Source organism: Gemmiger sp. An194 (genome assembly GCF_002160145.1).
GTDB lineage: Bacteria > Bacillota > Clostridia > Oscillospirales > Ruminococcaceae > Allofournierella.
Window position 1 is genome coordinate 113,055 of the sequence record NZ_NFKA01000006.1, and the last position, 57,671, is coordinate 170,725.

Annotated in this window: 45 protein-coding genes, 2 tRNA genes, 1 pseudogene and 1 riboswitch (1 of these 49 only partly in view); of the genes and pseudogenes, 6 read left to right on the plus strand and 42 right to left on the minus strand. The window is 62.7% G+C overall.

From position 1 onward, the window contains the following. Positions 1–212 precede the first annotated feature (212 nt). The 5 genes from phoU to B5F28_RS05660 form a co-directional block, all read right to left on the minus strand. Positions 213–866, minus strand: coding sequence for a phosphate signaling complex protein PhoU (gene phoU / locus B5F28_RS05640; RefSeq protein WP_087294206.1), 654 nt, complete (start codon positions 864–866; stop codon positions 213–215). 17 nt (positions 867–883) lie between these two features. Further along, positions 884–1,645 carry a phosphate ABC transporter ATP-binding protein PstB gene (gene pstB / locus B5F28_RS05645; RefSeq protein WP_087294208.1) on the minus strand — a complete coding sequence of 254 codons (762 nt, stop codon included), beginning with the start codon at positions 1,643–1,645 and terminating at the stop codon, positions 884–886. Positions 1,646–1,658: 13 nt separating this feature from the next. After that, a complete protein-coding gene (pstA, locus tag B5F28_RS05650) occupies positions 1,659–2,510 on the minus strand; it encodes a phosphate ABC transporter permease PstA (RefSeq protein WP_247643415.1) in 852 nt (283 codons plus the stop codon). After that, positions 2,507–3,379: a phosphate ABC transporter permease subunit PstC gene (gene pstC, locus B5F28_RS05655; protein WP_087294210.1), complete on the minus strand. Its 873-nt coding sequence runs from the start codon at positions 3,377–3,379 to the stop codon at positions 2,507–2,509. The genes pstA and pstC overlap by 4 nt, the downstream gene beginning before the upstream one ends. Before the next feature lie 348 nt (positions 3,380–3,727). Beyond that, entirely contained in the window at positions 3,728–4,618 is an 891-nt protein-coding gene (locus B5F28_RS05660) for a phosphate ABC transporter substrate-binding protein (RefSeq protein WP_481808388.1), read from the minus strand. A gap of 476 nt (positions 4,619–5,094) precedes the next feature. Between B5F28_RS05660 and B5F28_RS05670 the strand changes: the two genes are divergently transcribed. Continuing rightward, positions 5,095–6,162, plus strand: a complete 1,068-nt coding sequence (locus B5F28_RS05670; RefSeq protein WP_087294214.1) for a branched-chain amino acid aminotransferase — start codon at positions 5,095–5,097, stop codon at positions 6,160–6,162. Positions 6,163–6,245: 83 nt separating this feature from the next. On the opposite strand, the gene B5F28_RS05675 is transcribed toward B5F28_RS05670, so the two are convergent. The 4 genes from B5F28_RS05675 to B5F28_RS05690 all read right to left on the minus strand — a co-directional run bounded on the left by B5F28_RS05675 (position 6,246) and on the right by B5F28_RS05690 (position 12,066). Next, a complete protein-coding gene (locus tag B5F28_RS05675) occupies positions 6,246–6,995 on the minus strand; it encodes an amino acid ABC transporter ATP-binding protein (RefSeq protein ID WP_087294216.1) in 750 nt (249 codons plus the stop codon). Positions 6,996–7,014: 19 nt separating this feature from the next. Continuing rightward, a complete protein-coding gene (locus B5F28_RS15355) occupies positions 7,015–8,655 on the minus strand; it encodes an ABC transporter substrate-binding protein/permease (protein WP_087294218.1) in 1,641 nt (546 codons plus the stop codon). A 153-nt stretch (positions 8,656–8,808) separates the two neighbouring features. Then, positions 8,809–8,986, minus strand: a riboswitch (Lysine riboswitch). Positions 8,987–9,075: 89 nt separating this feature from the next. Next, entirely contained in the window at positions 9,076–10,119 is a 1,044-nt protein-coding gene (locus tag B5F28_RS05685) for a M42 family metallopeptidase (RefSeq protein WP_087294220.1), read from the minus strand. A gap of 24 nt (positions 10,120–10,143) precedes the next feature. Beyond that, complete coding sequence (locus B5F28_RS05690) at positions 10,144–12,066, minus strand: NAD(+) synthase (RefSeq protein WP_087294222.1); 1,923 nt, start codon at positions 12,064–12,066, stop codon at positions 10,144–10,146. Between the two features lie 160 nt (positions 12,067–12,226). Here B5F28_RS05690 and B5F28_RS05695 point away from each other — a divergent pair, with 160 nt between their 5' ends. After that, positions 12,227–12,706: a YbaK/EbsC family protein gene (locus B5F28_RS05695; protein WP_087294224.1), complete on the plus strand. Its 480-nt coding sequence runs from the start codon at positions 12,227–12,229 to the stop codon at positions 12,704–12,706. Between the two features lie 51 nt (positions 12,707–12,757). On the opposite strand, the gene B5F28_RS05700 is transcribed toward B5F28_RS05695, so the two are convergent. The 21 genes from B5F28_RS05700 to B5F28_RS05800 form a co-directional block, all read right to left on the minus strand. Beyond that, entirely contained in the window at positions 12,758–13,069 is a 312-nt protein-coding gene (locus tag B5F28_RS05700; RefSeq protein ID WP_087294226.1) for a hypothetical protein, read from the minus strand. 51 nt (positions 13,070–13,120) lie between these two features. Beyond that, positions 13,121–13,921, minus strand: coding sequence for an MBL fold metallo-hydrolase (locus B5F28_RS05705; RefSeq protein WP_087294228.1), 801 nt, complete (start codon positions 13,919–13,921; stop codon positions 13,121–13,123). A gap of 167 nt (positions 13,922–14,088) precedes the next feature. Further along, complete coding sequence (locus tag B5F28_RS05710; RefSeq protein WP_087294230.1) at positions 14,089–19,713, minus strand: prepilin-type N-terminal cleavage/methylation domain-containing protein; 5,625 nt, start codon at positions 19,711–19,713, stop codon at positions 14,089–14,091. After that, positions 19,700–20,257, minus strand: coding sequence for a hypothetical protein (locus B5F28_RS05715; protein ID WP_087294232.1), 558 nt, complete (start codon positions 20,255–20,257; stop codon positions 19,700–19,702). Before B5F28_RS05715 ends, B5F28_RS05710 begins: the two co-directional genes overlap by 14 nt. Further along, a complete protein-coding gene (locus B5F28_RS05720; protein ID WP_087294234.1) occupies positions 20,254–20,841 on the minus strand; it encodes a type II secretion system protein GspM in 588 nt (195 codons plus the stop codon). Before B5F28_RS05720 ends, B5F28_RS05715 begins: the two co-directional genes overlap by 4 nt. Before the next feature lie 3 nt (positions 20,842–20,844). Continuing rightward, positions 20,845–21,849, minus strand: a complete 1,005-nt coding sequence (gene pilM / locus B5F28_RS05725; protein WP_087294236.1) for a pilus assembly protein PilM — start codon at positions 21,847–21,849, stop codon at positions 20,845–20,847. A 16-nt stretch (positions 21,850–21,865) separates the two neighbouring features. Then, a complete protein-coding gene (locus B5F28_RS15285) occupies positions 21,866–22,648 on the minus strand; it encodes a prepilin peptidase (RefSeq protein ID WP_087294238.1) in 783 nt (260 codons plus the stop codon). Between the two features lie 240 nt (positions 22,649–22,888). Further along, positions 22,889–23,329, minus strand: a complete 441-nt coding sequence (locus B5F28_RS05735) for a type II secretion system protein (protein WP_087294240.1) — start codon at positions 23,327–23,329, stop codon at positions 22,889–22,891. 115 nt (positions 23,330–23,444) lie between these two features. Next, complete coding sequence (locus tag B5F28_RS05740) at positions 23,445–24,647, minus strand: type II secretion system F family protein (RefSeq protein WP_087294242.1); 1,203 nt, start codon at positions 24,645–24,647, stop codon at positions 23,445–23,447. 52 nt (positions 24,648–24,699) lie between these two features. Beyond that, complete coding sequence (locus B5F28_RS05745; RefSeq protein ID WP_087294243.1) at positions 24,700–25,767, minus strand: type IV pilus twitching motility protein PilT; 1,068 nt, start codon at positions 25,765–25,767, stop codon at positions 24,700–24,702. Positions 25,768–25,774: 7 nt separating this feature from the next. Next, on the minus strand, positions 25,775–27,448 hold the full coding sequence (locus tag B5F28_RS05750; RefSeq protein WP_087294245.1) for a GspE/PulE family protein: 1,674 nt from the start codon (positions 27,446–27,448) through the stop codon (positions 25,775–25,777). A gap of 13 nt (positions 27,449–27,461) precedes the next feature. After that, positions 27,462–27,983: a prepilin-type N-terminal cleavage/methylation domain-containing protein gene (locus tag B5F28_RS05755; protein WP_087294247.1), complete on the minus strand. Its 522-nt coding sequence runs from the start codon at positions 27,981–27,983 to the stop codon at positions 27,462–27,464. Beyond that, a complete protein-coding gene (locus B5F28_RS05760) occupies positions 27,967–28,284 on the minus strand; it encodes a hypothetical protein (protein WP_087294249.1) in 318 nt (105 codons plus the stop codon). Before B5F28_RS05760 ends, B5F28_RS05755 begins: the two co-directional genes overlap by 17 nt. Then, positions 28,281–28,805 carry a hypothetical protein gene (locus B5F28_RS05765; RefSeq protein ID WP_087294251.1) on the minus strand — a complete coding sequence of 175 codons (525 nt, stop codon included), beginning with the start codon at positions 28,803–28,805 and terminating at the stop codon, positions 28,281–28,283. The genes B5F28_RS05760 and B5F28_RS05765 overlap by 4 nt, the downstream gene beginning before the upstream one ends. A 26-nt stretch (positions 28,806–28,831) precedes the next feature. Continuing rightward, positions 28,832–31,039: a bifunctional diguanylate cyclase/phosphodiesterase gene (locus tag B5F28_RS05770; protein WP_087294253.1), complete on the minus strand. Its 2,208-nt coding sequence runs from the start codon at positions 31,037–31,039 to the stop codon at positions 28,832–28,834. Between the two features lie 32 nt (positions 31,040–31,071). Then, positions 31,072–33,057, minus strand: a complete 1,986-nt coding sequence (locus B5F28_RS05775; protein ID WP_087294255.1) for a GGDEF domain-containing protein — start codon at positions 33,055–33,057, stop codon at positions 31,072–31,074. Positions 33,058–33,496: 439 nt separating this feature from the next. Further along, complete coding sequence (locus tag B5F28_RS05780; RefSeq protein WP_158097529.1) at positions 33,497–33,649, minus strand: site-specific integrase; 153 nt, start codon at positions 33,647–33,649, stop codon at positions 33,497–33,499. Positions 33,650–34,308: 659 nt separating this feature from the next. After that, positions 34,309–35,025 carry a tyrosine-type recombinase/integrase gene (locus B5F28_RS05785; protein WP_158097530.1) on the minus strand — a complete coding sequence of 239 codons (717 nt, stop codon included), beginning with the start codon at positions 35,023–35,025 and terminating at the stop codon, positions 34,309–34,311. A 225-nt stretch (positions 35,026–35,250) separates the two neighbouring features. After that, positions 35,251–36,711, minus strand: coding sequence for a C69 family dipeptidase (locus B5F28_RS05790; RefSeq protein ID WP_143424695.1), 1,461 nt, complete (start codon positions 36,709–36,711; stop codon positions 35,251–35,253). A 254-nt stretch (positions 36,712–36,965) separates the two neighbouring features. Then, positions 36,966–37,055: transfer RNA gene (locus B5F28_RS05795), tRNA-Ser, on the minus strand. A 91-nt stretch (positions 37,056–37,146) separates the two neighbouring features. Further along, complete coding sequence (locus B5F28_RS05800) at positions 37,147–38,235, minus strand: M24 family metallopeptidase (RefSeq protein ID WP_343212744.1); 1,089 nt, start codon at positions 38,233–38,235, stop codon at positions 37,147–37,149. A 215-nt stretch (positions 38,236–38,450) separates the two neighbouring features. Here B5F28_RS05800 and B5F28_RS05805 point away from each other — a divergent pair, with 215 nt between their 5' ends. Continuing rightward, on the plus strand, positions 38,451–39,362 hold the full coding sequence (locus B5F28_RS05805; protein ID WP_087294261.1) for a magnesium transporter CorA family protein: 912 nt from the start codon (positions 38,451–38,453) through the stop codon (positions 39,360–39,362). A gap of 60 nt (positions 39,363–39,422) precedes the next feature. Here the strand turns inward: B5F28_RS05805 and add are convergent, their stop codons facing one another. Next, on the minus strand, positions 39,423–40,418 hold the full coding sequence (gene add, locus B5F28_RS05810) for an adenosine deaminase (RefSeq protein WP_087294263.1): 996 nt from the start codon (positions 40,416–40,418) through the stop codon (positions 39,423–39,425). Between the two features lie 263 nt (positions 40,419–40,681). On the opposite strand from add, the gene B5F28_RS05815 reads away from it, so the two are divergent. Next, positions 40,682–41,899, plus strand: coding sequence for an NAD(P)-dependent oxidoreductase (locus B5F28_RS05815; RefSeq protein ID WP_087294266.1), 1,218 nt, complete (start codon positions 40,682–40,684; stop codon positions 41,897–41,899). Between the two features lie 137 nt (positions 41,900–42,036). On the opposite strand, the gene B5F28_RS05820 is transcribed toward B5F28_RS05815, so the two are convergent. The 3 genes from B5F28_RS05820 to B5F28_RS14700 all read right to left on the minus strand — a co-directional run bounded on the left by B5F28_RS05820 (position 42,037) and on the right by B5F28_RS14700 (position 43,628). Continuing rightward, positions 42,037–43,269, minus strand: a complete 1,233-nt coding sequence (locus tag B5F28_RS05820) for a glycerate kinase type-2 family protein (RefSeq protein WP_087294268.1) — start codon at positions 43,267–43,269, stop codon at positions 42,037–42,039. Positions 43,270–43,384: 115 nt separating this feature from the next. Continuing rightward, positions 43,385–43,470 (minus strand) — tRNA-Tyr (locus B5F28_RS05825). A 5-nt stretch (positions 43,471–43,475) separates the two neighbouring features. Beyond that, positions 43,476–43,628 (minus strand): hypothetical protein, encoded by a 153-nt coding sequence (locus B5F28_RS14700; RefSeq protein ID WP_158097531.1) that lies wholly within the window; start codon positions 43,626–43,628, stop codon positions 43,476–43,478. An 84-nt stretch (positions 43,629–43,712) separates the two neighbouring features. On the opposite strand from B5F28_RS14700, the gene B5F28_RS05830 reads away from it, so the two are divergent. Further along, on the plus strand, positions 43,713–45,083 hold the full coding sequence (locus B5F28_RS05830) for a citrate/2-methylcitrate synthase (protein ID WP_087294269.1): 1,371 nt from the start codon (positions 43,713–43,715) through the stop codon (positions 45,081–45,083). An 86-nt stretch (positions 45,084–45,169) separates the two neighbouring features. On the opposite strand, the gene B5F28_RS05835 is transcribed toward B5F28_RS05830, so the two are convergent. The 8 genes and pseudogenes from B5F28_RS05835 to B5F28_RS05865 form a co-directional block, all read right to left on the minus strand. Beyond that, positions 45,170–45,829, minus strand: a complete 660-nt coding sequence (locus B5F28_RS05835) for a carbohydrate ABC transporter permease (protein WP_087294271.1) — start codon at positions 45,827–45,829, stop codon at positions 45,170–45,172. A 113-nt stretch (positions 45,830–45,942) separates the two neighbouring features. Further along, positions 45,943–48,426: a polysaccharide lyase family 8 super-sandwich domain-containing protein gene (locus B5F28_RS15360; protein ID WP_343212745.1), complete on the minus strand. Its 2,484-nt coding sequence runs from the start codon at positions 48,424–48,426 to the stop codon at positions 45,943–45,945. Further along, positions 48,403–52,113: pseudogene (locus B5F28_RS15365) on the minus strand (polysaccharide lyase family 8 super-sandwich domain-containing protein); the annotation flags it as partial. The pseudogene B5F28_RS15365 and the gene B5F28_RS15360, both read right to left, overlap by 24 nt. Beyond that, the gene (locus B5F28_RS14705) at positions 52,058–52,324 is read right to left on the minus strand and encodes a hypothetical protein (protein WP_158097533.1); all 267 of its coding nucleotides are present in this window, start codon (positions 52,322–52,324) and stop codon (positions 52,058–52,060) included. The gene B5F28_RS14705 and the pseudogene B5F28_RS15365, both read right to left, overlap by 56 nt. 414 nt (positions 52,325–52,738) lie before the next feature. Beyond that, a complete protein-coding gene (gene kduI, locus B5F28_RS05850; protein ID WP_087294277.1) occupies positions 52,739–53,581 on the minus strand; it encodes a 5-dehydro-4-deoxy-D-glucuronate isomerase in 843 nt (280 codons plus the stop codon). A 69-nt stretch (positions 53,582–53,650) separates the two neighbouring features. After that, complete coding sequence (locus B5F28_RS05855) at positions 53,651–54,679, minus strand: sugar kinase (protein ID WP_087294280.1); 1,029 nt, start codon at positions 54,677–54,679, stop codon at positions 53,651–53,653. Between the two features lie 24 nt (positions 54,680–54,703). Next, a complete protein-coding gene (locus B5F28_RS05860) occupies positions 54,704–55,660 on the minus strand; it encodes a bifunctional 4-hydroxy-2-oxoglutarate aldolase/2-dehydro-3-deoxy-phosphogluconate aldolase (protein ID WP_087294282.1) in 957 nt (318 codons plus the stop codon). Between the two features lie 119 nt (positions 55,661–55,779). Next, complete coding sequence (locus tag B5F28_RS05865) at positions 55,780–56,571, minus strand: gluconate 5-dehydrogenase (RefSeq protein WP_087294285.1); 792 nt, start codon at positions 56,569–56,571, stop codon at positions 55,780–55,782. Between the two features lie 425 nt (positions 56,572–56,996). On the opposite strand from B5F28_RS05865, the gene B5F28_RS05870 reads away from it, so the two are divergent. Next, positions 56,997–57,671, plus strand: partial view of a GntR family transcriptional regulator gene (locus B5F28_RS05870; protein ID WP_087294287.1) — the 5' portion only. It continues 24 nt past the right edge of the window; 675 of the gene's 699 nt are visible here — the first part of the coding sequence; its start codon is at positions 56,997–56,999; its stop codon lies beyond the right edge, outside the window.

A 57,671-nucleotide genomic window follows, 5' to 3' on the forward strand; every position in this document is an offset into this window, starting at 1 on the left:
CCCCTTGCGCTGCTAAAGCGGCTACCCCCTGTGGGCTTGCCGTCCGCAAACGGTTTTGACAAACCGTTTGCCGCCAGCAAGTTTGAAGATTAGACATAAACAAATCCTCCGCATGGTCTAAGCCATACGGAGGATTAACTGTTTTACGGACACCCGTCTATCCGCCGGGGCTTTTTCCGTGCTGTGTGTATATGCAAAGAAAACGAAAAGATTTAGTTGTCGACCAGCTGGCCGCTCACGATGTAGACCACCCACTCCGCCAGGTTGGTGGAATGGTCGCTCATGCGCTCCAGGTACTTGGCGATCATCAGCTGATCCACCCGCTGACGCACCTCTTCCGGGTGCTGCTGCATCCGGGTGCACAGCTCCTCGCCCACCTGCAGGAAGTAATCGTCCTGCAGATCGTCCTGCCCGATCACGGCGCGGGCCTTCTCCTCGCTCAGCTCCACGAAGGCATTCACGGTGTCCTTCACCATGGTCTTCATCAGGCAGAACATCTTCTCCATGGGAGCGGGCAGCTCCACGGCGGGCTTGGCCGCCAGCTGGATGATGTACTCGGAGATATCGCTGCAATGGTCGGCGATGCGCTCCAGATCCGAGATCATGCGCATGATGGAGGCAATGCGCCGCCAGTCACCGGCCACCGGGGTCTGGGTGAGCACCAGCTCCAGGCAGGCTTTTTCAATGTTGCGTTCCATCTGGTCGATGGTTTCGTCGCCGTCAATGATGGCCTGAGCGGTCTTCATGTCCAGCTTCTGCAGGGCCTTCCAGGTCTGGTCAATGGAAGTCTCGATGGTCAGGCCCATCTGCTTCACTGCGTCGTACAGCGCCTGCAGGTCGTTGTTGTAATTGATGCGTGTCATCATAGTATCAGATTCCTCCCTTAGCCGAACCGTCCGGTGATGTATTCTTCCGTCTTGGGGTTCTTGGGATTGGCGAACAGCTCCCTGGTGGGGCCGTACTCGATCAGAGAGCCCAGCAGGAAGAATGCGGTCTGGTCGGAAATACGGGCGGCCTGCTGCATGTTGTGGGTAACAATGACCACCGTGTAGTCCTTCTTCAGCTCGTCCATCAGGTCCTCGATGCGCAGGGTGCTGCCCGGGTCCAGAGCACTGGTGGGTTCGTCCATCAGCAGCACATCCGGCTGCACCGCCAGCGCGCGGGCGATGCACAGGCGCTGCTGCTGGCCGCCGGAAAGACCCAGCGCGCTCTTCTTCAGCCGGTCCTTCACCTCATCCCAGATGGCGGCGCCGCGCAGGCTCTTCTCCACCAGCTCATCCAGCTCCTTCTTGCTGTGGTTGCCGTGCAGGCGGGGGCCGTAGGCCACGTTGTCGTAGATGCTCATGGGAAACGGATTGGGCTTCTGGAACACCATGCCGATGCGGCGGCGCAGGTCGGTCACGTCCACATCCTTGTCCAGGATGTTCTTGCCGTGGAACAGAGCCTCGCCGGTGATGCGCACATTGGGCACCAGGTCATTCATCCGGTTCAGGGTCTTTAAGAAGGTGGACTTGCCGCAGCCGGAGGGACCGATCAGGGCGGTGATCTTCTTTTCGGGGATGGCGATGTTGATGCCCTTCAGCGCCTCGGTCTCGCCGTAATACAGATGCAGGTCCTTTGCCTGCAGGATCGCATTTTCGCTCATGTTGGCTGCTCCTTTACTTCTTCTGCTTCATTTTAATCTGTACCAGACGGGTGGCCATGTTGATCAGGAATACCAGGATCAGCAGGATGGCCGCAATGGCGAAGGCCACCTCGAACTCGCCGCGCTCGGCGGCGTACATGTACAGCGCGACGGACAGGGTGCCGCCACCCCGGGTGTAGGCATCAAAAATGTTGGAGGCGATGATGGTGGCGCTGCCCGCGGTGAACAGCAGGGCGGCGCTTTCGCCCACGATACGGCCCACCGCCAGGATGCAGCCGGTGATGATGCCGCTGATGGAGGAGGGCAGCACGATGGTGCGGATCATGTACCACCGGGTGGCCCCCAGGCCCAGCGCGCCCTCCCGGTAACCGGCGGGCACGGTCTTCAGGCTCTCCTGGGTGGTGCGGATGATGGTGGGCAGGATCATAATGACCAGGGTCAGGCTGCCGGACAAAAGGCTCGAGCCGAAGCCCAGCATCTGCACGAAGACCAGCATGCCCACCAGGCCGTAGATGATACTGGGGATACCGGCCAGGGTCTCGGTGGTGAACTCCACCACCTTGATGAAGGTCTTGCTGGTGGCGTACTCGGTCAGGTAGACCGCCGCGCCCACGCCCAGAGGCAGGGCGATGATCAGGGTCAGCACAATGATGTAAAGGGTGTTGAGCAGGTTCGGCAGGATGCCGATGGTGTCCTTAATGACACTGGGTTTGGTGGAGAGCAGCTGCCAGGTGATGTTGGGGATGCCCCGCACAAAGATGTAGCCCAGCAGAGCCACCAGAACGGCCACGGTCAGGAAGGCACTGCCGTAAACCAGCACCTTCAGCACGTTCGCCTTTGCTTTACGCTTTGCAGAATGGCTCACTGTTTCTCCCCCCGTTTCAAAAAGGTATTGAGCAGCCAGTTGATGAGCATGATGAACACGAACAGAACCAGGCCGATGCTGAACAGGGCCTGCTTCTGCAGGCTGCCGTCCGCCGCGTAGCTCATCTCGCTGGCCACGGCGGTGGTCAGGAAACGTACGCTCTTGAACAGGCCGGGCATGTTGGCCACGTTGCCGGCCACCATCATCACGGCCATGGCCTCGCCCACGGCACGGCCCGCGCCCAGCACGATGCCGGCCACGATGCCGCTGCGGGCAGCGGGCACGCTCACCTTGAACACGGTCTCAATCCAGGTGGCGCCCAGGCCCAGGCTGGCCTCCTCATACTCGGGCGGAACGGCCCGCAGGGCGGTCTCGCTCACCGAGATGATGTTGGGCAGAACCATGATGGCCAGCACCAGAATGGCGCTGAGCAGGCAGCTGCCGCTCTTCAGCTCCAAGGCCTTCATCACAGCGGGCACCAGTACGATCATGCCGATCAGGCCGTAGACCACGCTGGGGATGCCGGCCAGCAGCTCCACCGCAGGCCGCACCAGAGCGGCCAGCTTGGGAGGTGCCAGCTTTGCCAGGAACACGGCGGTGAGCACGCCCACCGGCACGCCGATGATCAGCGCGCCCACCATGCCCCACACACTGGTCAGGATGAAGGGCAGGATACCGAACTGGGGCTCGGACGCGGTGGATTTCCAAACGGTGCCCAGCAGAAAGTCCACCGGGCCGATCTTGATGATGGCGGGCAGGCCGGCCCACACCATGTAGATGGTGATGAGCGCCACCGCCGCGATGGAGACCATGCCGCAGATAAAGAACACTGCGTTCATGATCCGCTCAATGCTCTGTTTCAGTTTCATAGCGCTTTTCCTCTTCGTTACTCGCTTTACACACACTGCGGTTTTTCCGCAAAAAAGCCGCCGGAATCTGCGTGGATACGTATTTTCCGGCGGCGGGTTGCCTAACTCTTGGGCACCACCGCACAATTCACGCCTTGCGGCTCAGGTGGCGCATCACCCCAAGATTTTCCGCCAGGTTTTCCAAAAATGCTCGTCAATCCAGCCAAGGATTGTCTGCGCTTTTTGGTTCACCTTGCAAAAAATTTTCTGGCGCGCTCCACCACCTGGAATCATGCGGTGCTGCCCCTACTTCATTTCGCCGGCATGCCGACCTTTGAGGGTGTCAGGCGAAGGCATATAGCCTTCTTGTTAAACCATGGGTACCGCGCCGGCGGCAGCGATCAGCTCAGCGGCTTCCTCGCTCAGAGCGAAGTCGTAGAAGGCCTGAGCCTGAGCGCTCAGCTCCTCGCCCTCCTTGGTGGCGAACACGAAGGGGCGCTGGATCTTGTAGCTGCCGTCCTTGACGGTCTCCTCGCTGGCGGCAACGCCGTCCACGGTGACCATCTTCACGTTGTCGTCAACGCTGGCCAGAGAAACGTAGCCGAAGGCGTTGGGGTTAGCGGCAACACCGGCCAGAACGGCGCCGGTGCTGGTCAGCTCCTGCTCGTAAGCGCACTTGTCTTCCACGCCAACGATGCTCTCGAAGCCGTCGCGGGTACCGGAACCAGCCTCACGGCCGATCAGGACCACGGGGGCGTCAGGGCCGCCCACCTCGCTCCAGTTGGTGATCTCGCCGGTAGCGAGCCCCGCGATCTGCTCCAGGCTCAGGTCCGTGGCGGTGTTCTCGGTGTTTACCACGATGGCGATGCCGTCCAGGGCGAAGGTGGTCTCCTTCAGGCCCTTGGAGATCTCCTCTTCCTTCAGAGCGCGGCTGGACAGGCCGATGTCCAGGGTGCCGTCGGCGGCACCGGTCACGCCGGCGCTGCTGCCGGTGGGATCATAAGTAACGTCCACGCCGGGGTTGGCTTCCATGAAAGCCTCGCTCAGAGCGCCGATCACCTTCTCCACGCTGGTGGAGCCGCCGGTGGCTACCGCGCCGCTCAGGTCGGCGGTGGTCTCTTCGGCAGTGCCGGCGGTGGTGGAACCCGCGGTGGAACCGGTGGTGCTGGTGGTGGCGGTGCTCTCAGAGCCGCCGCAGGCTACCAGACCGGCAGCCATAACACATGCAATAGCCATTGCCATAAAACGCTTCATTTTCATTTTTCTCTTACTCCCTCTTCGTCTCAATTCATTCCAATGAATTTCTTCCGCTCTCCCCGCTCCTGTGGGGGCGGAGTTTCGGTCTCGCTTGCGCTTCGCTTTCCCGCGAAACTGGTATCATTATACCGCCCGGTTTGCAAAATCCGCCCGCATGGTTCGGTTAGGCTTTTGTTAAACTGCCCAATCTTTTTGTAAAGAAATTTTACAAAACCACGAACCCTCGCCCTTTCGGCCCGGCGCAATGTTAAGTTTATGTTTGTGAGAAATTTCACCACCCCGCAACCCGGCATTCCGGCCAACACCGGCGGCTTTCCTTATTTATATAGGCAGCCGGCGGATTCGCTCTGCCAAATCACCCTTTTAAAGTAAAAAAGTCTTGACGAAAGCACCAAACAGGTTCTATAATGGTCACATTATAAAAGCCAATCACAGGCGGCGGCGCATATCCACCGGCCGCAAAAGGGAGGACCTGTTTCATGTTGGAGATCAAAGTAACCCAAACCACCACACCCAAGGCAAAGCCCGATGAGAACAATCTGGGCTTCGGCACCCATTACACCGACCATATGTTCCGCATGGACTACACCGAGGGCCAGGGCTGGCATTCCGCCCGCATCGAGCCCTATCAGCCCATCTCGCTGGACCCTGCCGCCATGGTCTTCCACTATGCCCAGGAGAGCTTTGAGGGCATGAAGGCCTACCGCACCGCCGAGGGCCAGGTGCAGCTGTTCCGCCCGGAGAAGAACGCCGAGCGTTTGCAGAGTACCCACGAGCGTCTGTGCATCCCCACCATCCCGGTGGAGGACTTCGTGCAGGCGGTGAAGGCTCTGGTGGATGTGGACCGTGACTGGGTACCCAGCGCTCCCGGCACCAGCCTGTATCTGCGCCCCTTCACCATTGCCACCGAGCCTCACCTGGGCGTAAAGCCCAGCGAGACCTATGCCTTCATCATCATCGCCTCTCCCTCCGGCGCCTACTACGCCGAGGGCCTGGACCCGGTGAAGATCTACGTGGAGGATGAGTATGTGCGCGCCACGCCCGGCGGCACCGGCTTCATCAAGTGCGGCGGCAACTACGCGGCCAGCCTGGCGGGCCAGATGAAGGCCCACGACCTGGGCTACAGCCAGGTGCTCTGGCTGGACGGCGTGGAGCGCAAGTACGTGGAGGAAGTGGGCAGCATGAACTGCTTCTTCAAGATCGACGGCGTCATCCGCACCGCCCCCACCGTGGGCACCGTGCTGCCCGGCATCACCCGCATGAGCTGCATCGAGCTGCTGCGTGACTGGGGCTACACCGTGGACTGCGACAGCCGCCTGTCCATCCAGGAGGTCATGGACGCCGCCCATGCCGGCAAGCTGGAAGAGGTGTTCGGCACCGGCACCGCCGCGGTGGTCAGCCCGGTGGGCAAGCTGTACTACGAGGGCGACGAGGTGACCGTGAACGACGGCAACATCGGTCAGGTGACCCAGCGCCTGTACGACACCCTCACCGGCATCCAGTGGGGCGTTCTGCCCGACGAAAAGGGCTGGATCGTGAAGGTCTGATTGCTTCTTTTTCAACACAAAGCAAAAAGGCATCGGGAATTTTCCCGATGCCTTTTTTGCTTGTTTTGTTTTCTGTTTGAGGCTCAGCCCTGCCGGAAGCGGGCCAGGAACTCGGCGGTGCGCTCACTTTTCGGCTGCTCGAACAGCTGGGCCGGTTCGCCCTCCTCGCAGATCACGCCGTCGGCCATGAACACCACATGGTTGCTCACGTCCCGGGCGAAGGCCATCTCGTGGGTGACCACGATCATGGTCATGCCCTCAGCGGCCAGCTTCTGCATTACGTTCAGCACCTCGCCCACCATCTCCGGGTCCAGGGCGCTGGTGGGCTCGTCGAAGAGCAGCAGCTCCGGCTCCATGGCAAGGGCGCGGGCGATGGCCACACGCTGCTGCTGGCCGCCGGAAAGCTGGCTGGGCTTGGCGTTCACATATTCGGCCATGCCCACCTTTTCCAGGTAGAACAGAGCCTTCTGCTCCGCCTCGGCCTTGCTGCGCTTGAGCGCCTTGCGCTGGCCCAGCATGCAGTTCTCCAGCACGGTCAGGTTGGAGAACAGGTTGAAGGACTGGAACACCATGCCCACCTTGGTGCGGTAGGCGGGGATGTTGGCGCTCTCGCCAATGTTCTGCCCGTGGAACAGAATCTCGCCGCCGGAGGGAGTCTCCAGCAGGTTCAAACAGCGCAGCAGCGTGGACTTGCCGCTGCCGGAGGGGCCGATGATGGTGGTCACATCGCCCTTGCGTACGGTGAAGTTGATGTCCCGCAGGATCTCCCGCGGGCCGAAGGATTTATTCAGGTGGCGCACCTCTACGATAGCGCCGGTTTCGGTGGTATTCATCTTGCTCGTCCCCCTTTTCTCACAGGTCCAGGTTGCCGGTGCGCGGCTTGCCGTGCTCCACATAGGGAGGGGCGTTCAGGCCGCCGGTCTGCTTCACCAGCGCATAGCTGGATTCGCCGTCCATCCGCTTTTCCACCCAGCGCAGAATGGCCGAGCAGACCAGGGTCATCCCCAGATAGATGGCCATCTCGATCACTGCCGAGGGGAAGTAGGCATAGGTCGCGCCCACCACGCCCTTGTGGATGCTGAACAGCTCGGCCACGCCGATGATGAACAGCACGGAAGTATCCTTGATGTTGATGATCAGGTTGTTGCCGATCTGGGGCATGATGTTGCGCAGCGCCTGGGGCAGAATGATGCTGGTCATGGTCTGCACGTGGGTCAGGCCGATGGCCTTGGCGCCCTCAGTCTGGCCCACCGGGATGGACAGGATGCCGCCGCGCACCGACTCAGCCATGTAAGCGCCGGTGTTCACCGACACGATCACCAGAGCGGCGGTCCACATATCCAGGTTCCAGCCGAACAGGAAGGCCGCGCCGTAGAAAATGAGCACCGCCTGCAGGATCATGGGGGTGCCGCGGAAAACCTCCACATACACCCGCAGCACGGCGCGGGCCGCGCCCAGCAGAATCTTCTTGCCCATGCCGTCCCGCTTTTCCACCGGGATGGTCTGCACGATGCCGCAGCCAAGGCCGATCACACAGCCGATGGCGGTGCAGATCACCGCGATCACCACGGTGATGCCCGCGCCCTTCAGGTAGCTGGTGCCGTAGTTCTGCAAAAGATACCCGATCTGGGCGAAGAAGCCCTCGGGGAGACCGTCGCTCAGGGGCTGGATGGCGATGGCCTCATCCATCATGGCGTTGTAGTCGTCCTCGGTCATGGTGTTCAGTACGCCGTTGATGGCATCCTTCAATTCGGTGTTGCCCTTCTGCACCGAGATGCCGATGTTCACATCCTCGCTGGAGACCACGAAGTTGTCCTCGCTGTCGTTGAAGTCCAGCAGCACAAAGTCGCTGTAGGCATTCAGAGCCGCCTTGGCGGTGGGGATGTCGGTGACCACCAGATTTGCCCGGCCGGTCTCCAGCGCCATCAGCATGGCGGGGGCGGATTCCTGGGGGGTAAGGATGGTGGCGTCCGGAATCTGGGGCAGACAGCCATCGTACCAAATGGTGCCCAGCTGACTGGTGGCGGTGGCGCCCGCCAGCTCGCTCAGGCCCTGGGCCTGGGCATAAGGGCTGTCGACCCGGGTCAGGCCCACGATGGATGCGTAGAAATAGGGGGCGGTGAAATCCACCGACTCCAGCCGTTCACTGGTGATGGACTGGCCCGCAATTACACAGTCCACGGTGCCGCTCTGCACGGCGGGCACCAGGGAATCCCAGTCCAGCCGCACGATCTCCAGCTCCATGCCCAGCGCCTCGGCGATCTTTTTGGCCATCATCACATCATAGCCGTTGGCGTAGTCGGCGCTGTCCTTGATGGGCACCGCGCCGTTGGAAGAATCCGGCTGGGTCCAGTTGTAGGGGGCGTAGGCACATTCCATGGCCACGGTCAGGGTGTTGTCGTCCAGCACGCTGCCCTCGGCCGAAACGGCCAGACCGCCGGGAAGGGCGGCAAACAGCAGCAGCGCCAGCACAAGGCTTGCGATCTTTTTCATTGTGTTTTTCCTCCTTTTGCTTTACCGCTGCCCGCCACGCAAAAAAACGGGGCTGCTTTCCTTTCGAAAAGCAGCCCCGCGGAAGTCTCTGTGCGCACCGCGAAGGAACGCGGCACGTTGCAGGCAGCCCCGGCCGGGCCGCCCCTTCGGTTTCCCTTGGATAGCGCTTCACGAAAAAACTTCGTGACAGTCCGGCGGATCTTCTCCGCCAGCCCAGGCAAGCGCACCCCAGACCGGGTTCGCTTCCTTCGGCGGTGTTTCCTTTCGGTGCGGCGGGGGTCTGCCCCGAATGCCGCGCGCTACTCTTAAACACCGCGCCTCTATCACAGCGATATGAATTTAGTTGCCATATTACTCTATTTTCCACAGCTTGTCAAGCCGCTGTGGAAAATTTGGTCTTTTTTGTAATCAAATCCGGCTTTAAACGGTCTCGATGTAGGCGTTCAGCAGATGGAAGGTGGCCATCATGCCCTTCACGTGGCTGCGCTCGTAGCCGTGGGAGGCGTACACGCCCGCTCCGATCAGGCCGTGGCGCAGATCCGCGCCCGCCCGCAGAGTGGCTTCCACATCCGAGCCGTAGTGGGGGTACACATCCACCGCGTAGTCCACACCGGCGGCCTTGGCCGCTGCCACCAGACCGCTCACCACATCGTAGTGGTAGGGACCGCCGCTGTCCTTGGCGCAGATGGACACCTGATGCTCCTTGCAGGCCAGGCCCTCGCCCACGCAGCCCATGTCCACGCTGATGGCCTCGCCCACGCCTTCTGGCACCGAGGCGGAGCCGCCGTGGCCCACCTCCTCAAACACGGTGATGTGCTGCCACACCGCCCGCCGGGTGGTCTTGCCGCTCTCCTTCAGGGCACGGGCATAGCCCAGCAGGATGGCCACGCTCAGCTTGTCGTCCAGAAAACGGCTCTTGATGTAGCCGCTCTCGGTAACGGTGGTGCGGGGGTCAAAGCAGACGATGTCGCCGTTTTCGATGCCCAGTGCGTGGACCTCGGCCTCGGAGAAGACCATCTCGTCCAGCAGAACCTCCATGGTATCCCAGCTGCGCTCGGTCTTGGAGTAGTCGCCGTTCACATGCACCGAGGCATCGGTGAGCTGGCACACGCCGGTGTAGACCTTTCCGTCCCGGGTGTAGATGCGCACGTTCTCGGCCTCGGCGTTGTTGGGGTTCATGCCGCCCAGAGCGGTAAGCCGCAGCCGGCCGTTGGCCTTCACGCCGCACACCATGCCGCCCAGAGTGTCCAGATGAGCCTCCTGCAGGATGCCGTCGCCGGGCATGGAACCGTCGCCCGCGCTCAGCTGCACCAGCACGCCGCCCTTGCGGGTGACCTGGGGCTCATAGCCCAGGGCCTTGTATTCCTTCACCAGATAATCCACCGCGTTTTTGGTAAAACCGCTGGGGCTGTCGATGGCCAGCACCGCTTTTACCTGCTGCAACATATATTCCTGATCGTTCATCTTGTTTTCCCTCCCGATAATCAGTTACAAAGTATTTTCCAGCTCCTCCACCTGAGCCAGCCAGAGGGCGGCACAGGCGTCGCTGGGCATCCGCCAGTCGCCCCGGGGCGACAGGGTCACGGTGCCCACCTTGGGGCCGTCCGGCAGGCAGCTGCGCTTGAACTGCTGGGCGAAGAAGCGCCGGTAGAAGTTACGCAGCCACTGCACCAGCACCGCATCCTCATAGACCCCGGCAAAGGCCCGCTGGGCCAGCCAGAAGATCTTTTTGGGCGCAAAGCCCCAGCGGATGGCGTAGTACAAAAAGAAGTCATGCAGCTCGTAGGGGCCCACGATGGCCTCGGTCTGCTGGGCGATCTCGCCGTTCTCCTTGGCGGGCAGCAGCTCGGGGCTGACCGGGGTGTCCAGAATGTCCTGCAGCACCTCCCGCAGGGCGGGCTCGCTGTTGGCGGCCACGGTGGCCACGATATGCCGCACCAGCGTCTTGGGCACCGAGCCGTTCACGCCGTACATGCTCATGTGGTCGCCGTTGTAGGTGGCCCAGCCCAAGGCCAGCTCGCTCAGGTCGCCGGTGCCGATCACCAAGCCGCCCATCCGGTTGGCCAGGTTCATCAGCACCAGGGTGCGCACCCGGGCCTGGGTGTTTTCATAGGTCACATCCAGCACCGACTCGTCGTGGCCGATGTCCGCAAAGTTGCTGCGCACCGTGTCCGCAATGTTCACCTGACGCAGGCTCACGCCCAGCGCCTCGCACAGCTTTTCCGCGTTGGACTTGGTGCGCTGGGTGGTGCCGAAGCAGGGCATGGTCACCGCGATCACGTCCTTGAGGGGCTTGTCCATCAGGCGGAAGGCCCGGGTCACCACCAGCAGCGCCAGGGTGCTGTCCAGACCGCCGGAAATGCCGATCACCGCGGTGGCGGCGTGGGTGTGCTCCATCCGCTTGCGCAGGCCCTGGGCCTGCATCTCCAGAATAGCCTCGCAGCGGCGCATACGCTCGCTCTCGCCCGCGGGCACAAAGGGAGCCGGGTCCACCGGGCGCACCGGCTGCCAGTCGGCGCAGGCCTCCGCCAGCTGCACGGTGGTGTAGCCCTCGTCGTTCACCGCCGCAAAGCTGGTGTTTTTCAGCCGCTCGCCCGCCAGCTTCTCCAGGTCCACCTCGCTGGCGATCATGCCGCTGCCGAACAGCTCGGTCTGGGCCAGAATGGCTCCATTCTCGCAGATCAGGTCATGCCCGGCGAACACCAGGTCGGTGGTGGATTCGCCCCGGCCCGCGTCCGCGTACAGATAGCCGCACAGCAGCCGGGCGGACTGGCCCGCGATCAGCTGACGGCGGTATTCCGCCTTGCCCACCACCTCGTCGCTGGCGGACAGATTCAGAATCAAAGTCGCCCCGGCCATGGCGTGGCCCACGCTGGGGGGCAGCGGCGCCCACACGTCCTCGCAGATCTCCACCGCGATTTTAAAGCAGTCCGCCTTGGGGTGGCAGAACAGAAGCTTTGTGCCGAACAGCACGGTCTGGCCCAGAAGCTGCAGCGTGAAGGTCCCGGCGGGGGCGGCGGTGAAGCGGCGGCCCTCGTAGAACTCATTGTAGCTGGGCAGATGGGTCTTGGGCACAAGGCCCAGCAGCCGCCCGCTCTGGCAGACGGCGGCGCAGTTGTACAGCTTGCCCCGCACCGCCAGCGGCAGGCCCGCCACGAACACCACCGAGGTGTGTGCGGTGGCCTTCAGCACCGTGTCCAGCGCGTCCAGCGCGCCCTGCTGCAGCACCGGCTGGAAAAACAGATCCTCACAGGTGTAGCCGGTGAGGCCCAGCTCCGGCAGGCACAGCACCTCCACTCCCTGCCCGGCGGCCTCCTCCACCGCCCGGATGGTCTGGGCGGCATTGTAGGCGCAGTCCGCCACCCGGATGTCCGGCGTGGCACAGGCGGTTTTGACAAACCCGTATCGCATGGTGTGATCCTCTCCTCATCCCATTGTTTTAAAAATTCTTTTGTAAGTATAGCACATTTCGGCCCGGTTTTGAATGCGCCCGCCTCTGGCCTTTTGGGCAAATCTGTGCTATACTTTATTTCACTATCTCACAAAAGCAAGCAAAAGGAGCGATGGCACAATGTCGATGCAAGCGGCCAGGGACTACCTGGCGAAATTCGGTCTGGAGGGACGCATCCGGGAATTTTCGGTATCCAGCGCCACGGTGGAGCTGGCGGCGGTGGCCGTGGGCTGCGAGCCCGCCCGCATCGCCAAGAGTCTTTCCTTTCTGGTGGAGGACAAGCCCATTCTGATTCTGGCAGCGGGGGATGCCAAGGTGGACAACCCCCGCTACAAGGCCCGATTCGGCACCAAGGCAAAGATGATCCCCGCCGACCAGGTGGAGGCGCTCATCGGCCACGGGGTGGGCGGGGTCTGCCCCTTCGGCACAAAGCCCGGCGTGACGGTGTATCTGGACGAATCCCTGCGCCGGTTTGATGTGGTCTACCCGGCGGCGGGCACCGCGGCCAGCGCGGTGGAACTGAACCTGGCCGAGCTGGAACAGACCAGCGGCGCCTCCGGCTGGGTGGATGTGTGCAAGGGCTGGCGGCCAGAGGAATAACGCCAAAACAAAAAGGCTGCCCGGGCGGGCAGCCTTTTTTCGTATACAAAATCAGCCGGCGGTGAAGTAGCCCTTTTCGCAGAGCACCTCCAAAAAGAAGTTCACCGCTTCATCGTCGAACAGGTCGGCGTAGTCGTTTTTGGACGCCACCGCCTCCGGCGACAGGTCCAAACGGCCCTTGGCGGCCAGCCGGTCAAAGGCCTCGCTCACCGCGCCCCGGCGTGCCTGCTCGGCCATGGCCCGCACCGGGCCCCGCTTTTGCAGAAACGCCAGAAAATGCGCTGCGTCCCAGCCGCAGACCAGCTTTGCCTCGGCGGCTTTTTCGGTGACCTCCTGCAAGAATTTCTGTTCCAGATCGCTCATACTCAATCCCTGCCTTTCGCTTGCTTCGTTATTGCTGCGCGCCGTTTTCACTCACAGCGCGATCACGTCCAGATCATAGGGCACATGCAGATCGCCCCGGTAGTACTCCTTGCCCTCGGCGGTGTACAGCCGCTGGCGGTCCTCATAGGTCTTGTCCTCGGTGTGCCAGAGCACCAGATGGGGCACCGCCAGCTGAGCGGCCAGCTCGCAGGCCTCCTTCACGGTGCTGTGGTGCTTTTCATAGGGCTTGAACTTCTCCCGGTCGCCGTACAAACAGAAGGCCTCGCACAGCAGCCAGTCGCTGCCCTTCACATAGCCCTCGCACAGGGGGTTGTAGGGCTCATCGCCCAGGCAGGTGAGCTTTTTGCCGTCCTTCTCTGCGGTGAAGCCGTACTGCTCCATCTTGGTGGAGTGGATGTCAAAGAAGGTCACGGTGTGGCCCAGAATGTCCGCCTGCTCGCCGTCGGCCACGCCATGCAGCAGGATGCGCTCGCCGATCAGCTTTGCAAATTTGCCCTGCACGGTCAGCCGCACCAGCGTCTCGATGGTCTCGGGCAGGCCCTTGTGGCACCAGATGTGGAACTCGCCCTCATATTTGCCGTCCAGCATCAGGGTGGCGATCTTGCGGATCACCCACACCACGCCCAGAATGTGGTCGGTGTGGGCGTGGGTCACGATCAGGTGGTGAATATCCGCCGGGTCGATGCCCGCCTTCTGCAGCTGCACCAGAATGCCGTTGCCGCCGCCCGCGTCCACCAGCAGCACATCGTCGCCCTGATGCAGGGCAAAGCAGGTGTTGTAGCAGCGCAGGGCCATGGCGTAGCCGGTGCCCAAAACAGTGAGTTTTTCCATTGGTCTTTCCCTCTCTATTCCAAATTCCCGGACAGTTCCGGGCCGGAGCATGGTTCCGGTGTGCAGCTTTATTGTACCACACCCGGCACCCTTTGGGCCAGCTTTACCCAAAAAAGGCCCCGGCTCCGCAAACGGGAGCCGGGGCCGGATGAACGCCGCTTTTCCGATCAGGCGGACAGCCAGGGCTTCACCGAGTCCACCTCGTTCTGATTGAAGGTCAGGGTGGCCCAGGCAGTGAAGGCGTTGTTGTTGGCCTGGTTGCCAATCTGCAGGTAACCGCTGCCGGTCAGGGCATAGGTTTTGTAGCCCATGAGGTACTGGTTGTTCTGCATGTCGCTGTCCTTGATCCAGGTGATCTTGTTCTTGATGGAATCGTTGGAGCCGTCGGTCACCGCAAAGCCGAACTTGCCGTTGCCGGTGTTCCGGGGCACCATGAGCATGTAGCCCCTTTCGGTGACCTGCCGGTTCGGGTCGGTGGAGATGCCCACCACATCGCCGTTGATGGAGTGGACCTCCTCAAAGGTGGCGTTACCCGCGCTGTCGAACACGGTGTTGTAGCCGTGGTAGTACAGCCGGCCGCCGATCCGCTCGAAGTAGACCACACCGCCGCTGGTGATGGGGCCGTCCATGTTGATGATTTCCTGCTTGGGCCAGTCGCCCCAGAAGTCCAGCCCGTAGGTGGGGAAGGGGTACTCATCGGCCTGGGTCTCGATGTTCAGCCCGTCGCTGCAGTAGGGATAGGTGGCGGTGGGCGATTCCTTTGCGCCTTCCTTCTTCAGATTGTCATAGCTGAGGGCGGCGCCCGTGGTCGTGCCCAGCGCGTCGCAGACCAGATAATAGTTTTCCAGCCAGTAGTCGCCGTCGCCGACCGAATTCTGGGCGAACCGGTAAACGGTTTTGCCCCGCAGGAGGAAGGGGGCCGTGTAGCAGTTGCTCACCGAGCCGTTCTCCACAATGCCCACAAAGCCGAAGGTCTCGCCGGTCTCGCTCTCGATGCTGCCGGTCACAAAGCAGTTGGTCACGCTTCCCTGGGTGTGCTGCACCATGCCGCTGGCTCTGCCGTCGGCTGCCTCCAGTCGGACGTTGGCATAGCTGCGCTGCAGACTGCCGCCATCCCCGTTGGTCAGGCAGAAGCCGGCGGCGTCGGCGGCGCTTTTCACGGTGCCCACCACGTAGGAATCGGTAATGCTGCCGGTGTTCCGGTACACAAAGCCCGCCGCGCTTGCGCCGGTGCTGATCACCTGCACCTGCCGGTACGCCTGCGGGTCGGCCTGAGCCGCCCGGGCAATGCAGCGGGTCACCGTCGCACTGCTCTCGCCCAGCAGGCCCGCCGCGTCGCCGCCGGCGGTCACCGTGCCCAGGAAGCTGCAGTCGGTCAGACTGCCGCTGGCGCTCCAGACCAGGCCCGCGCCGCGCTGGGCGGCCTGCAGCTGGCCCGTGAAGGAGCAGCCGGTCAGGCTGCCGCTGCTGCTCAGCGCAAGGCCAGCGCCGTCGCCGCCCTGGGCGGTCACCGTGGCGCTGGCCCGGCTGTTCCGGATGGCCGCGCTGGAGCTGCCCGCCAGGCCCGCCGCGCTGCCGCTGGCGGTCACCGTGCCCTCAAAGACACAGTCGGTCAGGCTGCCGCCGTTCGCTTCGCCCACCAGGCCCGCGCCGTTGCCGCTCCAGGCGGTCACGGTACCGTTGGCGGTGCTGTTCTGCACCGCGATGCCGTTGATGCTCCAGATCAGGCCCGCCGCGCTGTTTCCGGCGACATCGCCCGCAAAGGAGCAGTTCGTCACCGCGCCCTGGCTGTAGGCCAGCAGGCCACCCGCCTGGCTGCCGCCGGTGACGGTGGCCTGCACGGTGCAGTTGGTGATCGCGCCCTGGTTCACCGCCACCAGGCCGCCCGCCTGGCCGGTGCTGCTGACCTGGCCCGCGAAGGAGCAGTCGGTGATGGTGCCCTGGTTTTCGCCCGCAAGACCGCCGGTTTTGCTACCGCCGGAGACGGTGGCATACACGGTGCAGTGTTCCACCCGGCCCATGTTGTAGCCCAGCAGGCCGCCTACACTCTCGTAAGAGTCGTCGGCCATGGTCACCCGCACGCTCTGCTGGGCGCTGCCCACGGTGCAGTCCTTCACCACCGCGCTGCCCGAGCCGGAGGGCGCCAGCGCGCCGCGGCCCTGAATGCTGCTGTCCAGAATGGTCACGCCGGTCACCTGGGTGTTATCCGGCAGGTAATGGAACAGCGGCCGGGTCGCCCCGGAGATGGAATAGTGCAGTGTGCTGCCGGAAGCGTAGTGATCCAGCTCGGTGCCCGAATAATAGTCGCCCTGCAGCTGGCCGCCGGTGACCGCATCGCCCGTGTCCGGCACGCTGGAATCCAGCCGGATGTCCAGCGACTGCTCAAAGTGGAAACGGCTGTTGCTGAAGCTGGCGCAGTATTTGCCCACGTTGCGCAGCTGCCGCTCCGAGCGCAGATGGATGATGTGGGTGACGCTCTCGTCGTCGGTCCGGGCAATGGCGTCGGCAAATTCCGAGCGCAGCTGCCAGGTGGTCACCCACTGGAAGTGCCACTGCTGAGGCGTGCCGTCCCCGTTCAGGGGGAAGCGGCCGATCTTCACATAGTTGGCCCAACTGCCCTGGGTGCACACCATCCGGTACAGGTCGTAATTCTCGCTGAGCCGGTCGAATTCGGCACTGCCCTCCAGCACGAAGCGCTCTGCCACTTCGCTTTTGTTCAGGGGAATAATGTTCGAGGTGCCGTTCACGTCGTTGCTCTCGGAGTAGCCCACCAGCGCCGGGTCGGTGCCCTTGGGCAGCAGGAACAGATAGCCCTCCTGCTGCACGGTCACACCCTTGCGGTAGAGCAGGCCCTTCACCGTGTCCGGGGCGCCGCCCCAGATCTCCCGGTAAACGGGCCGGGCGCCGCTGGCGGTGAAATCGGTGAGGTAGCCGTGGTAGTACAGCTCCCCGTCAATGACCTCGTAGTAGACGAGGCCCGCCTCGCCCGCTGCGACCTCGGGCTGGGACTGCTCCACCTCCCGGGGCCAGTCGCCGTAAAAGCCCAGCGCCGCGCCGGGCATGGCGGTGTTGTTCACCATGGGGAAGGGGTACTCCTGCCCCGCCCGGCCGTAGCCCACGGTGCGGCGGCCGGTCTGCGCCTGGTCGCCGGCCAGCTGAATCAGGCCCTGGAAGTCACTGGCCTGTACGTTGTTCAGAATGGGCTGGTTGTCCATCTGGTTCTGCTCCAGATACCGGTTCCAGCCGGACGCCTCCACCCAGCCGCCGGCCAGCTTGCCCAGATAAGCGCCGCCCTCGGCGGCGGTCACGCTGCCCAGGGCATAGGTGTTCATGGGGGCCAGCTTGCCCTGCTCCAGACGGCCCAGCAGGCCGCCCGCGCAGTCCGCCGCGCTGGAAACGGTGGCAAAGCAGTTGTTCAGTGCCAGGCCGCCGGTGTTGTTTGCACTGCCCACCAGGCCGCCGGCCACACCGCCGGGGGCCGCCGCGCCCACCACGCCCGGGTCTTCGCCCTCGGCGGTGGTAAAGCCGCCCGCGTAGCTGGTGTTCAGGGTGATCCACTCCCCTTCCGTGCGGCCCAGCAGGCCGCCGGCGCTGCCGCCATCGGCCCGGACCGGCACCGAGGCAAAGCAGTTTTCCACCAGGGAATTGCCGCTCACATGGCCCGCAAGGCCGCCCGCGGCGCCGCCGGACAGGGCGATCACCCGGGGGCCGGTGCTCTCTTCGGCCTGGCCTTGTGCCCAGGCACCCTGCCGGTAGGACTCGGCCGCATTGTCCCCCTGCAGCAGCACGCCGACGCTCTTCAGGCTGCCGGTTTTCAGGCTGCCCACCGCGCCGCCGGCACTGCCGTTTTCGGCGCGCACCACCGGGTCGTACACCTGTGCGCTGCCGCTCAGACCGCCGTTTTCCATCTGGCCCGCGATGCCGCCCGCGTTGCCGTTCTTCACGTTCACCTGGGGGGCCTGCAGCTGAACGGTACCGTTCAGGCTGCTGCTGTTCAGCTCGCCCGCAAAGCCGCCCGCGTTGCCGTTCTCGGCATTTACCTGGGGGGCTTCCAGCCGGATCGTTCCGTTCAGGCCGGCGCTGCCGTTTTTGACCGTGACCGCCGGCTCAGTGACGGCAAGCTGCTGCTCGCCCAGGCCGACGCTCTTCATCCGGCCCGCCAGGCCGCCCGCATCGCCTTTTTCCGCGCTCACCTCAGGGCCGTCCACCTGGATCTCGCCGCGCAGGCTGCCGCCGGCCAGACTGCCGGCCAGGCCGCCCGCCGCGCCGTCCGCCGGGGCGGTGACGGTGATTTTGGGGTTCTCCACCCGCAGGTTTTCGCCGGTAAAGCTGCCGTTCTCCTCCACCCGGCCGATCACCGCGCCGGCGCAGCCGGTGGCGGTGGCCGACGGCTCCACCAGGGTCAGGTCATGCACGAACAGGCTGCCCGCCAGGGCCTCGCCCGCCCGGGGCAGCACGCCCACCTGGGCAAAGAGGCCCGCGTTGTGGTAGGCGTTCTCCTGGAAGGAGAGCCCGGTCAGCGAACAGCCGCCGCCGTCGTACTCCTGCAGCGCCGGGTTCAAGATGCTCATCACGCAGCCCGGCTCCAGCGGCCGCTGGCCGTTCAGGATGGGATCGTAGAGCACCACGCTCCAGCCCTCCTCTTCTTCGGCCAAAAAGTCCGCCGCGTCCAAGTCGGCGGTCTGCACCGCCCGGCGCACCAGAGGAATGTCCCGGTACTCCTGCTCCTGGTAGGCCAGGTTGGAGACCTCCGGGCTCAGGTTCTGTAGGTGCCGCAGGCTGGCAATGGTCACCTGGGCAAAGATGCCCTGATCGTCGGTCTGCTCGGTGCGCTCGGCGAACAGACTGTTCACCTGGCCGTACACCGACTCGGAGCGGCCCAGCCCGTCGGCGGCCTGGGCGTACACCTCCACCAGCAGATCCTCCCCGGGCCAGAAGTCCGGGAACAGGTCGGCAAAGTGGCTGCCCGCCTGGGTGATGTCGTCCAGCACCAGCTCCCAGCTGCCCTGTGCGCTGCGCTGATCCGGCTCCAGCACGATGCCCGCCTGAGCCCCGCTGCTTCGGCCGGTCAGGCACAGGTGCAGGGTCTGGTCGTCCCCGGCCTCCATCACCAGCCGCAGCCGGTCGCCGTTCTCAATGGTCAGCACCGGGGTCTCCACCGTGCTGGTCTGGATGGTCTGGGCCGCGGCGCCGCCGTAATAGCCCACCACAAAGCGCCGGTCCTGCTTGCGGTAGCTCTGGCGGACGGCGGCGCTGGTGCGGCCGCCCTGCTCCTCCAGCGCGGCCACGTCCTCCCGGGTCAGGGTGCCGGCGTCGGTGAAAAAGACGCCGTAGATCTGGCCGGTGGCCTGGTCATATTCCACCAGATAGGACCCGCCGCGCACCTGCTCGTCGATGGCGCCCACCGGCAGCAGCTGCTGCAGCACCGGGTCGGCCGCGCCGTCGGTGTGCAGGGCGCTGAAATAGGCGTGGCCGTCGCCGCTGCCCTCCTGGGGCCATTCCAGCTCCTGGGGATAGTCGGTGGGCTTTTGGGTCATGGGCATACCAAAATAGCCCTGTGCCTGATCGCGGCACAGGGCTGCCCATTCCCCGTTGGCCTGGGCCCGGGTCAGATTGTTCTGGGCGGCCAGAAAGATCTGCCGGGCCAGCCCGTCCAGCTCGGTGCGCTTGAGGCTGGCCTGGTAGCGGTTGACCGCCAGCATTCCCACCGAGGACAGAATTGCCAGCAGCCCCAGCACCGCCAGCAGCTCGGCCAGGGTAAAGCCGGCGTTTCTTCGTTTACTGCGCCTCATCGGTGTAGCGCATCTCTCCCGTAGCTCCTTCATAGAACGTAACCTCCGCCTGGATCTGCACGCTCTGCTGGTTCTGCAGGCTGTTGGCGCGCTGGCTCAGGCTCAATGTGCGGATGCGCATCCGGTAACGGCAGCGGGCCAGCTGCTCCAGAATCTGGCGGCCCTGCTCCATGTCGGACGCGGTGAAGTCGATGGTGATGTTGCGCCGCACGATGAACCCGTCGGTCACCGCGTCGGCAAAGTTCAGCTGGTATTTCTGGGCCCCGGCGAAGATCTCGCCCAGGGCCACGATCTCGTTGTGCAGGTTGTCGTAGTCCGCCACCTGCGGGGTGTCGACGGGCATCTGCTCCAGGGCGCTGCGCATGCTGCGGCAGGCCAGGGCCCGCTCCTGCTCATCGGCCAGCTGCTGCTCCAGCGTCTGCCGGGTGGAGGCCTTGAGCACCACCTGGGTGGGGGCCCACACATACTGATAATAGGCCACGCCCAGCAGCAAAAGAATCACCGCCGCGCCGGCGGTCAGCCGCTGTTTCTGTTGTTTGTTCATTGGCCGTTCCCCCCTTGCTGGCTGGTCGCCGGGCGCAGCTCCAGCTGCACGTCGGCGGAGATCACGCTCCCGTCCTGCTCGGTGCCCGCGGTGGACACGGTCACAAAGCTGACCTGCTCGTTTTCCTGCAGCGCCGCGATGATCCGGGACACCTGGTCCAGGCTGGTCTCGCTGAGATGCACGTTCACGCTGGTGCCCTCAATGGTGATCCGCTCCACCTGGCCCAGGCCGCGGGTGGTCTGCTCCACCAGGTCCAGCACCGCCAGCCGGTCCGGCTCAGCGGCCTCGGCGCTGCTCAGGTAGTCGCCGGTGGCCTTGCGGTATTCCTCCTGCAGGGCCTCGTAGTCCTGGGTGGTCTGCTGCAGCTGGGCGATCTGGGCCCGCAGCAGGTCGCACTCCTCCTGCACCCGCTGCGCCGCGGCAAAGCGGCTGTACACGCCGAACCAGCCGAACAGGCCCAGCGCCGCCAGACCGGCCGCCAGACCCGCCGCCAGCCGGACGCGCCGGGCCGGGTTGCGGCTGGCCCGCGCCAGGTTGATGATGGTCTTTGTGGGCGGGGTCTTTTTGAAAAAGATTCGTTTCATGGGTTATTTCTCCTGGTTCCAGGCCATGGCCACCGCCCCCGCGCCGTACAGCAGGGCGGCGGGCTCCCGGCAGGCCTTGGCGTACACATCCTGCAGCAGGCGGATCTCCAGGCCCACCGTGTCGCGGATGGCACGCATCAGCGGCTGGATGGTGGCCCCGCCGCCGCTGCAGTACAGGACGTTCAGCTGCTGGCCCGGGTGGTTGTATTGGAAGAAGTTCAGCACCCGCATGATCTCCAGCGCGATCTGCTGGTAGATCTCCCGGCAGGCGGGCTGCTCCAGCGCCTGCTCCACCTGAGCCCGGTCGTGGGTGCTCCAGTCCTGGATGCCGCACTGGTCCCGCAGGATCTGGCACAGCTGCTCCATGGCCGGGTGGATCTGCTTGCCGGTCTCGTAGGCGGCGTCGGAATATACCCGCAGCTGCACCTCGGAATAGCCCAGGTTCAGAAAGGCCATGTTGTGGATGTCTTCGTCCGGGTGCAGCGCCTGGAACACCCGCACCATATTCTGAAAGGCGATGGATTCCGGGGCCGCGCTGTACAGCCGCAGGCCGCACTTTTTCAGCATGGCGCTGTGCTGGTCCAGCCACCGGCGGGACACCGCGGCCGCCATCAGCTCCATCTTGCTGCGGTGGGTGCCTTCGTCCTCCAGCATCTGCTGCAGCGCGTAGTCGTACACATAATCCTGCTGCCGGTCGGCAATGAAGTCGTGGAATTCAAAGGGCAGGTTGAAGTAGAGCTGCTCCTCGGTCATGGCGGGCATGACCACCCGGCGCACGTAGGCGTCGTTTTCCGGAATGACCAGCGCCACGTCCCGGCAGGAGGTGCGCAGCTTCTTTTTCATGCGGCGCACCAGATCCGCGGCCAGGTCCCACCGCTGGATGCCCTTTTCCCCGAACATCTCCGGGGGGGTGAACTCCCAGCTGATGCCGGTGACCACACCCTTTTCGCAGCAGATCATCTTGCTCATATAGCGCTCCAGATGGAGGCCAAGGATCTTGTTTTTCATGATGAGTTCCTCATATTCATACAAACAGGCCCAGGTACCAGTTCACCACCTGGGGGCCCACCAGCATGGTGGCAAAGGCGGCCAGCGCAATGGCCGGGCCGAAGGGAATGCGCTGCTTGCCCAGCGCCAGGGCGAAGACCAGCCCCACCAGGCAGGAGAGGATCAGGTGGAACAGCCCCAAAGCGGGGCCGAACCAGCAGGCCAGCAGCGCCAGCAGCTTGATGTCGCCGCCGCCCAGGCTCTCCTCGCCCAGGCGCCGGTCCATGCCCAGGGCCAGCAGCAGCACCGCGGCGCCCATGACGGCGGCGGTGCCCAGGCCCAGCAGCAGCCTGTCCAGGGCGTCCGGCCCGAAGGGCAGGCCCCCCAGCCAGACCAGCAGGCCCAGAATCAGGCAGCCGTCCGGGATCTCGAACCGCTCCAGGTCCACCAGCGCCGCCACGATCAGGGCGGTGGCCAGCAGCCAGTACTGCACCGTCTGCACCGACAGCCCCCAGCGCACAGCCATGGCCGCATACAGCAGGCCAGTGAACACCTCCACCGCCAGGTACCGCGTGCAGACGCGGGCGCCGCAGTGGCGGCAGCGGCCCCGCAGGACCAGATAGCTGACCACCGGCACCAGGTCCGGCACGCCCAGCAAATGGCCGCAGGCGGCGCAGCGGCTGCGCCCGGTCCAGGGATTCTCACCCCGGGCCAGCCGCCAGGCCACGCAGTTGGCAAAGCTGCCCATGACCGCGCCCAGCACCCCGGACAGGGTCAGAATATAGAGAAAAAAGAGCAGATCGCCCGCCATTGGAAGCATGGTTGGTTTCTCCTTTCTTGCAAAAGAAGCCTGAAGCTTTCCTGCGCGCCCTGCCGGCAGGGCGTACAGGAAAACTCCAGACCGCGATGGCCTGGGGAGGCGGGACTGCCCGCCCCGGGTTTTCGGCTCCGTGCTGACCCACGGAATGCGGGGAACAGGGCTGCGATGCGCAGCCCTGTTCCCGCAGGATGTCGTTCCGGAAATTCCCGCTGTGCGGGAACAGAAAGATCGTTGAAAAATTTATCTCTTGGTAGATGCCGTCCAAGTCAGAGTGATGGTGCTGAGTGCGCGATCAATTCCTACCTTCAGGATATCTTTCTCACTCTGAATGGCATTGCTGACACCCTCGATCTGCGTGCCCACGGCGGATTTGCTGTAAGCCGTAATCGCCGAGCCATCTTCCAGTGTCCCATTTTCCGCATCATAGTAGTACACACCGTGGTCTCCATCGACTCCGCCAGTCAAAGCAGTATCTTCCATCATCAGCGCAGCAGCGACAGCCTTGGCGGCGCGGGCATTAGCCTCGTCGGTGGACTTCTTGGCCGCTTCCAGTCGGCTGGAGAACAGGGGCACGGAGATGGCCACCAGGATGCCCAGGATGGCCACAACCACCAGCAGCTCGGCCAGGGTGAAGCCCTTGCGGTTCAGCTTCTTTTTCAGGTTCAGTTTGAATTTCTTCATGTCGTTTTTTGTCCTTTCCAAAAAATGTTGTTGAATTTTGCCTTGCGGCACACATCTATCTCAAAGGCCCGCCCCTGGTCAGAAAGGGGGGCGGGGCCCCGTGAGCAAAGAAAAATCAGATCAGCTCGTACATGCTGAACATGGGCACGTAGATGGAGAAGAGCACAAAGCCCGCCACCCCCGCCATGAGCATGAGCATGATCGGTTCAATCTTGCGGATGGCCTTGTTGGTGGCGTAGTCGGCCTCGCTGTCGTAATAGGCGCCGATGGTGCTCAGCGTGCTCTCCAGCTCGCCGGTCTCCTCGCCGATGGCGCACATCTCCACCAGCGGCAGCGGGAAGGTCTTGTCCGCCCGCATGCACTCGGCCAGCCGGCGGCCCACCTCGATCTGGCCCACCATGTTGCGGATGCGCGCGCCGATGTAGACGTTGTCCACCACCCGGGCGGTCACCTCCAGCGCCTGGCTTACCCCCAGGCCCGCGCCCAGCAGCGCCCGCATGGTGTTGGCGAACTGGCCCGCCGCGTTCAGGGCAAGGATCTCGCCCACCACCGGCACCCGCAGCACAAAGCGGTTCCAGGCCAGCTTGCCCCGGCGGGTCTTCAGCGCCGCCCGGGCGGCCAGCGCCAGCGCCAGGACGACCACCGCCAGATGCAGCGCATAGCGGCTCATGAAGTCGGACCCGGCGATCATGATCCGGGTGATCAGCGGCAGCTCGCCGCCCAGGTCGGCAAAGGTCGAGGTCATGCTGGGCACCACCTTGATCATGAGCACCATGACCACCACCACCGCCACACAGAGCACGAACATCGGGTAGGACAGCGCCTGCCGGATCTTCTGGGTGGTCTGGTAGGATTTGCCGAAGTACTGCTCCAGGGTGGCGAAGGAGTGCTCCAGCATACCGGATTCCTCGCCCGCGCGCACCGTTTCCAGAAAGGCCACCGGCAGCGCCGGGCAGTTTTTTTCAAAGCTGGCGGCGATGCCCGCGCCCTGGGACACCTCCTCGGACGAGCGCTCCAGCATCTGGCGGAGCTTTTTGTCCTTGGTCTGCTTGGCCACAATGCCCATGCAGTTGTCGATGGGAATGCCCGAGCGCAGGATGATGGCAAACTGGGAGCACATGACCGACAAGTTCTTGGCGTCGATCTTGGGGGTACCGATCTCCATGCTCAGCAGGTTATGGCCCCGCACCGGCTGGATCGAGATGACCACCGGATATTTGGCCCGCACCCGCTGCATGGCGATGTATTCGTCCGGCGCTTCCACCGTTCCCTTCACCGGTTTGCCGCCCGGCTGGGCCGCCCGGTATTGATAGTTCATCTGGGTCTCCTTCTGTCTGGCCCGCCCGCCCTCAGCGGCGGGCCGTGGGCGTTCAGGTGTTCTTGGTCACGTAATCCCGGTCGATGGCGGCGGCGCGGGCGGTCTCGGCGTCGATCCGGCCGGCGCGCACCAGCCGCAGCAGGGCGTTGTCCATGGTCACGCTGCCCTGGGCCGCCCCGCTCAGAATGGCCGAGAAGATCTGGTGGGTCTTGCCCTCCCGGATCAGGTTGCGGATGGCCGGGTTCACCATCATCAGCTCGCAGGCCGCGGCCCGGCCGCCGCCCCGCCGGCGCACCAGCTGCTGGGCCAGTACCGCCCGCAGCGTCATGGACAGGCTCATGCGGATCTGGGGCTGGCGCTCGGCCGGGAAGCTGCCCACGATCCGGTCCACCGCGTCCGCGGCGGTGTTGGTGTGCAGCGTGGCAAAGACCAGATGACCGGTCTCGGCGGCGGTGATGGCCGCCTCAATGGTCTCCTGGTCCCGCATCTCGCCGATCAGCAGAATGTCCGGGTCCTCCCGCAGCGCGGCCCGCAGGCCGGTGGCGTAGCTCTCGGTGTCCTGGCCGATCTGCCGCTGGTTGATCACGCAGCGGTCCGGCCGGTACTGGTACTCCACCGGGTCCTCCAGGGTGATGATGTGGGCCGCCCGGGTCTGGTTGATCTGGTCCAGCACCGCGGCCAGGGTGGTGGATTTGCCGCTGCCGGTGGCGCCGGTCACCAGCACGATGCCCTGGCGCCAGCGGGCAAATTCCTGCACGCCGGCGGGCAGCTCCAGCTGCTCCAGCGCCGGAATGCGGCAGGGCAGCAGGCGCAGCGCCGCCGAGCAGCTGCCCTGCTGGCGGAACAGGTTCACACGGATGCGCCGCTCCCCGACGGTGAGCGCCAGGTCCAGCTCGCCCACCCGGTTCTCCTGTTCGGGCCAGCCGTCCCCGGCCAGCCGCTGGTAGCGGTTTCCCGCCAGCTGGCGGGCGTAGTCCTCGCACTGCTCCCGGGTCAGGGGCACGACGCCCAGGTCCCGCAGCTCGCCGTCCACCCGGTATTTCACCGGATGGCCGCAGACCAGGTGCAGATCGGACGCGCCCAGCTCCTGGCCCCGGCGGATCAGTTCTTCCATTGTCATAAGCGGTTCACTCCAGAATACAAATGGTCCGGCACAGCTCTTCCAGGCTGGTCACGCCCTGCTCGGCCAGCTCCAGGCCGCCGCGCATCATGGGAATGAAGCCGGACTCCGCCACCGCCCGCCGCAGCTCCGCCCGGGGGCGGCCCTCGGTGATGCAGTCGCGGATGCGCTGGTTCAGGTTCAGAATCTCGAACACGCCCACCCGGCCGTAGTAGCCGGACTGGAAGCAGAGCGGGCAGCCGGTGCCCTGATAAAAGGGGCGGGGGTCCCCCGGCGCCACGCCGGTCAGGTCCCGCTCGGTCTCGGTGGGGGTGTGGGGGGCCCGGCAGTTGGGGCAGATGCGCCGCACCAGTCGCTGGGACACCACGCCCCGCAGACCGCCGGCGATCAAGTAGGGCTCCACGCCCATGTCCCGCAGCCGGTCCAGCGCCGAGATGGCGTCCTCGGTGTGCAGGGTGGAGATCACCAGGTGGCCGGTCATGGCGGCGCGCATGGCAATCTCGGCGGTCTCGCCGTCGCGGATCTCGCCCACGCCGATGATGTCCGGGTCCTGCCGCAGCACCGAGCGCAGGGCGCTGGCAAAGGTCATGCCGGTCTTTTCGTTGATCTGCACCTGGGTCACGCCGTCCATCTGGTATTCCACGGGGTCCTCCAGCATGATCAGGTTGGTGGCCTCCGAGCGCATCTCCCGGATCATGGTGTACATGGTGGAGCTTTTGCCGCTGCCGGTGGGGCCCACGATCAGAATCACGCCGCTGTTGAATTTCAGCAGCCGCTCAAAGCGGGCCTCGTTGGCGCCGGTGATGCCGATGCCGTCCCGGGTGAGCATGGACTGGTTCTTCACCAGCAGTCGGATTACCACCTTTTCCCCGTGGATGGTGGGCAGGGTGGAAAGGCGCAGGTCCACCTCGTTGCCGCCGGCCCGGAACTGGGCGCGGCCGTCCTGGGGCACCCGCCGCTCGGCGATGTGCATGCCGCCCATGACCTTCAGGCGGGAGATGACCGCCTGCTGCAGTTCCTTGGGGATGGTCAGCGTCTTCATGAGCCGGCCGTCCACACGGATGCGCACCACCATCTGGTCCTGGCCCGGCTCCACGTGGATGTCGCTGGCCCGCTCGGTGATGGCCCGCTCGATGATGGAGTTGATCAGCCGGATGGTGGGCGCTTCCTCCTCGTCCTGGGGGCGCTCCTCCACCGCCTGCTTCTGGGGCAGGGCCTCCTGGCGCATCTGGGAGATGGCCTTCACCGCCCGTTCGTTCTCGTACAGGCTGTTGTAGGCCCGGCTCACGCCCGCCGCGGTGGCGATCATGGGCTGGATCTGGCGGCCGCTGGCCACCCGGGCCTCCTCCACCGCCATGAAGTTCAGCGGGTCGGCCATGGCCAGGCACAGCACGTCGCCCTCCAGCCGCACCGGAATCACATCGTATTTTTTCGCCAGGCTCTTGGGCAGCATGTCCACCATTTCCGGCGAGATGGTGTAGGTGGCCAGGTCCACGAAGTCGATGCCCAGCTGCTGGCTGAGCATGTTGATGAGCTGGCCCTCGGTGATGAAGCCCTCGTCGATCAGCACGGTGCCCAGCCGCTTGCCGGAGCCCTTTTGCAGCTGCAGCGCCTGCTGAATCTGCTCTTCGCTGAGAATGCCCGAATCCGTGGCAATCTCGCCCAAACGTTTGTATTTCATCTTCTACTTTCCCTCAGCTGTTTACCGGCAGCACCCAGAATTCCTGGGACTCCCAAACGCTATCGTCCACCGTCACGTCCACCCGGCAGGAAAAGCCCGCCCCGCTGCGCTCGCACAGCGCCAGCTGCACCTGCATGCCCTGGCCCAGGGTCTGGGCCGTCAGCAGCGGCGCGGCCTGGTCGCCCGCCACCAGCCAGATGGTGGGCGAGCGGTTCTCCAGCCGGACCTGGCCCTTCCAGCGGACGCTGTAAAAGCTGACGGCCTGCTGGTCCTGGCTGTCCGGCTGGGACTGGGGGGCATCGGCCGCCCAGCGCAGCTCTTCGGTGACGGCGGTCACCGCAGTGGACAGCACCAGCTGGGCGGTGGTGCGCAGGGTCATGCGCTCGTAGGCGTTCTTCACCACCATGGCCCCGCCGGCCATCAGCGAGGTGAGCATGCCCAGCACCAGCAGCGCCGCCATCAGCTCGGTGAGGCTGAAGCCCCGCCGGTCGGCCATGCGCCGGCGCAGCCGGGCCGGTTTAACCCACCGTTTCATACATCCAGATCCCCTGCTGCAGGCCCCGCACCTGCACCGGGATGCGCACCACCTGGCCCTGGGCGCCGGTGAGGTAAAGCCCCTCGTTGGCGCTCAGCAGCCCCGCGGTGCCCTCTTCCAGCCGGTTGATCTGTTCGTACAGCGCCCGCAGCGCCTGGTCCGAGCGGGAGGCAATGTTCTGGGAGGTGGTGAGCATGGACGCCAGCATAGTCAGCGCCAGCGCAATGATCAGCAGTGCGGCCAGGGTCTCGGCCAGGGTTTCGCCCCGGCGTTTGGCCAGTCGTTTGATCAGGCGGTTCATTCCTTGGTAATCTCTCCTTCCAGCCATTGCAGGGTGCCGTCCTCCTGCTCCATAACGGGCAGCCGCAGGGTGTAGGCGCTGCTGCCGCAGCACACCTGCACCGTCAGCCGGTAGCCCGCGTCCATGGAAAATTCCACCCAGCCCAGGCTCTGGCGCACCCGGTCGGTCAGATCGCCGCCGTGGCTCAGGCCCCAGCGCTGCTGCGCCGGCTCGCCGGTGCTGCGCACCTGGCTGACCAGGCCGGCCAGCAGTCCCTGCAGGGTGTCCTGCTCCGCGTCGGGCTGGTCCGGGCCGTCCCCGTCCACGGTCAGCCCTTCCAGCTGGTCCCGCAGCACCCGCACCGTCGAAAAGGCGGCGTAATATTCGGTCTTGTCTTCTTTCAGTCCGTTCAGCCGGCCGGCCGAGGCGGTGGCCGCCGTGATCAGCACCGAGCCCGCCATGCTGCACAGCAGGATGACCAGCAGTGCGAACAGCAGCGAGGCCCCGGCCCGGCTTTTCAGCTTTTGGTTTATGTATCCCATGGTCTCTGTCTTTCCCCGCTGGCGGCTCACTGCAGATACTGGTCGGCAAAGTCCTGGCAGGACAGCGGCTTGGAGAAGTAGTAGCCCTGAATGGCATGGCAGCCCAGGCCGCGCAGGAATTCGTACTGGCTCTGATCCTCCACGCCCTCGGCCACCAGCTCCAGCTGCAGCGCGCGGGCCAGCTCGATGATGAACCGGATCATCTGGTCGCCCTGTTCGGAGCCGATGCGGTCCACAAAGGATTTGTCAATCTTGATGATGTCAAAGCGCAGATCGTGGATGGAGGACAGGGAGGAATATCCCTTGCCGAAGTCGTCCAGCACGATGGTAAAGCCCAGGGAGCGCATGCGCTCCACCACGTCGCGCAGGCCGTCCTCGTCCTTGACCAGGGCGCTCTCGGTGATCTCCAGCTGGATGGCCTGCCTCTCCAGCTTGTACCGGTTCAGCACCCGGTCGATCTTGTCCACAATGTCCAGGCTGCTCAGATAGACGCGGGACAGGTTCACCGACACCGGCGGGCACTGGATGCCCTGCTCCCGCCAGTCCCGGATCTGGCGGCACACGTCCTCCAGAACCATCTCGTCCACCTCGCCGATGATGCCCATCTCCTCGCAGTCGGCGATGAAGGCGCCGGGGGGCAGCACGCTGCCGTCCGGCCGGCACCAGCGGGCCAGGGCCTCGGCGCCCAGCAGGCTGCGGGTCTGGGCGCAGAACTTGGGCTGCAGCCAGGCCTTGAACTCCCGGTTGGCAATGGCCTGCCGGATGGTGTTCTGCTGCTCCTTTTTGCGCTCCATCTTCTGCTGCACCTGGGCGCAGTAGACGCCCACGCCGCTCTCGCGGGGGGCCTCAAAGCAGGCCATGCGGGCCCGGAACAGGGCCTCCTCGTCCGGCTGGACGCCGTCCGGCAGGCGGTAGATGCCGCAGCGCAGCTTCACGCCGATCTCGTTGTTGTTGAAGGGCAGCAGGGGCAGGTCGGCGCACAGCGTTTCGGCCTGCTCCAGCAGCTGGTTCCAGTCCTCATATGGGGACAGCACCACAAAGGAATCGGCGGTGTCTCGGGCCAGCGTCCGCCCCTCTCCAAAGACCGCGCTCAGGTGCTGCGCCACGTGCTTGAGCACCTGGTCGCCGGCCACCGAGCCGTACAGGTTGTTGATGTTCTTGAACTGCTGGATGTTGAACAGCAGCACGGCCACCCGCTTGCCCTTGCCGGGGCCCAGGGTGGTGAATTCGCCCATGGTCTCCCGCAGGTAGAAGTGGTTGTGGATGCCGGTGCGGGCGTCCACATAGGCCAGCTTGCGCAGGTGGCGGTCGTTCCGGTCCATGATCAGGTTGAGGAAAAACAGCCCCGCCAGGCCCGCCACGGCAAACACCACGGACAGCACCTGGATCACCTTGAACTGGGTCATGATGCCGCTGTCCAGCGCGTGCTCGGGCACGCCGGTGACCAGCCACAGATCGTCGTAGCCCAGCCAGCTCACGTTGATGTAATGCCGCTCGTCCTCGTTCACCAGCAGGTTCACGCTCTCGGTCTTGCCCGCCAGGCAGTCGCGCAGCTGGTTGAGCTGGTCCACATTGCCCGGGTTCTGGTACAGCAGGGTGCAGAAGTTGGTCACCTCCACTCCGTCGCTGCGGGTGGTCAGGACCACGTCGCCGTCCTGGTTTACCACATAGGCGTAGCCCTGCTCGTGAAAGCTGGGCACCTGCATGCTGGCAAAGAACTCGTCGGTCTCAATGGTGCCCAGCAGGGTGCCGATCACGGCGCCGGAGTCGCTGCGAACGGGCACGCTGCACACGTTCACCTTCTTGCCGTCCCGCATGTCGCACAGGGTCTTGCTCACCCAGTTGAAGCCCTGGACGCTCATCTGAAAGTATTCCCGGCCGGTGATGTCGTAGCTGGTGTCGGTGCTCATGCGGGCCATGCCGTCCAGGCCGGTCACGCCGATCTCCCGGAAGCCCAGCACGTTGGCCACCGTGGCCAGATCGTCGATCGCCACCCCCTGGGGGAAATCCTCCCGCTGGGCCAGGCCCTGGGCCACCCGCTCCAGCTCCTCCATCTTCTGGTTGATGGAGTAGCTGACCACGTAGCGGTTCTGCCGGGCCAGATCGGCCAGCGTGCTGAACAGCTGGCTGTGAATCTGGCGGCTGGCCGCGTTCCACAGCAGCCCGATGAACAGGATCATGGGCAGGTAACAGAGGAACAGGATCGTTTTTCGGTTTTTCTCAAATCGCTTCACTGACACTCTCCCATCTCGGGAAACTGCCGGAGTTATTGCTCGCCTCTATACAGAGCTGCGCGCCGGGCGCACACCGCGCGGCAGTGGATGCACTCCTTGCGCATGCAGCTGTTTCCCTCTTCGTTGATGTAAAAACTGTTTTTTCCCTTCTGCTTGGCCACATACATGGCAGCATCGGCCAGCTGATACAGGGTGTCGTAATCCGCGTGCTCCTTGTTCAGGATCGCGGCGCCCACGCTGATGGACAGGCGGTAGGCCTGGTATTTGTCCGCCAGGCGGGACCGGCTGTTTTCGATCAGCCGGTTGATCTTGTCCCGCAGCACGTCCATGTCCACTGCGTTGGGCAAAAAGACGGCAAACTCATCGCCGCCCATGCGGGCCTTGATGTCCGAGGCGCGGAAGCTCTCGTTCAGCAGCTGGGCAAAGCGCACCAGCACCCGGTCGCCTTCCAGGTGGCCCTCGGAATCGTTGACCGACTTGAAGTTGTCCATGTCGATGCTCAGCAGAACGCCGTGGGGCTCCTCCTGCTCGTTGATGTGGCGCACCACCGTGTCCCGCAGGTACTTGCGGTTGTACAGGCCGGTCAGCGAGTCCCGCACGCTTTCGCCCTGGGCCATCTGCAGCTGTATGCGCAGCCGGGCCTCGGTCTGGCTCTCCTCGGTGATGTCGTACAGGAAGCCGTACATCACCCCGCCGCTGCGCACCCGGTAGCTGCGCACCACCCGGCCGTCCTTGCCGCGGAGCAGGCCCTCGGTCTCCATATCGTTCTGGTATACATTCTTAATAATGTCCACCGCTTCCTCTTCGGTCATGCCCATCATTTCCAGGGCATGCTCGGAGAAGAAGCACTGGTTCAGGTCGGCACAGTATTCGTAGGCCTCCATCTTCACGCCCAGCTGATCCACAATGCTGGACAGCCGGATGGCACCGGAGCCGATGACCTTGACCAGCTTTTCCAGGTTTTTGCTCAGCTCGGCCACCTCCTGGGTGTAGCCCTTGGGGAACTGCACGTTGGCGTCGCCGTGGATGAATCGGTTCACGCTGTCGTTGATCTGCAGAAGGTGCCGGAGCACATAGCGGTTCAGGCTGTAGAACACCACAACGGACACGATCAGCAGCACCAGGAAGATCACCGCGGCGATGCCCAGGGTGTATTCCATCACCCGCTTCTGGATGCTGGTCATGTCCGAGGCGAAGCAGACCAGGTAGGGCCCGTGGGCTTCGGCGCACAGCAGGTAAGCGGTGCCGTCCAGCTTTTCGATGCCCGGGTCGCCCACCCGGCGCAGCAGGGTGTCCAGCCGGTTGTCCATCTCCACCGTCTTCTGGTTGTTGCGGGTGATGGCCAGCAGCTCGCCGCTGGTGGCGTCCAGCACAAACAGCCGCCGGTTGGACTTGGTGGGAATGTTCTGCACGTAGGAGAACAGGCTCATCAGGCCCTGGTAGCTCTGCTGCACCTCTTCGTCCACCTTGATCTGGACCACATAGCCGTTGGGGCCGTTCATGCCCAGATACACGCCCCGCTCACCGGTGGTCACCGCCACGCCGTCCAGCAGCACGTGGTAGCCTTCCTCCTCCCGGTCCTCGATCAGGGGCAGGAAATCGGCGGTCTCCTTGTGCTCGTAAAAATTCAGGCCCAGACTCTGCTTGTCGTTGGTCTGCGCGATGACGCCGCTGGAGTCGATCACATAGATGGCCCGCACCTCGGCGGTCGCCAGGATCTGCGTCCACTCCTGGTCGGGCACCCGGGAATCGGTGAGCAGGTAGTCCCGCAGCAGGTAGTTCACAAAGTTCAGCCGGTTCAGGTAGTCCTCCACAAAAAGCTCGGTGGCTTTCTGGTTGGCTTTATCCAGCTCGTTCAGGGTTTCGGACAGCTGGGCAATGGCCTCGTTGCCGGTCTGCTTTTCGGCGTTGAGCTCCTTGCGGTAAATTGTTGCATAAAATACGCTGGTCAAAATGGTAACCGAGATCAGAAACACTGAAATCAGCAGCACCAGGACTTTTCCACAAAGTTTTTTCATTGTACTTTTGTCCCACACTCCTCAATGCGTCCCGCAGGAAACACAGACGCTGCGCGTTGCTCGTGTAGCAATCTTGCGTTCTCCGGTTACCTTCTTCGGGCAAATATCTTTCCAAAACGAAATCTGCATTTTGACGTGCAGAACGGTCTGTCAGTGATACAAAATCTGCATTTCGACGCGCTTAAAAGCGCGAAAAAATCCTCTTCCCAGGAAGAGATGATTAAATTCTATCATTCGTGAGGGGATTCGTCAATCTTTTATAACTTAACAATTTTGGTTTCCGTTCAAAACCGTGCAGAAAATAAAAGCCACAAACATCTTGTTTTTGTGACCTTTGTATATTTTTGTATTTTTTGCTTTTTGGTGTATACAATCGCCCACTGAAACATGGACAATTGTCTTGTCGCAAATGTCGTTTTGACGAAATGCAGATTTCGTCCTAAGTCATCAGCCCAAGCCGTTCCATCTGGCGCTGATGATCGGTCCCGGAGGTGACCAGATCGATCCGGGTGGTCTCAATGGACGAGTGGCCCATCACATCCGCCAGGCGGACGATGTCTCTGCAGTCCCGATAAAAGATCGTTGCAAACAATGGCCATAGGTAAGCCCTTGCGCCTGCCGCTCCGGCTTTTCCCCGGCCCCACACCGGACGTGCGGCTTTCACCGCATCCGGCGTTCCCCTGAACGCGCGCCGCTCGGGAATGCGCCCGCGCTTCCGGCTCGAGGCCATCCCTCCGTCCCCATTACAGGAACTTCCCCGGTGCGACCTCTGCTTTTCCGCAGCGGTTCAGCGGCTTATCGTTCTTCGTCCGCTTCGCCCCGCCGGGCGCCGCTGCCTTTCCCCGTTCCGGCGGTCCTATCTGTACATATGCCCTTAGGTGCCCGGCTTTGAGCCCCATGGCTGGATCGCGCCCGCAGCGCGATATGGCCCTTCATAGCCACCGGTTTTACTGAGCCACACCATGCCGGCGCATCGCTGCGCCGCCCACCGGGCCCGTGACTTCGCCGGTTCGTCAGCCCCCTCGGGGGCATGCTCACCATAGGCACTTTCTAGACCCCCGGCATATCCGCCCCGGCCTTGCCGGCCGGGCATTGTGCCGCCTTCACCGAGCTTCGGACCCGGGCGGGCCGCTGCCCGCCCCGCGCCCGTCGGAGTCTCAGGGTCGGCGTTTCCGGGCGTTGCTCCCTCATTCCGCCGATCGGGCCGCCGGTTCTTCCGGTCCGGCCGCAGCCGGCCCGGCGCTGTGCCTTTTATGCGGCAGAACGGGTCGCACGGTGACGCAGATTGTGTGGGAACACCTTGGCGGCCGATACCCCCGCCCGGCTGCACAGCCCCTTCATCTCGGCCCAGATCTGCTGGCGGGTGAGCTGGCGGCCCCGGCAGGTGCAGAAGATCGGCCCCTCGGTCCGGCCCGTCCGCCGGGCGTAGGCCAGCAGCTTGTCCTGCAGCCGGCTGGGAATCAGGATCTCCCGCACCTTGCCCTTCAGCAGCACCCGGGCGCGGCCCTGCCGGGCGCTCTCCACCGTGATGTAGCGCACCTCCGACACCCGGATGCCGGTGGAGCAGATGGTCTCCATCAGCAGGCCGATGCGCTCCCGGTGGGCCGCCTTGGCGGTTTTCACCAGCTGCAGATACTCGCTGCGGTTCAGCTCCCGGGCCGGGTCCCGGAACATCCGGCGCTGAATCTTGAGAAAGCGCACCCGGTAATGGTTCCAGCCCAGGTAGCGGAACAGCCCGTTCAGCGCCGCCAGCATGGAATTGATGGTGGTGGGCGCATACTGTGCCTGCAGCAGGTGCTCCTTCCAGCCCTTGGCCGACTCCGGCGTCACCGGCGCCCCCTGCTGCCAGCTGGCAAAGGCGCGCACATCCCGCAGATATTTGGCAATGGTGCCCGGGCTGCGCTCTTCCCGGTCCAGATACCGTCCATAGGCCTGGATCATTGCCTCGGTCACTGCACGTTCCCGCATTCTTCTCAGCCTCCTTTTTTGTGTGATCAATGCGGCAAAGGCCCTTCCCAGGGACCTTATCGCCCGGGAAAGGCCTCTCTCGGCTTCATTATAACACGGCGCAAGACCTACCGCTTCGGTATGGATTATCTTGGCAGCTGGGGCCGGCATCCCTTGCGGCGCCCGGAACGAAAAAAAAGCAGCATCGTCAAAACCGATGCTGCTTTCTTGTTGTGTCTTGGGGGCTCAGTTGTCGCCCCGGTGGTAGCGGATCTTCATGTGTTCGGAGGCGTTTTTCAGAATCAGGCCCAGCGCCTTGTCCGACTCCTCCTTCACCATCTCGGCGATCCTGCGGTTGGCTTCCTTCAGAATCTCCGCCGGCTCGCCCTGCCGGATCCTCTCGTCGTACTCGTACAGCAGCTGCTGGCCCCGGTTCATCACGGCGTTCAGATACCGCTCGTCAAAGATCAGGGCGCTGCCGAAGTGGGCGTCGGTCAGCGCGGCGATGATCCGGCTGTGCCAGTACATGCTGTCGGTGGAGACGGTTTCGGTGGTGCCGCTCAGGTATTTGGGGAACTCGGTCACATTGGCGTAGACCGGGAAGCAGGCCGTGAAGCCGCTGCCGCCCATGGACAGCCACTCCACGCCCTGGACCGCCGCGGGCAGATCGCCGCGGATCTGCATAATGCCGCAGACGTCGCTGTTGGGCACGCCGATGGTGCGGTACCTGCCCTTGCAGGCGGCGGTCTTGTCGTAGGGGTTGTAGGGGGTTCCCTGGTAATAGGACCCCAGCAGATACCGCACATCCTCCACCGTCACCTTGTGCTCCGGCACGAACGACCAGGGAATGTCGTTGCTCTGGGGGGTGAAGTCCGCGTTTTCCCCGTCCCACTGGTGGGTCCGGGGCAGGAAATACCGGGCCATGAACCAGGCGCGGGGGGTGTTGTAGATATGGTCCGCGTCCGAATGGGAGCCGAAGGCCAGCCGCGGGTTGAACGCAGCGCCCGTATCCAGTGCCAGGCGGTACTTTTCCACGAACTCCCGCAGATCCTGGGAGCAAAGGTGCTCCTTTTTCTCCCCGTAGGCATCCGCAAAATCAAAATGGTCCAGGCCGAACTGGTTGGGCATGATCACCACCCGGTCATCCGGCACCCGCCGGGCGATCCAGTGGTGGCCGCCGATGGTCTCCAGCCACCAGATCTCGTCGGCGTCCGCAAAGGCCATGCCGTTGGGCTCGTAGGTGCCGTACTGCTCCAGCAGCGCGCCGGTGCGCAGCACGCCCTCCCGGGCGGAGCGGATGTAGGGCAGCACCAGGGTCACCAGGTCCTCCTCGCCGATACCGCCGGGAACCTCTTTGCTGCCGCGGCCCTTCTTTTCCTGGTAGCGGACATAGGGGTCCGCGCCCACAACCCGGGGATTGCTGGTGATCGTCTCGGTGGCGGTCATGGCCACGTTGGCCTCGTTGATGCCGCAGGCGGGCCAGACGCCGTTGGTCTTGGACACGTTGGGGCAGTCGGTGTAGCGCAGGGCCTTTTCCGGCAGCGCGACGGTCAGGTGCGAGAGGACCGTCCGATAGGTGGCCGCTCCCTCCCGGGCCGGGTGGACCAGAAGGCGCTTGGCTTCAAACCCGCCGTCGTCATTGCGGGCAATGATCGTGGAACCGTCGTGGCTGGCTTTTTTGCCAACCAGAATCGTGGTACAGGGCATATGGTTCTCCTTTATTCTGTAAATCCGTTTTCATGGGGTGCCGCTTCGCAGCAACGTTGCTTGCCATGGGGCATCGACAAAAACCACCGGTTTTCGCCCGGATGCGACGCCTTTATCATAGCACGGATGCGTCAGGGTTTCCAGCCCCGGCACGCCGCCGGGTTTCCGGTTTCTCCGGCCCGATTCCCGGCCGGACCCGCACAGCGCCTTTTAACAAAAAAATTGCCGCAAGCGAACGGACGCTTGCGGCAATCTGGCGGAGAGTTAGGGATTCGAACCCTAGGTCGGTTTTACCCGACACGAAATTTCGAGTTTCGCACCTTCGACCACTCGGACAACTCTCCAGATTGGATTTGCATCGTCTATTATAGCAAAATCCCGGCGGCGCGTCAATTTGAAATTTGCGCGCCGCCGGGATTTTTTCTCTTTTTGCTTTTAGCCGATCAGGCTCCAGTGCTTGTTCACCTGGTTGAGCACCTCGCAGCCGTCGGCGGTCACCAGCACCAGGTCCTCCACCCGCACGCCGAATTCGCCCGGCAGGTAAACGCCCGGCTCGATGGAGAAGATCATGCCCTCCTCGGCCACCAGCGGGCTTGTGCTGCTCACGTCGCCCTGCTCGTGGTCGGTCTGGCCGATGAAATGCCCCAGCCGGTGGGTGAAGTATTCCCCGTAGCCCTCGGCGGCGATCAGATCCCGGGCGGCGGCATCCAGCTCGCTCAGCTTCACGCCCGGCTTCACCAGCGCCTCGGCGGCCTCGTTGGCCCGGCGCACCAGATCATGGATGGCGGCATACTTCGGGTCCGCCTCTTTGCAGAAGTAGGTGCGGGTCATATCCGAGCAGTAGCGCTGCTTTTTGCCGCCGATGTCCAGCACGATGCAGTCCCCGGCCTTCAGGCGGGTCTCATCCGGCATATGGTGAGGGTCCGCTGCGTTGGCCCCAAAGGACACGATGGGCGCAAAGGACACATCCTCGCAGCCTAGTTCCTTATACTGGGCCAGAACGAAGGCCTCGCCCTCCTTCTCGGTCATACCCTCCTTCAAAAAAGCCGCGGTGCGGCGCATCACCTCGTCGTTCAGGCGGGAGTTCATGCGCATCAGCTCCCGTTCGGCCTCGTCCTTGCGGGCGCGGGCGTCGTCCACGCAGTCCGAGGCCAGGCGGCACTCCATGCCCGGGCAGGCGGCCATCAGAGGCAGCAGGAACCGGGCGGGCCACTCCTTGTCGATGCCCAGAGGCTTTGTCTTGTCCACCCGGGCGGCGATCATGCCCACGCCGTCGTCGGTGTCGGTCATCCACACCGCCTCGCAGGGAGGATTCGGCACATGGAACAGCCGGTTCAAAAACAGCACGCTGCCCTCTTTGCGCAGATACAGCGCGAACAGCCGCTCGTAGGGCTCCACGTCCACCCCGGTCAGGTACCAGACGCTCTTGGGATCGCTCACGATCATCTGCTCCAGCCCCTGGGCCTCCATCGCGCCCAGCACCCGCTCCCGGCGGGCCTTCCAAACCTCTTCCATGGTTTTCATTGCCTCCTTGCATTTGCGGCCCTCCGGGCCGCTGTCCAAATCATTATCTCCATCATAATCACCGGGCGGGCTGCTGTCAACGCCCGCGCTTTGCCCCGCCGGGCAGAGCGTGTTATAATAGATCATAAGCCAACACCGCACGATTCACGGCAAACGCCTCAGACGGAGCATCCCGCCGGAATGCTGCGGCATTGCTCAAAAGGAGGCGCTGTGTTATGCCTTATTATCAACTGTCCGCCCCGCTGCAGCCCCTGACCGCGCCGCCTGCTGTGTGGGACCGGGTGCTGGCGGTGCTCACGCCGGAGGCGGCTGCTTGCGCACCTCTGCCCGAGCAGCTGAAGCCCCCTGCCCATTTTGCCCAGCCGGACCAGCTGCGCTACTGCCGGGTGGACTTCGACGCCGGGCGCATTCTGGGCGCGCTGCACATTCCCGCCCGGGCCAAACAGCCCGCCAAAAGTCTTGCCTTCGTGTGGGAGGGCTCCAACGTCCTTCTGCTGGCCTCGGAGGAGACCGGCACGGCGCTTTTGTCCCAGGTGCTGGCCATGCGCCCCCACGATCAGGGCGGCGCGGGGGATTTTCTGGTGGACCTGCTCACCGCCCTGATTCAGGACGGCCTGCCCTACATCCAGCAGCTGGAGGAGCGGGCCGCCCAGCTGGAGCAGGAAATTCTGGCCGGTCATACCGACCGGTTCATCCACCGGATGAGCGCGCTGCGCAAGGAGCTGAACCGGTGCAACCGGTTTTACGCCCAGCTGAACGACCTGGCGGACACCCTTCTGGAAAACGCCGAGGACCTGCTGGGGCCGGAGAGCGCCCAGCGCATGGGCCACTTCGGCCGCCGGGTGGAGAGCCTGCGGGCGGAAAGCCAGATGCTGCGGGAATACGCCAGCCAGATCGCCAGCGAATACCAGGCCCAGATCGACATCGGGCAGAACCGGATCATGAAGGTGCTCACGGTGGTGACCACCCTCTGCCTGCCCCTTTCGCTGATTGCCGGATGGTACGGCATGAACTTTGCCCATATGCCCGAGCTGCAATGGCCCTATGGCTATCCGGCGGTGATTCTGGTCAGCGCCGGAATTCTGCTGGGCAGCCTGTGGTATTTCCGCAAAAAGAATTTCTGGTAATTCCGGAAAACGCGCAAGAGGTGCCGGCCCCTTCGGGCCCGCACCCCTGTTTTTTGTGGTTTATTCCTGCCCCTTGGCCCACAGCGTTTCCAGCCGGGCCATCAGGGTTTTCTTTTCCGCCTCGCTCACAAAGGCGCTTTCCAAAGCGGTTCGGTCCATGCGGTAAAACTCCTCATCGGTAAAGCCGAACCGCTCCGCCAGCACCCGGTGCTCGTTGGCCAGGGTGGTGGCCGAGACGGTGGGGTTATCCGTATTCACGGTCACCCGCAGCCCTGCCTGCTGGAATTTGCGGATGGGATGCTCCGCCGGGTCCGCCACCGCACGGGTCTGCACGTTGCTGGTGAAGCAGCATTCCAGCGCCGCGCCGCTCTCCCGCAGCCGGTCCATGCACTCCCGGGAGCAGATGGCCGCGGTGCCGTGGCCGATGCGTCTTGCTCCGAAGGAGAGGGCGGTGAGGATGTTCTCCCAGCTGCCGCACTCCCCCGCATGGATGGTGAAGGGGATGCCCTCCGCCTTTGCCCGGGCAAACAGAGGCCGGTACTGCTCCATGGGCACCATGCCCTCGGCCCCGGCAATGTCCACCCCCACAACGCCCTGGCCCAGATACCGCCGGGCGGCCTCCAGGGTGGCTGCATGGTCCTTGTCGCCGCCCACCATGAAACAGAGCAGCAGGCCGATGCCGATCTCCGGGTGCTCCTTGCGAGCGGCCCGAATGCCCCGCAGCACCGCCTCCACCGCCTGCTGCTGGGTCAGGCCTTTCGTGCAATGGCTGGCGGGCGCAAAGCGCAGCTCAGCATATACCAGACCCTGCCGCGCCAGGCGGCAGACCAGATCAAAGGCGCAGCGCTCCAGCGCATCGGCGTACTGCAGGACCCGCAGCGGGATATCGAAGCATTTCAAATAATCCACCAGATTCTCGCACAGCGGCTTTGCGGCCAGCGCCCCGGCCAGGTCCTCCGGCACTTTTTGTCCCTGTTTTATCAGGCACTCCCGTGCAAAGGCCTCGGTCAGCGCCCCGTCCAGATGCAGATGCAGCTCCACTCGTCCCGGATACATTCGTTCTCCCGTCCCTTCTCATTTTGTTTCAGCCCGCTCGGTGCCGGCACAGGCCTGTTTTTTTTGCCTATTATACCACAGGGATATTCCCCGCTGCCAGCGCCCGGGCTTTTATTTTATTGCACATTCCCTCACCCCATCCGTGCAGCTTTGGCCGCTTTGCGTGCCCCGGCCGTACGGCTGATCCATTGCCCGCCGCACCCCAGCTTTTGCCGGGGTGCTTTTCCACTTTCTGATACCAAACAATAAGGAGGACCCCCATTATGGCCATTCATGTGGTAAACGAAGCCCGGCGTTGCCTGAACTGCAAGGTGCCCCAGTGCCGCACCGGCTGCCCCATCAACACCCCCATCCCAGACATGATCCAGCTGTTTCTGAACAGCCAGCTGGACACCGCCGGCAAAATGCTGTTTGAGAACAACCCCCTGAGCGTGGTCTGCTCGCTGGTGTGCGACCACGAAAAGCAGTGCGAGGGCCACTGCGTGCTGGGCCGCAAAAGCGCCCCGGTGCACATCTCCAGCATCGAGAACTACATCTCGGACAGCTACCTGGACCGGATGAAGATCCAGCGCGAGGCAAACAAGGGCAAGCGGGCGGCCATCATCGGCAGCGGCCCCGCGGGCATCACCATCTCGGTGCTGCTGGCCCAGAAGGGCTACGACGTGACCCTGTTTGAAAGCCGGGAGAAGATCGGCGGCGTGCTGCGCTACGGCATCCCCGCCGTCCGGCTGCCCAAGTCGGTGCTGGACCGCTACAAGGACCAGCTGATCAAGCTGGGGGTAAAGATCCGGCCCAACACCGCCATCGGCGGTGCCCTCACGGTGGACGACCTGCAGCGGGACGGCTACCAGGCCATCTTCATCGGTACCGGTGTATGGCGGCCCAAAAAGCTGGGCATCCCCGGCGAGAGCCTGGGCCATGTGCACTTTGCCATCGACTATCTGGTGAACCCGGATGTGTACGAGCTGGGCAGCGAGGTGGCGGTGATCGGCGCGGGCAACTCGGCCATGGATGTGGCCCGCACCGCCCTGCGCAAGGGAGCAAAGCATGTGACCATCCTCTGCCGGGCCGACAAGCCCGCCGCCAGTGTGCGTGAGGTGGACTACGCCCTGGCCGACGGGGTGGAATTTGTCTACGGCATCCACAGTGAGCGCATCACCGATCAGGGCGTGGAATACCGGCAGGCCACCTTCGATGAAAACGGCCAGGTCATCGAGATGAGCGAGCCCGCGCTCTTTTTTGCCGACAGCGTGATCATCGCGGTAAGCCAGGGCCCCAAGGACAAGATTGTGAACACCACCACCGGCCTGAACACCACCAATCACGGTCTTCTGGCCACCGACGAGACCGGCCACACCAGCCGCCCGGGCATCTTCGCCAGCGGCGACGTGGTGCTGGGCGCCCGCACCGTGGTGGAAGCGGTGAAGTATTCCAAGACCGTAGCCGCCGCCATGGACGAATACCTGCAGAGCCTGGGCTGAGTCCCGTGCCGCACACAGCGGCCCTTCCGCAGCTTTACAAAACACAAAACAAAGAACGCCCCGGCCTGAGCCGGGGCGTTCTTTATTGAAAAAATAGAAGGAAGGAACGGAGCCCTCTGCTCGCCTGTACGCCCGGTTCAGCGCACCAGCACCAGAGCCACATCGTTCACATTGGTGCCGGTGGGGCCGGTCACGATCAGCCCGCCGGTTTTTTGCAGGGCATGATAGGCATCGTTGCTTTCCAACACCTGGTGAATGGCCAGTCCCTCGGCCAGCAGTGCGGCCCGGGTGCTTCCGTCCACATAGCCGCCCGCGGCATCGGTGGGACCGTCGGTGCCGTCGCTGCCCACGCTGAACACCGCCGCATTCTCCATGCCCGCGATGCCCTCGGCAGCGGCCAGGGCAAGCTCCTGGTTTCGGCCGCCTTTGCCCTTACCAGTCAGCTTCACCACCGTTTCGCCCCCGGCGATAAAGGCCATGGGATGCTCGGGGTGGGCGTGGGTCCTGGCGATGGAGGCCAGAAAACTCCCGGCTTCCCTGGCCTGACAGCATAACCGGTCGGTGAGGAGCACCGGCTCATACCCCAGCTGGCGGCAGACCCGGGCAGCGGCGGCGCACAGCTGACGCACACTGCCGGTGATCTGTGTCTCCACATTATCCAGCTGCTTGGGAGTTTCCTGTTTGAGGCATTCCAGAGCCGCGCCGCTCAGGGTCAAACGGTACTTCTCCACCACCGCCAGCGCCTGAGCGCAGGTGGAGGAATCCGGGCAGGCGGGGCCGGAGGCGATCATATCCAGCGGGTCACCCAGAATGTCGCTGAGCACCACCGCGAATACCCTGGCCGGTGCGCACAGTCGGGCAAAGCGCCCGCCCTTCACCGCGCTCAGCCGCTTGCGCAGGGTGTTCATCTCCACGATGTCCGCCCCGCAGGCCAGCAGCTGACCGGTGATGTCCTGCAGCTCTTCGCCGCTCACCAGCGGCTTTTCAAACAGGGCGCTGCCGCCGCCGGAAAGCAGAAACAGCACGGTGTCACCCTCGCCCGCGTCCTTCACCAGGTCCAGCGCGGCCTGGGTGGCGGCAAAGGAGTTCTCATCCGGCACCGGGTGGCCTGCCTCGTAGCAGGTGCAGCGGGGAATGGGGCCTTTCACGTGGCCGTATTTGGTCACCACCACACCGGCACAAAGCCTGTCGCCCAGCCGGGCCGCGGCGGCGCCGGCCATCTGCCAGGCCGCCTTTCCCGCCGCCACCAGCAGCACCCGGCCGGAAAACACCCGGCCGCTCAACGCGCGGTGTACCGCCTCGTCCGGCAGAACCGCCTGGATGGACCGCTCGATGATGGTATTCGCATCGCTGCGCAAGCTGCTGTTCATAACACATTCCTCGCTTTTCGATCGTATCAATGCCCACCGTCTGTGGTGCTGCAGGAAAAACTTGAATCCGGCAAAGCAAAAAGCCTTGCAGAATTGCTTCTGCAAGGCTTTTTGTTGGTGGGAGCGGGTGGATTCGAACCACCGAAGCAAAAATGCAACAGATTTACAGTCTGCCCCCATTGGCCGCTCGGGAACACTCCCACATATCAGTTATTTACTTTTGCCTCATCGCTGAGTGCTTGATTATTATACCAAGCGTTTTCGGAAAAATCAACCCCTTTTTTAAAAAAAATCAAAAAATTTTTCACGCCCATTTTGGGGCCTTTTTTCGGGGCTTTTTTCTTCGGTCTGTTCAGCACGCTACTTTTATGCTATACTAAACAAATAGGGTTTCGCCCTGCCTGCACGGCGGCCCCCACCCCACGCAAAGGAGGCACACTGCCATGGCTGAAATTTCCGAATATTCCCGCGTCACTCCCGCCATCGAGCGGCTGGCACAGGTCTGCCTGGCCAACAGCCAGATCAACCGGGACGACTACATCCGCTACAATGTCAAGCGCGGCCTGCGCGACCTGGACGGCACCGGCGTGCTGGCCGGTCTCACCGAGATCAGCGAGATCATCAGCAGCAAGACGGTGAACGGCGAACCGCAGCCCTGCCCGGGCGAGCTGTATTACCGGGGCTACTCCATCCAGCAGCTCACCGACGGCTTTCTGCGCGACGGCCGCTTCGGCTTTGAGGAGACGGCCTATCTGCTCATGTTCGGCCAGCTGCCGGACGCTGCCCAGCTGGAGCAGTTCAACCGCCAGCTTGCCTTTTACCGCAGCCTGCCCACCAACTTTGTGCGGGATGTGATCCTGAAGGCCCCCAGCGCGGACATGATGAACACCCTGGCCCGGTGCGTACTCACCATGGCCAGCTACGACGAGCGGCCGGACGACATCAGCCTGCCCAACGTGATCCGTCAGTGCATCGACATGATCGCCATCTTCCCGCTGATCGCGGTCTACGGCTACCAGGCCTATAATTACTATTTAAACGGCAAGAGCCTTTACATCCACACCCCCCGGCCCGAGCTTTCCACTTCGGAAAACATCCTCACCCTGCTCCGGCCGGACGGCCAGTACACGCCGCTGGAGGCCCGCATTCTGGATCTGTGCCTGGTGCTGCACGCCGAGCACGGCGGCGGCAACAACTCCACCTTCACCACCCACGTGGTCACTAGCTCCGGCACCGACACCTACAGCTGCATGGCGGCCGCGCTGGCCAGCCTGAAGGGGCCCCGCCACGGCGGCGCGAACATCAAGGTGGTGCGCATGTTCGAGGACATGGAGGCCAATCTCACCGACTGGGAAGACGAGGACGCCATCAAGGATTATCTGGCTGGTCTTTTGGCGGGCGAGCGGTTCGACAAAAGCGGCCTGATCTACGGCATGGGCCACGCGGTCTACTCGGTCAGCGACCCCCGCGCCCAGATCCTGCGCGGCTTTGTGGAGCGGTTGAGCGACGAAAAGGGCCTGCACAGGGAATACGCCCTGTATGCGGCGGTGGAGCGGCTGGCTCCCCAGGTCATTGCCCAAAAGCGCCGCATCTACAAGGGTGTTTCCGCCAACGTGGACTTCTACAGCGGCTTTGTATACCGGATGCTGGGCCTGCCCACCGAGCTGTTCACCCCGCTGTTCGCCATGGGCCGTGTGGCGGGCTGGAGCGCCCACCGCATGGAGGAGCTGATCAACATGGGCAAGATCATCCGCCCGGCCTACCTGGCGGTGCAGCCCCGCCGGGAATACATTCCGTTGGAAAACCGTCAGTAAATCGATCCGCCCCCGTTCCCTGAATTCAGGGAACCGGGGTGGATTTCTTTTTGCCGTTTACAGCTGCTCCATGGGGATTTCCATAATCATGGCGGTGCCCCATTCCTTTTTGCTGATGATGCGCAGCGTACCGCCCTGCTCATACATCTGGATTCGGGCATAGATATTGTGCAGGCCGATGCCGGTGGACGCGCGCACCTTGCCCGCCTGGGACGCCCGCTCTCCGGTGACCATCTGATGGAATCAGGAATGGCGATGAAGGCCTGACGCAGCATGAACACGAAGTACACGTCCACCGCGGCGGGCAGCACCAGGGACCACATGGTGTTCAGGATGCCCAGCTCCTTGAACAGCATGTAGCGGGGCATGATCATCACGTCGCTGGGGATCATCAGACCGGCCAGCAGCACCAGGAAGATCTTGTCGCGGCCGGGGAATTTCACCTTGGAGAAGCCGTAGGCGGTGAGGGTGATGATGAAGAACTTCAGCACCAGGGTGCACACGGTCATGACAACGGTGTTCATATACCACTGGCCAAAATCAAAGTAGGGGTTCGCGAATACGGTTTTCATGTTCTGCAGCGTGAAGTGTTCCGGAATCAGCTGCAGGGGAGTGCTCAGCACTTCACCGGTGGGCTTGAAGGCCGAGGAAACCGTAAACAGAAACGGATAGATGCATACCAGGCCAAAGAGAACCAGCACGACGGTGATGATCCACTTTGTGACGATGCCTTTTTTCTTGGTCATAAGATTACCCTTCCTTTCCGGCTTAGTAGTTCACCCATTTTTTCTGACCGCGCCACTGGATCAGGGTAATGGCCATGGCCAGGGCGATTACTCGTTTCATGTTCGTCTTCCTCCTAAATCTGTTTCATAAAAGCAGGCCTTGCGGGCCGCTCTCTCTGTTGCAAACCCATAATAACACAGCTTTTGCCGCTCTTAAATAGGCAGAATTTTGCTTTTTTATCGGCTTTTTTTGCCGGCAAAAATCGCCGATGCGGCAAAAAGCAACCACACAACCGATCGGGCGTATCCGGAACAAAATCCCCCCATAAAGTACAAATCCTGCCGATTGCGCATCTTCTTTCCCCCTGGCTATAATGGAACCAACCCATACCCAAGGAAAGGAATCCCTTCCCATGGACCGAATTCACCAGGCGGTTTCCGTTGTGCCCTCGCCCCGGCAGCTTGCCTGGCAGCAGATGGGATTTTACGCCTTTGCTCATTTTGGAATGAACACCTTCACCGGCCGGGAATGGGGCGACAGCGCCTGCGGCGAAGTCAAAAACGGCAAAACCCAGGCATACGACTGGGAAGGCTATTACCAAATCATCCGCCGCGCCCAGCCAAACGCGGTGATCAGCGTGTGCGGGCCGGATGTGCGCTGGTGCGGCAACGAGGCCGGAGCCTGCCGCCCGTCCGAATGGAGCGTGGTCCCCGCCGCTGCGCGCCAGAGTTTCCTTGCCGTTGACCAGCAGCTGGTTGGCGTTGTCGGTCTTGCGGTTCTCCACAATGGTTTCCACGGTGTCGCCCTCGGTGGACTGGATGCCCGCGCCCAGAGCGACCACCTGATCGCCGAAGGCGAACCAGGACTTCTTGCCCTCCAGATCGGAATAGTTGGACTTGAAGTCCTGACCGATGGAGGCGTAGTTTTCCACGCCTGCGGTGGAACCGCCCACCCAGTCGCGGTCGTTGGTCTTGATGCTGAAGCCTGCCAGATCCTGTGTCACATGGTTGGTGGTGATGCCCGGCAGACGCAGCGGGTCCACGGTGGCCCAGTAACCCTTGTCGTGCTGAGCCTGATCGCCGTTGTACAGCTCCAGCACACCGTCGGACTGATACCAGCCCTTCAGGTTCTCGCTGTTGCCGCACTCGGTGGCGCCGTTGCGGCTGGAGAACATGCTTACGCCCAGCGCAAAGCCATCGCTCTGCACGACCACCTTATCCATGGAGCCGTAGATCTTGGTGTACACTTCCGTGTCCAGAGGAATGCTCTCGTCGGCCACGATGTTCTTCACCTTCACCAGCGAGGAAATGGACTTCAGGCCGTTGTAATAGCTGGTGGAATCGTAGGCAACGCCCAGCATAGCCTGGGTCTTGGCGAAGGAGAGCAGCTCATCCCGGTACTCCTCCGGCGCACCGTCCACCAGACGGATGATGGCATCCATGGCGTAGCGGCCGGTGGTGATGTTGCTGCGGTTGAAGCGGGAAACGCTGCGGCCCTGCACCATGTCAAAGATGCCGCCGTCGGCATACAGGGGCCGGTAGCCGTTCAGAATCCACTCGTAAACAATGTTCGGGTCCGCATCGGTGCAGGCCCAGGGAGTGTTGTTGGTCAGCACGCTGATCTCGGTCACCGCGCGCAGCTTCTCCACGCCGTAAGAGCCACTGTAGGCAAAGTTGCCGTGCTGCTTGAAGGAGCCGTCATCGTAGAAGCCGTCACCGCTGGTCACGTACTTCAGCTCATTCACCATGGTGTCGCTGGCCTTGAACATGGAAACGGTGTCGCCCATGGCAATGCCGTTCAGCAGGGTGATCATGGCCATCTCGCTGCCGTTGGCGCCGGTGGCGGAGCTGCGGGTGGCGCGGCCGGAGGAACTGCGGCCCCAGTAGTAGTTCACATCGGGGCTCAGAAGCATAATCATGTTGTGCAGACGGGACTGGGTGACCTCATCCAGCTCGTCATGCATCAGCAGCGCCACGGCGGTCAGGTCCTTGGGCACACCGATGGACCAGTCCCACCAGTTGGCGAACACCCGGTCGTGGTAGTTCAGCACGTTGGGGAAGCCGCTGAACAGGTAATCGATGCTCAGATCGATGGCCTTTTTCAGCGTTTCGTCCTGGTAATAGCTGCAGCCCTCGGACACATAGGCCAGCACCATGCTCTTGATGCGGGTGGTGGTGGAGGTCAGGTTGGCGCTGCCGTCGGTGTTGCTGCTGCCCTTGTTGGCCCAGTCCAGCTGAACGTCGATGTCGTCGAACAGGTTGCTGCCCTTGCCCGCGTTCCAGTTCAGATGCTCCAGAGCGGTCTTGGCATTCTGCTCATACTTGGCCATGTAGTTCAGGTAGTCCGGGTCGGTCTTGTCGGTCATGTCGTTGCCGGTCTGGGCATTGATGTAGTTGGTGCGCATGGATTTCAGCGCATCCTGCTCGTTCTTGTCCAGATCGGTATAGCCCAGAGTCACGGTGAAGGTGGCACCCTTCGCGTCCTTGGTGTTGACGGTGAGCACCGCGCCCAGCTTGTCGAACTCGGCGGTCACGTTGGGGTTGCCCTCCACCAGGGTCAAGTCGTTGCCGTAAATGCGGAAGGTCAGGCTGTCGTTGTTCTGGAGCACGTCCGCCATGCCCACGGTCATGGTGTGGTTGGAGGGGTCCTTCACCAGGGTGACCGAGCCCTTCACGCCGCCCACATCACCGATGCGCAGCTCGTTGGAGCCATGGTCACCCCAGAAGATGTAGCCGGTCACACCGGCCTTGTTGTCCCGCACGGCCTGCACAAAGGTGGAGTTGCTCAGCACCTGGATATCAGGGTTTTCGGCGTAGGCCTTCACCTCATCCTGAGTCTTGCTGGGCAGCAGGACATAGTCGTAATTCTCCTTCTTGAAGGAGTCCATCCGGTTGTCCACGTTCTCGCCGTGGGGAACCGCCAGGCTCAGATAGCTGCGGGTGATCTCCTCGCTGCTCACGCCGGAGGAGCCGTTGACATCCGCCCAGCTGCCGGTGCGCTCCTCCCGCAGCACGTTCACATCGCTGCCTTCGGGGAAGTAGTAGCCCATGGAATCGCTGCCCACGTTGCCCTCCATCCAGGCCCAGGACACATCGGTCAGCGCTTCGCTGTCGCCCATGCCGGAGGCAACGGTCTTGCCGTCCACCACCAGCTGGTTGTCGCCGTTGATCTTCTTGTTGTCCACAATGGTCTCAGTGGTCCGGTCCTTGTCGATGCCGGTGATGCCGGCGCCCAGGGCAACCACCTCGTCGTCAAAGACGAATCAGGCCTTGCGGGCGGTCAGATCCGGGTTTTCGGAGTCATCCTTGCCGTAGTTCTTGAAGTTCATGGCCACGCTGGCGTAGGGACCCACGGTGCTGCCGCCGTTGTAGTTGGCGTTGCCGGTGTATTTGCCCCAGGCCTGCTGGGTATCCAGCGTCCAGGTGTTGTGGTCGGTGGTGATGCCGGGCAGACGCTGGGGGTCTACGGTGGCCCAGTAGCCGTCGGAATACTGGCCCTGGTCGCCGTTGTAGAGGAAGGTCACGCCGTCGCCCTGGTGCCAGCCCAGCAGGTTCTCGTTGTTGCCCACCTCAAAGCGGCCGGTGCGGGCGGAGGAATAGCTGATGCCCAGGCTGAAGTTCTCGCTGTGGGCAACGAACTTGTCCATCACGCCTAACACCTTGGCGTAGCAGGCCTCGTCGGCATCGGTGACCTGCGCGGGGATGCTCTCGTCGTTGACGATGTTCTTGGCCGCCACCATGGAGGCGGGGGCCATGTCGCTGTAGAAGGTATCGCTGTAGTCAGCCCCGGCGATCAGATTCTCCTTGGCGAAGGTCTGAATGGGCAGCTTCATTTCCTCAGGAGCGCTGCCCGCCAGCAGCACCACGGCCTCCAGAATGCTGCGGCCGGTGCTCATGTCGGTGTGACTGGGCCGTGCCACGCTCCGTCCGGCGGTCAGGTCCATCATGGCGCCATCCGCAAACATGGGCCGGTAGCCGTTCCAGATCCAGTTATACACCTTGGCGATGGATTCCTCCGGCATGTCCCATGCGGTGTCGCTGGACAGATACACGATCTTTTCGATGCCCTTCAGCAGGGTGGAGCCGTAACCGGCGGTATAGCCCAGGTTGCTGTGCTGAATGAAGGAGCCGTCATCGTAGAAGCCGTCACCGCTGGTCACGTTGACGGTGAGGGTGGCGGTGTGCTTGGTGGCCAGACCGATGCCCTCCTGATTGTTGCCGATGGCGGAGCGCAGGGCTGCCACCAGGCTGGTATCCGCCAGGTTTGCGCCGGTCTGCTCATTGTAGGAGCCCCAGACATTCACGATCTTCGTGGGGTCCTCGTTGAAATGGCGCAGGGTGGCGTACTCGGCGTCGATGAACTCCTTGTCCAGCTCGCTGTACATCAGGATCACGGCGCTGCCGATGTCCTGGGGGATGCCGATCCACCAGTGCCACCAGTTGCCGTAGATCTGCTGCAGGTTGTAGTTCTCGTTGTAGACATGGTCGTGATACCAGGTCAGTGCATCCACAATGTCCCGGCCCAGGGCCTCGTTGTGATGCAGCTCGCTGCCCTCGGCGGCCCAGCCGCGGGCCATGTCCAGAATCCGGGTGCTGGCGGTGTTCAGATCCGCGGTGAGGGCCGCGTTGCTCTGCCCCTTGCCCGGGTATTTGATGGTCAGGTCCAGATCCTCCCACAGGGTGGTGCGGTCGTCCTCTCCATCGGGCTTTTTGACCATGCTTTCCCATGCGGCGCTGGCCTTTTCCATATAAACAGCCATGGCTGCCTTGTAGTCCGCGTCGGACTTGTCGGCGCAGTCATTGCCGGTCATGCGGTCGCTCCAGCGGTTGCGCATGGTCTCATACATCTCCATCATGGCGGGGTCGTCCACCGTGATGGTGCAGGTCACGCTGTGATCCTCGTCCATGGCGGCGGTGATGGTCACCACACCCACACTGTGGATGGTCACCACGCCGTTTTCCACCGTGGCGATTGTCGGATCGCTGCTGGTCCAGGCCAGCTTGGACAGATCCACCTGGTCGGAATCCGCCTTCACGTTCAGGGTGAGCACATTGCCCACCTGACCGGTCAGCTCGGTCTGGTCCAGAGTGAGCTTGTAGTCCTCCACGATCTTCAGGTCCTTGACCCACAGATCACCGGTGAACTTCTCAAAATAGACCTCGACCTTCACCCGGTCGGCGTTGTCTCCGGCCACCTCGGCCAGATCGCGCAGGGGCCACTCGTACAGCACCCAGCCGCCGGTGGTGCCCTTCACCTTGTAGCCGTCGCCCAGGTTCTTGTTGGCGCCTGCGCCCACCTGACCGCGCATGTACAGGCCGGTGCCGCTCACGTTCTCGGCCTTTACCCACGCACGAAGCACGTAGTTCTTCTGGTAGTCGAACCCGTACAGCTTGGTGTTCATCAGGGCATAGCGGGCGGATGCATCCTCACTGTGGCAGTGGATGGCGGACTCGCCCGTCTCATCGGGGGTCACCTCCAGCCAGAAGGTTCCCGTGGCGGGGCTGGCATCCCAGGCCTCGGGCAGGTCGGAGGGCAGCACGCCGTCCTTCCAGTAGCGAACGGTGGTGGCCTGGGTCTTACTGAAGTCGGTCTGCCAGATCACCGGCAGCTCCGTCGGGTCCTCCGGCTCGCCGCCCTCGCTCTTTACAGGAACCAGCTGCAGGTTGTCGATCCACACCTCGCCGGTCATGGAGCAGGCGTACAGCTCCACCTTGAGCATGCCCTCCTTGTCCTCGCCCGCGGCGGCGGCCTTCAGACCCTCCAGCTTGATTTCAAAGTCCACCCAGCCGTCGCTGGTGCCGTTGGCCGGAGTGGCGCCGGTGAGCAGCTTATTGCCCTTGTCGCCCACCTGCACCTTGATCAGATTGTCGGTGCCGGTGGGGACCATCTGAAAGTTGCTGGTCTTGACCCGCATTTTCAGCACGTAGTCCTGCTCGTAGTCCAGATTCTCGAACCAGCGGAAGAAATCCGTTCGGCCGGTGGCGTTTTCGCTCTTCACATAAACGGTATTGCTGCCACCTTCGGGCACCACCTCAAACAGCATGTTGGGCGATACCGTGGCGGGCCAGATGGATTCCACCCAGGCCTCCGGCATCACGCCCGCCGGCCAGTACTGCTTCACCTGCGCGTTGGTGATGGTCTTGGTCTGCTCAAATCCGTCGTACCAGCCCATGGCCAGCGCGTCGCTGTCCACCCAGCTCAGGTCCTCCTGAGCGGCAGGCTGTTCCGGCTGCTGCTCTGCGGGCGCCTCAGGCTCTTGTTGAGACTCTTCCTCCTGAGGGGGCTCGCTGACGGCCGGATGCATCGGCTTCCGGTTCGCCGGCAACCGATGTGCTTGCGGCCGGTTCACTGCTGGCAGGCTCACTGCCGGCAGACGCGCTGACCGCAGGCTCGCTGCCCACTTCTGCCTGCAAGGCGGCGTCCGCTGCATACACCAGCGGACTGACCACACTGGAAGCAGTCATGGCCGCTGCCAGTGCCAGGGCAGCGCATTGCTTTTTCCAATTGCTTGTCATGTGATTCTCCTCTCGCGCCGGGGCTGGTCCGGTCAGGGCACTGCTGTTCCCCTTCCCTGCTGGGCCCGGCTTGTTTTTGCTTCCTTTCGCGGTGCAAAAGAGGGAAAACTCCCCCCTCGCTTTTTCCATTATAAGGGGGGAGTTTTTTCACTGTACATAAGCGGATTTCGGCTTGCATCGTCATTTTTGCAGTATTTTTCGAAAAAGCAGCACTGTTTTCAGCAGTTCATTCTAAAAAAATCCAGTTTTTCAACTCTTCTTCCAGCGCTCCCTGAAATACCCTCCTGCGGCCGTGCCCATTTGCGGGCAAAACAAAAAGCCTGCTCCGGTGTGTGGGAGCAGGCTTTTTTGCAAGCGATATTCCGCCGAAGGGGCTGGCAGAATACGCCGGCGAACAGATTGAGGATGCGAAGCTTACTTCAGGTCGGTGGTGGCCAGCACGTCCATGTCATCGAATTCCATGTTCTCGCCGCCCATGGCCCAGATGAAGGTGTAGTTGCCGGTGCCTACGCCGCTGTGGATGCTCCAGGAGGGGCTAATCACAGCGTCGAAGTTCTGCATCACGATGTGACGGGTCTCGGTGGGCTCGCCCATCATGTGGAATACGACCTGATTCTCGGGGATCTCGAAGTAGGTGTAGATCTCCATGCGGCGCTCGTGAGTGTGGCTGGGCATGGTGTTCCAGTTGCTGCCGGGCTCCAGAGCGGTCATGCCCATGGACAGCTGGCAGGTCTTCAGCACGCTGGGGTGGATGAACTGGTTGATCACGCGCTTGTTGCAGCCTTCCACGGTGCCCAGAGGACGCTTGGCAGCCTCTTCGATGGTGATCAGCTTGTTCTCGTAGGCGCAGTGCGCGGGAGCGCTGACCATGAAGAACTTGGCAGGATTGGAGGCATCGTCACTGGAGAAGTGAACTTCCTTGTTGCCCTGGGTCAGGTACAGGCAGTCCTTGTAGTTCATGTGGTAGGAAACGCCGTCGGCCACAACGGTGCCGGCGCCGCCCAGGTTGAAGATACCGATCTCGCGGCGCTCCAGGAAGAACTTGGTGCCAAAGTTGGCCCATACATCGATGCCCTTGTCAATGGACACTGCTTCCTGAACAGGCATGCAGCCCAGGGTGACCATACGGTCAACATGGCTGTAAACAGCAACAACCTCATCGGCCTTGTACAGACCGGTGATCAGGAACTCGTTGCGGGTTTCTTCGGTGGTGTAGCGCTTGAAGTCGCGCTGATTGCAAGAGTAACGAATATCCATTTTTATATCCTCTTTTCCTATGTGCCGGCCCGGTCTGTGCGGGCCGGCATAGTGATCGTTGGGATGGACTTAGCGCTGGATACGGCCGGAACCGTCGCCGCCAGCCAGCTTCTCTACCTCAGCCAGGGTAACCATGTTGTAGTCGCCCTCGATGGAGTGCTTCAGAGCGGAAGCAGCCACAGCGAACTCAACCGCAGCCTGGGTGTCCTTGCCGGTGATCAGGCTGTAGATCAGGCCGCCGCCGAAGCTGTCGCCGCCGCCCACGCGGTCGATGATGTGCAGGTTGTACTTCTTGGAGAAACAGTATTCGTCCTTCTCCACGTTGTACAGCATGGCGCTCCAGCCGTTGTCGAAGGCAGAGTGGCTCTCACGCAGGGTGATGGCAACCATCTTGAAGCCGAACTTGTCAGCCAGCTGACGGGCAACGCTCTTGTAGCCCTCGTGGTTGATCTCACCGGCGTAGATGTCGGTGTTCTCAGCCTCGATGCCGAATACGTCCTTGGCATCCTCCTCGTTGGAGATGCAAACGTCCACGTACTGGCACAGCTCGGTCATGGCAGCGCGGGCCTGCTCACGGGTCCACAGCTTGCCGCGGTAGTTCAGGTCGCAGGAAACGGTGATGTTCCGCTCCTTGGCAGCCTTGCAGGCAGCCTTGCAGATCTCAACCAGGTTCTCACCCAGCGCCGGGGTGATGCCGGTGAAGTGGAACCATTCCACACCCTCGAAGATGCTGTTCCAGTCGAAGTCGGCGGGATCAGCAGTCTGGATGGCGGAATGAGCACGGTCGTAGATGCAAACGCTGCCGCGCTGAGAAGCACCCTTCTCGTTGAAGTAGATGCCAACACGCTCGCCGCCGCGAACGATCTTGCTGGTGTCCACACCGTAGCGGCGCAGGCTGTTCACGGCAGCCTGACCGATGGAGTGGGTGGGCAGCTTGGTCACGAAGGCAGCATCCAGGCCGTAGTTGGCCAGGGAAACGGCCACGTTGGCCTCGCCGCCGCCGAAGGTGAACTCCACGTGATCGCACTGTACGAAACGCTCGTAGTTATAGGGCTGCAGGCGCAGCATCAGCTCGCCAAAGGTAACAACTTTTGCCATAATATTTTTTCCTCCAGATTCTGGTTATTTCTGCAGCAGATGGATGGCGAAGCCGCCGATCTCCTGCTCCAGGTATACAACAGTCATACGACCGTTCTTGTATTTTGCGGTCTCCATGTTCAGGGTGTAGCCCTTCTTCACCAGCTCAGCAGCGGCGATCTCCACGCTGTTGGTGCGGATGGCCAGGTGACCCTGCTTGCCCAGGTAGGGCTGCTTCATCACTTCGATCTCGGAAGAGGAGAAGATGGAGCTGTTGCCGGCCTTGGCAGCGAAGCCGAAGGCATTCTCGAACTGCTCGGCCACCTCAGCGGCGACGGACTCGTCCGCGGAGTTGATGCCCACGTGAGCGATCTCGAAGCCCAGCACAGCCTGGCGGGCCTCAGCGCACAGCTGAGTGATCTTCTCGAAGTTGCCCGCGGCGATCTGGTCCTTGGGGCAAACCCAGCTGCCGCCCACGGCATGGATGAAGGGAGCGCGGATGAACTCACCCACGTTCTGGGCATTCACGCCGCCGGTGGGCATGAACTTCACGCCCACGAAGGGAGCGGACAGGTTCTTCAGAGCGTTCAGGCCGCCGTATACATTGGCGGGGAAGAACTTGATGACCTTCAGGCCCTTTTCCAGAGCAGCGGTGATCTCGGTGGGAGTCACGCAGCCGGGAGCCACGGGCACGTCATGCTCGATGCAGTAGTCCACGACCTTCTCGTTGAAGCCGGGAGACACGATGAACTTGGCGCCCATCTCGATGGCGGTCTTGCACTGCTCCAGGTTCAGAACGGTGCCTGCGCCCACCAGCATGTCGGGGCAGTTCTCGGCCACAGCCTTGATGGAATCGGCAGCAGCAGCGGTGCGGAAGGTGATCTCCATCACATCGATGCCACCGGCAACCATGGCGTTCGCGGTGGGGACAGCGTCCTTGGCATCCTCCAGCACAACAACGGGCACAACACCCGCGTTGGCAAAGCGTTCCATAACAGTCATTGCTTATAAGCCTCCATGTACGATTGTTTATGAGAATACCGCACAATTCCGGCAGGGACAGAGCCTTGCCGGAACCGTGCAATATTTATGAATGGCAGAATTCAGCGCAAAGCACAGACTCAGGGCTGCTTGCCGATGTAAGCCAGGATGCCGCCGTCCACATACAGGATGTGGCCGTTCACGAAGTTGGAAGCGTCGGAAGCCAGGAACACGGCGGGGCCGGCCAGGTCTTCGGCTTCGCCCCAGCGGGCAGCGGGGGTCTTGGCGATGATGAACTGATCGAAGGGATGGCGGCTGCCGTCCGGCTGGATCTCACGCAGAGGAGCGGTCTGGGGAGTGGCGATGTAGCCGGGGCCGATGCCGTTGCACTGGATATTGGCCTCGCCGTACTCGCTGGCGATGTTCTTGGTCAGCATCTTCAGGCCGCCCTTGGCAGCAGCGTAGGCGGAAACGGTCTCGCGGCCCAGCTCGCTCATCATGGAGCAGATGTTGATGATCTTGCCGTGACCCTTCTTGATCATGGAGGGGATCACAGCCTTGGATACGATGAAAGGAGCGTTCAGGTCCACGTCGATCACCTGACGGAACTCGGCAGCGCTCATGTCGCACATGGGGATGCGCTTGATGATGCCGGCGTTGTTGACCAGAATGTCGATCACGCCAACTTCTTCCTCGATCTTGGCCACCAGGGCATTCACAGCCTCTTCATTGGTGACATCGCATACATAGCCGTGGGCCTCGATGCCGGCCTCACGATAAGCAGCCAGGCCCTTGTCCACCAGTTCCTGCTTGATGTCGTTGAAAACGATGGTGGCACCTGCCTCGCTCAGAGCGCGGGCGATGGCAAAGCCGATTCCGTAAGAAGCGCCGGTTACCAGGGCAATCTTGCCCTCCAGAGAAAACATGTTCATTTCAATCACTCCTAAATAATCTCAAAAACCCGAAGCCTACATGTATACATGCTAAGACCAAATCCGGCTCCCGCGAAAGGAATCTGAAGGCTGATCCGGTGTCTTGTATACAAGCTGATTCTATCACGCTCTTTCAAAGAATGCAACAGACTCTTTTGAGATTCCCTATTTTTGTTGTTATGGCTTATAAAATCGGCTGTCATTTGTGCAGTTCGCCCTATTTTTTGTCATTATCGCAGCAAATCGCCAAATTGTTAAAAAAAATGTATACATACCCTTCAAGATAGTTGCTGTTTGCGGCATTATCGCGTATAATTCAAGAAGATGGCGGAACTATGTATCCATTGGTCCGGCAAAATGCCTTCCGCCGCCCGGTTACCGGTGCGGAGCGCGCTTTGTTGTTGGAAGAAAAGGAGCTTTTGCATATGAGTGTGCCTCCAAACACAAAGGAAATCTATCAGATCCTGGAATCAGAGATTGTGTCGCTGAAGATCGCCCCCGGCGAAGTACTCACCGAGAACAGCCTGTGTGAGCGGTTTCAGGTTTCCCGCACCCCGATTCGCAGTGTTCTGCAGCGCCTGCAGGAAAACAAGTTTGTGGAGATCATCCCCCACAAGAGCACCACGGTTACCCGGATCAATCTGGACATTGCAACTCAGCTGATCTATGAACGGGTGGCCATTGAAAGCATGGTTTTCCGGGACTTTGTGCGCACCGCATCGCCCACGGCGGTGGAACAGGTGCGGGATCTGCTGCATCGGATGGAAACGCTGGCGGAAGCCTCCCATCACCTGGAGGAATTCGACAGCTATGCCTTTCTGGCCGCCGACCACGACATGCACGAGTTCTGGTTTTTGTTCTGCGGCAAGGACATGCTATGGAAGCGGATCATCCGCCCTCACCCGGACTATTCCCGTCTGATGCGAATGGACGTGACCGGGGCGAAGAATGTGCCTGATGTGCTCCATGATCATCAGCTTATGATGCAGATGATCGACGACCATTCCGAAGCCGGCATCGAGGAACTGATGGTACGCCATATGTACGGCAACGTGCGCCGTCTGGGCAGCAAGCTGTTTTCCGGCGAATACAAAAAATAT

Coding starts and splice junctions, on each gene's coding strand:
- B5F28_RS15360 (WP_343212745.1), bottom strand. CDS start 48,426: ATGGCGGACGTGCTCCAGAACAACGACAGCCTGACCTTCCGCATTTAC.
- B5F28_RS05685 (WP_087294220.1), bottom strand. CDS start 10,119: ATGAACGATCAGGAATATATGTTGCAGCAGGTAAAAGCGGTGCTGGCC.
- B5F28_RS05740 (WP_087294242.1), bottom strand. CDS start 24,647: ATGAACTATCAATACCGGGCGGCCCAGCCGGGCGGCAAACCGGTGAAG.
- B5F28_RS15355 (WP_087294218.1), bottom strand. CDS start 8,655: ATGAAAAAGATCGCAAGCCTTGTGCTGGCGCTGCTGCTGTTTGCCGCC.
- B5F28_RS05660 (WP_481808388.1), bottom strand. CDS start 4,618: ATGAAAATGAAGCGTTTTATGGCAATGGCTATTGCATGTGTTATGGCT.
- B5F28_RS05750 (WP_087294245.1), bottom strand. CDS start 27,448: ATGAAATACAAACGTTTGGGCGAGATTGCCACGGATTCGGGCATTCTC.
- B5F28_RS05735 (WP_087294240.1), bottom strand. CDS start 23,329: ATGAAGAAATTCAAACTGAACCTGAAAAAGAAGCTGAACCGCAAGGGC.
- B5F28_RS05815 (WP_087294266.1), top strand. CDS start 40,682: ATGGCCATTCATGTGGTAAACGAAGCCCGGCGTTGCCTGAACTGCAAG.
- pstB (WP_087294208.1), bottom strand. CDS start 1,645: ATGAGCGAAAATGCGATCCTGCAGGCAAAGGACCTGCATCTGTATTAC.
- B5F28_RS05775 (WP_087294255.1), bottom strand. CDS start 33,057: ATGAAAAAACTTTGTGGAAAAGTCCTGGTGCTGCTGATTTCAGTGTTT.
- B5F28_RS05820 (WP_087294268.1), bottom strand. CDS start 43,269: ATGAACAGCAGCTTGCGCAGCGATGCGAATACCATCATCGAGCGGTCC.
- B5F28_RS05670 (WP_087294214.1), top strand. CDS start 5,095: ATGTTGGAGATCAAAGTAACCCAAACCACCACACCCAAGGCAAAGCCC.
- B5F28_RS05760 (WP_087294249.1), bottom strand. CDS start 28,284: ATGAACCGCCTGATCAAACGACTGGCCAAACGCCGGGGCGAAACCCTG.
- B5F28_RS05800 (WP_343212744.1), bottom strand. CDS start 38,235: ATGAAAACCATGGAAGAGGTTTGGAAGGCCCGCCGGGAGCGGGTGCTG.
- B5F28_RS05720 (WP_087294234.1), bottom strand. CDS start 20,841: ATGAAACGAATCTTTTTCAAAAAGACCCCGCCCACAAAGACCATCATC.
- B5F28_RS05835 (WP_087294271.1), bottom strand. CDS start 45,829: ATGACCAAGAAAAAAGGCATCGTCACAAAGTGGATCATCACCGTCGTG.
- B5F28_RS05830 (WP_087294269.1), top strand. CDS start 43,713: ATGGCTGAAATTTCCGAATATTCCCGCGTCACTCCCGCCATCGAGCGG.
- B5F28_RS05700 (WP_087294226.1), bottom strand. CDS start 13,069: ATGAGCGATCTGGAACAGAAATTCTTGCAGGAGGTCACCGAAAAAGCC.
- B5F28_RS05860 (WP_087294282.1), bottom strand. CDS start 55,660: ATGACTGTTATGGAACGCTTTGCCAACGCGGGTGTTGTGCCCGTTGTT.
- B5F28_RS05765 (WP_087294251.1), bottom strand. CDS start 28,805: ATGGGATACATAAACCAAAAGCTGAAAAGCCGGGCCGGGGCCTCGCTG.
- B5F28_RS05790 (WP_143424695.1), bottom strand. CDS start 36,711: ATGCCCTGTACCACGATTCTGGTTGGCAAAAAAGCCAGCCACGACGGT.
- B5F28_RS05710 (WP_087294230.1), bottom strand. CDS start 19,713: ATGAGGCGCAGTAAACGAAGAAACGCCGGCTTTACCCTGGCCGAGCTG.
- B5F28_RS14705 (WP_158097533.1), bottom strand. CDS start 52,324: ATGACAAGCAATTGGAAAAAGCAATGCGCTGCCCTGGCACTGGCAGCG.
- add (WP_087294263.1), bottom strand. CDS start 40,418: ATGTATCCGGGACGAGTGGAGCTGCATCTGCATCTGGACGGGGCGCTG.
- kduI (WP_087294277.1), bottom strand. CDS start 53,581: ATGGATATTCGTTACTCTTGCAATCAGCGCGACTTCAAGCGCTACACC.
- B5F28_RS05865 (WP_087294285.1), bottom strand. CDS start 56,571: ATGAACATGTTTTCTCTGGAGGGCAAGATTGCCCTGGTAACCGGCGCT.
- B5F28_RS05690 (WP_087294222.1), bottom strand. CDS start 12,066: ATGCGATACGGGTTTGTCAAAACCGCCTGTGCCACGCCGGACATCCGG.
- B5F28_RS05695 (WP_087294224.1), top strand. CDS start 12,227: ATGTCGATGCAAGCGGCCAGGGACTACCTGGCGAAATTCGGTCTGGAG.
- B5F28_RS05785 (WP_158097530.1), bottom strand. CDS start 35,025: ATGCGGGAACGTGCAGTGACCGAGGCAATGATCCAGGCCTATGGACGG.
- phoU (WP_087294206.1), bottom strand. CDS start 866: ATGATGACACGCATCAATTACAACAACGACCTGCAGGCGCTGTACGAC.
- B5F28_RS05755 (WP_087294247.1), bottom strand. CDS start 27,983: ATGAAACGGTGGGTTAAACCGGCCCGGCTGCGCCGGCGCATGGCCGAC.
- pilM (WP_087294236.1), bottom strand. CDS start 21,849: ATGAAAAACAAGATCCTTGGCCTCCATCTGGAGCGCTATATGAGCAAG.
- B5F28_RS05705 (WP_087294228.1), bottom strand. CDS start 13,921: ATGGAAAAACTCACTGTTTTGGGCACCGGCTACGCCATGGCCCTGCGC.
- B5F28_RS05715 (WP_087294232.1), bottom strand. CDS start 20,257: ATGAACAAACAACAGAAACAGCGGCTGACCGCCGGCGCGGCGGTGATT.
- B5F28_RS15285 (WP_087294238.1), bottom strand. CDS start 22,648: ATGCTTCCAATGGCGGGCGATCTGCTCTTTTTTCTCTATATTCTGACC.
- B5F28_RS05855 (WP_087294280.1), bottom strand. CDS start 54,679: ATGGCAAAAGTTGTTACCTTTGGCGAGCTGATGCTGCGCCTGCAGCCC.
- pstC (WP_087294210.1), bottom strand. CDS start 3,379: ATGAAACTGAAACAGAGCATTGAGCGGATCATGAACGCAGTGTTCTTT.
- B5F28_RS05805 (WP_087294261.1), top strand. CDS start 38,451: ATGCCTTATTATCAACTGTCCGCCCCGCTGCAGCCCCTGACCGCGCCG.
- B5F28_RS05745 (WP_087294243.1), bottom strand. CDS start 25,767: ATGACAATGGAAGAACTGATCCGCCGGGGCCAGGAGCTGGGCGCGTCC.
- B5F28_RS05675 (WP_087294216.1), bottom strand. CDS start 6,995: ATGAATACCACCGAAACCGGCGCTATCGTAGAGGTGCGCCACCTGAAT.